This window comes from Nocardiopsis lambiniae, assembly GCF_031845465.1.
Classification (GTDB): domain Bacteria; phylum Actinomycetota; class Actinomycetes; order Streptosporangiales; family Streptosporangiaceae; genus Nocardiopsis; species Nocardiopsis lambiniae.
Window position 1 is genome coordinate 1 of sequence record NZ_JAVREP010000027.1, and the last position, 56,868, is coordinate 56,868.

Consider the following 56,868-nt stretch of genomic DNA (forward strand, 5'->3'; position numbering starts at 1 on the left):
CACCCCCACCGACCCCTACTCCGCCGACCCGGCCCCGCTGCCCCGGCGCGACGCCCAGCGCTACGAGTCCGTGCGCCTGTTCGTCACCCGGGCGCACGCCGCCCGCTCCGGGTTCGAGATGACCCGGGAGAACTCCGGCTACATCGCCGAGATCTGTCGACTGCTCGACGGCATGCCGTTGGCCATCGAACTGGCCGCGGCACGCGTACGGGTGCTGTCGGTGCAACAGATCCTGCGCCGCCTGGACGACCGGTTCCAGCTGCTCACCAGCGACGGCTCCGGCGGTCTGCCGCCGCGTCAGCGCACGCTGCGGGCGGTCCTGGAGTGGAGCCACGACCTGCTGAGCGAACCGGAGCGGGCGTTGCTGCACCGGTTGTCGGTGTTCGGGACCTGGTACCTGGAGGCCGCCGAGGACGTGTGCTCGGGCGACGGGGTCGACCCGGCGGACATCCTGCCGCTGCACTTCTCGCTCTTGGACAAGTCCCTCATCGTGGTGGACGCCGAGATCGAGGGCACCGCCCACTACCGGCTCACCGAGACCGTGCGCGCCTACGCGGCCGAGCACCTGGCCGAGGGCGGCGGCGAGGACGAACGCTGGGCCCGCTACCTGGAGTTCTGCGTCTCCCGGTTGGAGGAGGCCGCCGAGAACTCCCGCTCCCCGTTGGGCTGGCCCGAGCGACTGGCCCACCTGCGCCTGTTGGACCATCACCGGGAGAACCACGCCCGGGTGGTGACGTGGGCCCTCTCGCGGGGCCGTGTGGACGAGGCGCTTCGGGTGTGCGTGGCGCTGCGCCCCTACTGGCTGGTGCGCGACCTGGCCGCCGAGGGCGGCCGTGTCCTGGAGACGGTGCTGGCCGCCGACCCCGACGGGCAGTCGCCCTGGCTCCGAGCGCGGGCCCTGGCCCTCCAGGCCGAGCTGCGTCTGGACGTGGACGTGGCCCCACGGGTGTCCACTCTGGCCATGTGCGCCTTGGAGGCGGCACGGGCCTGTCGGGAGGCGGGCGCCGCGGCCTCCGCCCTGGCCACCATGGCGGCGCTGGCGCTGCGCACCAACGCCCTGGAGGAGGGTCTCGGTCACGCCGAGCGCGCTCTGGCCTGGGCAGAGCAGGCCGGCGACCCGCTCACCGAGGCGACCGCCCTGGGCGTGCTGGCCCAGCTGGCCCGGCGACGCGGGGAACCCGATCGCGCCGTCGAGCACCTGAGGCACTGCATCGAGCTGGGTGAGAAGCTGCACGACCGGTGGAGCGTGGCACGCTCCCTGCACGTGTTGGGGTCGATCGCCGCCGAACAGGACGACTTCGAACGGGCCCGTGAGCTGTTCGCCGAGGCGCTGACGGTGTTCGAGGAACTGGGGGCGGCCCCGGCCACCGCGCACTGTTCCCGCGAACTGGGGCGGCTCTACCTCGCCGAGGGGCGGATCCTGGAGGCGCGCGAGCCTCTGGCCTCGTGCCTGCGGGTGAGCTTCACCTCCGGACAGCGCATCGCGGTGGCCCGGGCGATGGAGGCGCTGGGCGAGCTGGCCCTGGCCGAGGAGGAGGCCGAACGGGCCGCCGCCCTGGCGGGGGTGGCCGCCGACCTGCGGACCGCGCTGGACCGGCCCTCGGCGGAGACGGTCCGATTGCGCTCGGCCGTGGAACGGCGGGTGGGGTCGGCGCGGACCGTCAACGCCTGGAACGCCTGGCGGTCGCTGCCGTTGGAACAGGTGCGGGATCGGGCCCTGGCCTTCCCCCGGGTCTCGGACCGCCCGGCCGAACCGGTCACCCTCACCCCCCGGGAACGGGAGATCGCCGAACTCGCCGAGCAGGGACTGTCCAATCGGGAGATCGCCGATCGGCTCACCATCAGCCAGGCCACCGCGGCCCGACATATAGCGAACATCTTTAGAAAACTCTCGATTTCGTCCCGAACACAGCTGACCGGCTGGACTTCAGCTCAAGAGCAGACATAAGGGGCCCGGCACCCCCTCGGCGCACTTGCACACGACGCGCGCAGACGCTAAGACAGAGGTTTCCGGCACCTCCCCCGATGAAGAAGTCCCCTTGCCACCATGACCCCCCGACCACGGTGAGGACCTCCCCGACCGCCCCGACATGTGAAGGCCATGGCACCTTTGACCGCGCCCGCGCGGCACAACCTCCCTCGGCCGGGCACCGGCTTCGTGGGCCGCGAGCGGGACCTGAGCAGCCTGCTCCGGCTGCTCGACTCCAGCCGCTCGGTGACCCTGTGCGGCACCGAGGGGATCGGCAAGACCCGGTTGGCGCTGCGCGTGGCCGAACAGTCCACCGCGGCGTTCCCCGACGGGGTGTGGCTGGCGGACCTGACCGACGCGCACACCTCCCTGGAGGTCCACGCCCGGGTGGCACACGCCGTGGGCGTCATCGAGGAACCGGGGCAGCCGTTGGCGACCACGGTGGTCGAGGCGCTGCGCGATCGTCGGTTGTTGTTGGTGTTGGACTCCTGTGGTCACGTCGCCGAAGCGGTGACGGAGATCGGAGAGACCCTGCTGGCCTGCTGCCCCGAGGTGTCGGTGCTGATCACCGCACTGGAGCCGGTCCGGTTGTCGGGCGGGACGGTGTGGCGGATGACGCCCATGGCGCTGCCGGTGGCCGCGCGCAACGCGCCTCCCCCCGACCCGGGGGACTCCGAGGCGGTGCGGTTGTTCCTGGACCGGGCCCGGATCCGCGATCCCCGCTTCTCCGTGTCCCCCGACGAACTGGAGACCGCGGCGGTGCTGTGCGACCTCGCCGGCGGGGTCCCGCTGGGCATCGAGGTGCTCGGTGGGAGCGTTCCTGGTGTCGGCCCGGCCGGACTCGCCGAGAGCCTGCGCACGCACCTGGCCTCCCCCGAGTTCCGACCGGGACCGGGTCAGGCGGTCTCGCGCAGCGAGGTGCTGCCGATCGTGCTCGACTTCGTCTACCGCGCCCTGCCCGAACCCGAACGCGTGCTGTTGCGCCGGCTGTCGGTGTTCCGGGGCTGGGACCTGGAGTCGGCCGAGCAGGTGTGCACCGGTGACGACCTGGCCGAGACCGAGGTCCTGGACCTGCTGGCGTCCCTGCTGAACCGGTCGCTCATCACCATCACCGGTGAGTTCGAGGGCCGGTTGCGATACCGGTTGCCCGAGGCGTTGCGGTCGTTCGCCGCAGAGCGGCTGGTCGAGGCCGACGAGGACGAGACGTTCCGGGAACGCCTGCTGGACCGGATGTCGAGCCTGGCCGAGGACCTGGGCCGCAAGTTGGAGTCGAGCCGGTCGATGCCCTGGAGCGAACGCGACTCCGGGCGGCGCCGGGTGGTCGCCGAGTACGACACGTTGCGGTCGCTGCTGCGGTGGGCCCACCGCGAGGGCAGGGCCGAGGCGGGGCTGCGTCTGGCGGCGAGCCTGGTGGCGCACTGGGTGAGCCACCACGACTACTCCGAGGGCGCCCACCTCATGGACCTGCTCCTGGGGATGGACGAGGCGGACAAGGCGCCCTCCCGGGCGCGCGCCCTGGTGGGCCGGGCCCAGTTGGCGCGGGTGCGTCGCGACCACGCCCTGGCGTTGTCCCTGGGCGAGGAGGGCCTGCGGCTGTGCCGTGAGTCCGGCGACGAGGTCTTCGTGCGCACCGCCCTGAACCTGTTGGCCCTGGTGGAGGTACGTGAGCGGGTGCCCGACCAGGCCGCGGTGCGGGTGGAGGAGGCCCTGCGGCTGTGCCGTGAGTCGGGCGACCTGTGGGGCGAGGCGATCGCCCTGGGCACCCGGGGCGCGCTGGCCGCCCAGCAGGACGATCACCAGACCGCCGACCAGCACTACAACGCGGCGCTGACCCTCCTGCGCGGGATCGATCACCGGTGGGGCGTGGGCGTCACCCTCATCGGTCAGGCCCGGGCCGCCGAACTGGGCGGGGACCTGGTGACGGCGGACCGCTGCTACCGGGAGGCGCTGGACACCCAGCGGCTGATCGGCGCCCCCGCCGAGGAGGCGCGCTGCCTGGCCGGCATCGGTCGGGTGGCGCACGCCCAGGAGCGGACCGGTCAGGCCTACGATTACCTGAGCGAGGGTCTGCTGCTCTCCCACGCGAGCGGGCAGCGCGCGGAGGTGGGACGGGCGCTGATCTCGATCGCCCGGGTCGCCTTCGATTCGGGCATGCGCGACCCGGCCTGTCGGTTGGCCGGAGCGGCCGTGCGGATGCGCGAGCAGCTGGGGTTGCCGACGCACCCGGCCCCGTGGCCGTTCGCCGAGGTCGAGCGGGCACGGCGGCGCAGGCGCCGACTGGTCGCCCTCTGGGAGCAGGGGCGCGCCCTGGGCACGGCCGAGGCGGTACGGGAGGCCGAACGACTGTCCGAGGAGGGCAGGCGACCGCCGTCGCGGCGCGGCACCCCCTCCACCGGTGGTGGCGCTGAGCGGCCCCGGCGCCCGAACACCCGGACGACCCGGCCGAAACCGACCCCGACCCCGCCGCCCCCTCCGGAGACGACACCTCCGCGGGAGCGGTTGACGCGGCGGGAGCTGGAGGTCGCCCGATTGGTGAGCAGGGGCAAGAGCAACCCGGAGATCGCTCGGGCACTGTTCATCACCCCGGCCACGGCGGCCCGGCACATCGCCAACATCAACCGGAAGATGGGCTTCCACTCGCGCACGCAGATCGCCGCGTGGATGGACAGCCACGGAGACCAGAACTGACGGTTCCCCCGAAACCCCCGCGAAGGGGGTGTCGTACTCTCCCGCGCACCGAATCTACATATGCATCTGCATAGCAATATGCATGTGCATCCGACCGTGAACGCGCTAGTCTTCAAGCCATGGGACGCACGCACTCCTGGCACCTCGGTGGCACGTCGGCGCGCGTTCCGAGAACGGCCGTCGGGCCCGGACCGAACCTCGGATCCCGGCGGACCGTCGGCTCCGGGGGGATTCCCGGGGCCGGTGGGAACCCGCATCGCCGCGAGGTGGAACCTGGGGAGGGACCTCGCTCGGACCGGTCGGTGCGGCGCCGCCGGGCTCGCCACGTGGAGGGGGCGTGACGAGCCCGGATGGCGGTACCACCGTCACCAGGGTGAACTGGGGGAACGCATGGGGGTAGGACTGTCTTCTGGAACCGGACGACCTGGGCGTCATCTGCCGCGCAGGGACGACCCCATCGGCTCATTGACCGGCGGTCTGTGCGAACGCCTCAGACTGCGACCCGGTCGTGGAGGGACCATCCGCGCCGAGGGGCGTCGTGTGGACGCGCTCGCCTTCGCCGCCACGGTGGAGCGGGCCGCCGCGGGTCTGAGCCAGCGGGGTCTGTGCCTGGGGGACGTGGTCGGTGTGCTGGCCCCGGTCTCACCGGACCGGTTCCTGGCCACCTACACCGTGATGGCGGTGGGCGGCCGGGCACTGCCGCTGTCCCCCGCCTCCGATCCCGACGTCCAGTGCGCGGCCCTGGCCGAGACCGACGCCAGACTGCTGATGGTGAGCGCCGACCTGGCGCCCGCGGCACTGGAACTGGCCGAACGGTCCCGGGTGCGGCAGGTCATCTCGTTCGGCGACGCCCTGGGCACCACGCCGTTCGAGGAGTTGTTGCGCCCGAGCCCCGACGGCACCGGGTACAGCCCTTCGCGCGGCCTGTTCGACAACGGCATCCTGGGCTATGAGGAGACCGGCGCGGGGTTGTTGACGACGCTGTACCCGCACAGCGACCTCATGGCGCGGTTCGTCGCCCTGCGCGAGAGGTTGGAGCTGACCGCCGAGGACGTGGTCGCCGTGGACGAACGCGGCGAGGAGGCCACCCGGGTGGCGCTGGTGGCGCTGGCGTTGTGGACCGGGGCCTGCGTGATGACGGGGTCGCGATGCCCGACCCCGGAGGGGCGCCGGGTGACGGTGCGCTGCTTCCCCGAGCCGGAGCGCGTCGCCGCTCCGGGACTGCCCGTCTGAGTCCCGCCCGTCCCGGTCCCGCCCCTCAGAGGGCTTCTTCGTCGAGGGACAGGGCCGGTTCGAGGTCGTCGATCTCGAACCAGGCCACGTGGGTCGCCTCGCTCCAGTACTCGCCGCTGCGGCTGGCGCAGCTGTCGATGATGAGCTTGCCGCGGCCGAAGTCGTCGCCGTCGTCACGGGTGTGGCCGCCCTCGCCGGAGCGCTCGCCCTGATCGGCGATGGCGACGCGGAGGCGGCCCCCGTCGGAGCGGATGAACAGCGTCATGACGCCGCCGCTCTGTCCCGAGCGCGAGTGCAGCAGCGCGTTGGTGGCCAGTTCGCTGACGGCCAGTTCGGCGTCGTCGAGCACGTTCTCGGAGTGGCCCATGCCGGCGAGGAACTCGCGCACGCGGGCCCGCACGGAGCGGACCGCGGTCAGGTTGCCCGCGCAGCTCCACACGGTGTGGTCGGTGGCTCCCCCGACGAGGTCCCCGCCCTCGATCGAAGTCGGCGTCGTGCTCTCGGGTACCTCTGCGGGCACGTATTCCCGGAGTTGCCTCGCCTCAGCCATCCGGTCACTCCAATCACCCGCGACGGGCGCGCGGGTTGCGCCGCCTGCACTCACCTTAGACAAGGGTGTGCTGGGTCCAGCACAGCACACCCGCGTTCGCGCTGTCGGGGATTGGCCACAAAACCCCGTCCCGTGTCCTCCCCGATGGAGACAAAGGAAACAGTCCGGACCCCAGGGAGGGCCATGTGACATGCAACACGTTGGCAATGCCCGCAAAGGCGTGCGCCATGTCACCGACCCCCCTCCAAGAAATCCAACGAATCAACCATCAAAGCAACAAGACCACTAAAACGGAAAATAATTGATTTAAACACCACGTTTTCACTTCCGAGCGACATCGATACGGACACGACCCCCGGGTCCGGAGAAGGGTCGCCGGGACCGCCCCGCCGGCTCTCCCCCGCCGCGGACCACCGTGCCGGATCCTCGGGAAACCCCTGCCACGAGGCGTTCTCCCACTTCGCGCGCGCACCGTCGATCTGTCACTCTCCGTGAGATCGACCCCCGAACGCCTTGTTTGACGGCCCCGAGCCGGGACGACAAGGATCTGGCGATACCGGTTTCGCCCCTCCCCCGGTCCCCCCGCACGACCCCCCGGGGGTCGGCTCCGAACGATCCCCGAACCCCACGAGGTGCCCCGTGCCATCCCAGCCCGACCCCACCCCCGCCCCCAGCCGCCGTACCCTCCTCAAGTTCTCGGCGGCCGGCGCGGCCGTCGCCCCGGTCCTGGCCGCCTGCGGCGGCTCCGACGGGAACGGGAACGGCGGCGGCGGAGAGCCCCGTCAGGGCGGGCGGCTGAGCGTCGGCGTCGCGGGCGGGGGCGTCAACGACACCCTGGACGCGCACGACCCCACCGACAACGTCGACATCGCCCGCAACTTCGCCCTGTACGCCTCCCTGGTCCGCTACGCCAAGGACGGCACCATGGAGAACCACCTGGCCGAGTCCCTGGAGTCCAACGAGGACGGCACCGAGTGGACCGTCGTCCTCAAGGAGGGGCTGACCTTCCACGACGGTTCCCCCGTGACCGCCGACTCCGTGGTCTTCTCCCTGCGACGCATCCTGGACCCGGAGAACCCGCAGCGCGGCGCCGGGGACCTCGCCGGGGTGGACGTCGACGGGTTGACCGCCACGGACGAGCGGACCGTGACGATCCCCTGCGTCGAACCCGCCGTCACACTGCCCGAGGCGCTCGCCGAGTACTACAACTGCGTGGTCCCCGAGGGGTACGACCCGCGGGAGCCCATCGGGTGCGGACCCTTCAAGGTCGTGGAGTTCGTGGCCGGCGAGTACAGCGTGTTCGAGCGGCACGAGGGCTACCACGAGGAGGGCCTGCCCTACGTCGACGAGCTGGAGATCGTCGACTTCCCGTCCGACGACGCCCGCGTCAACGCCCTCAACAGCGGCAGTGTCGACCTCATCAGCCAGGTGCCGCACGCGCAGGTGCCGATCATCGAGGCCGACCCGGACCTGGGCGTGATGGAGTCCGAGACCGGGATGTGGCTGCCCTTCACCATGCGGGTGGACACCGCGCCCTTCGACGACGTGCGGGTGCGTCAGGCCTTCCGCCTCATCGTGGACCGCCAGGAGATGATCGACCAGGCCCTGTCCGGGTACGGGCAGGTCGGCAACGACATGTACGCGCGGATGGACCCCTCCTATCCCGAGGACCTGCCCCAGCGCGAGCAGGACATCGCCGAGGCGAAGCGGCTGCTGGCCGACGCCGGCCACGGGGACGGCCTGGAGGTGGAGCTGGTCACCTCCGACATCAGCGCCGGTGTGGTCGCCGCCGCCGAGGTCTTCCAGGAGCAGGCGCGCGAGGCCGGGGTCACCGTGAACCTGCGGCGGGTCAACCCCGGCGAGTACTGGAACGAGGAGGAGGGCTTCCCCTATCCGTTCGGCCAGGACTTCTGGAGCGCGCGCAACTACATCACCCAGACCGCCCAGGGGTCGGTCGTGGGCGCCCCCTACAACGAGACCATGTGGGGCGAGCACGAGGAGTGGCTCGGCCACCTGGAGGAGGCCCGCCGCACCGCCGACCTCGACGCGCGCAACGAGCTCATCCGCCGGGCCCAGGAGATCGAGTACGAGGAGGGCGGCTACATCGTCTGGGGGTTCGTCAACCTGCTCGACGCCCACCACGTGTCCGTCCACGGGCTGGAGCCCGCCGTCTCCGGACACCCGCTGGGCTCGTACGCCTTCCACACCCTCTGGAAGGACGCGTGACCTTGTCCCCTCGGCACTCCGACCCGCTTCGGCCCGCTTCTCCGCGCCCGGGGAACGGGAACCCCGCGGGCTCCCCCGCTCCGGCCGGAAGGGTGATCGCATGATGCTCCGGCTCGTCGCGATCCGGCTGTTCTTCGGTCTGCTGACCCTGTGGGCGGTGTCCGTCGTGGTGTTCGCCGCCACGCAGGCACTGCCCGGCGACGCGGCGTTGATGATCCTGGGCCGGGACGCCACCCCCGAGCGGGTGGCGGCGCTGCGCGACCAACTGAACCTGAACGCGCCGGTGACGGTGCAGTACGCGCAGTGGCTTCAGGGGGTCGTCCAGGGTGACCTGGGCACCTCCTACTCCAACCGGTCCCCGGTCACCGAGGTGCTGAACGGACCGATCGGGGCGTCGTTGACGCTCATGGGGCTGGCCGCGCTGGTGGCCACCCCGATCGCGCTGGCCGTGGGCGCCTTCAGCGCGCTGCGCCGGGACCGCGCCTTCGACCACACCACCTCCCTGGGCACACTCGTCACGGCGGCCATCCCCGAGTTCGTCGTCGGCATCCTGCTGATCCTGGCGCTGGGCCCCGGCGGGCTCGACGTGTTCCCGTCGGTGTACTCGCGCAACGGGGGTCCCGAGCAGTGGGTCCTGCCGGTGCTGACCCTGGCCTTCGCGGTGGCCCCGCCGATCGTGCGGATGATGCGGGCCACCATGATCGAGGTCCTGGAGAGCGAGTACGTACAGCAGGCCCGGCTCAAGGGGCTGGACGAACGGACGGTGCTGACGCGCCACGCCCTGCCCAACGCCATCGGCCCGGTCGCCCAGGTGGTGGCCCTGCAACTGGCGTGGCTGGCGGGCGGCGTGGTGGCCGTCGAGTTCCTGTTCAACTTCCCCGGCATCGGCAAGGTCCTCATGGACGCCATCGAGAACCGGGACGTGCCGCTGGTGCAGGCGGTGGTCCTGCTCATCGCCGGGGTGTACATCCTCGTCAACCTGGCCGCCGACGTGCTCGGGCTGGCCGCCAACCCGAAGGTGAGGGTGGCCCGATGAGCGCTCCCCCGACGAAGGACCTCGCGGCCGGAGCGGCCCGCGCCCGCCGGGGCGGCGGACTGTTCCGCGCCGCCTGGCGGCACGGTCGGACCAGGGTCGGCGTGGCGCTGACCGGGCTGATCGTCCTGATCGCCGTGGTGGGCCCGTTCGTGGCCCCCTACACACCGACGGAGTTCGTGACCCGCCCCTTCGAGACCGGGGTGGACGGCACCGTGTTCGGCGGGGACAACCGGGGGCGGGACGTGCTCACCCGGTTCCTGTGGGGCGGGTGGACGCTGCTGATCCTGGCGGGCGCCTCGGCCGGGCTGGGGGTGCTGGCGGGGACGGTCGTGGGCGTGATCGCGGGCTACCTGCGCGGTTGGGTCGACGAGGTCCTCATGCGCGTCAACGACATGCTGTTGGCCTTCCCGCAGCTCATCGCCGCGCTGCTGGTGATGTCCATCATCGGTCCCAGGACGTGGCTGATCGTGGCGGTCATCGCGGTGTCGCACACGCCCCGGGTGGCACGGGTGATCCGCGAGGCCACCCGCGCGGTGGTCGAGCAGGACTACGTGAAGGCGGCCGAGGCCATCGGTCTGCCCCGGTGGCGGATCATGGCGGTGGAGATCCTGCCGAACGTGACCGGCCCGCTGCTGGTGGAGCTGGGTCTGCGACTGACCTACTCGATCGGCGTGGTCGCGGTGCTGGGCTTCCTCGGGATGGGCTTGCAGCCGCCCACCGCCGACTGGGGACTGATGATCAACGAGAACCGTCAGGGCATGATCGTGCAACCCTGGGCGGTGGTGCTGCCCGTCGCCGCGATCGCGATCCTGACCATCGGCGCCAACCTCATCACCGACGGGCTGTCCCGGGCGGCGATCGGTATCGACCGGGGGGTCGGGAGATGACGGAGACCACGGAGACCGTGCTGTCGGTGGAGGGGCTGACCGTGATCGGCCGCCCCTCGGACGTGACCATCGTCGGCGACGTGTCACTGAACGTGCGGCGCGGCGAGATCCTGGGCCTGGTGGGCGAGTCCGGGTCGGGCAAGACCACGGTCGGCCTGGCGCTGCTGGCGCACCGCAAGAGGGCCACCGAGATCACCGGGGGCGTGGTGGAGGTGGCCGGCCGGGACCTGGCCGCGCTGGACGAGCGGGGGGTGCGTGCGCTGCGCGGACGCGCGGTGGCCTACATCCCCCAGTCGCCGGCCTCGGCCCTGAACCCGGCGCTGCGGCTGCGCGTCCAGTTGCGCGAGGCCCTGCACGACGACGCGCTGTCGGCCGCCGAGATCGACGCGCGGGTGCGCGAGGTGCTGCGGGAGGTGGCGCTGCCCGACGACGACGCCTTCCTCGGCCGGTACCCGCATCAGCTCTCGGGCGGCCAGCAGCAGCGGGTCGCGATCGCGATGGCGTTCGTGGGACGGCCGGACGTGATCGTCATGGACGAGCCCACCACCGGGCTGGACGTGACGACGCAGGCCCACGTACTGGCCACGGTGCGGCGGATGACCCGCGAGTACGGGACCGCCGGGATCTACGTCAGCCACGACATGGCGGTGGTCGCGGAGCTGGCCGACGCGATCGCGGTGATGTACCGGGGCGCGGTGGTGGAGCACGGTCCGACCGGCGAGGTGCTGGCCGCCCCGCGGCACGACTACACGCGGACCCTGCTGGCGGCGGTGCCGCGCATGCGCACCGACGTGCCCGATCGCGAACGCGACGGGGACCTGCTGCGGATCGCGGGGCTGTCGGCCGGGTACGGGCGCACGTCGGTGCTGGAGGGCATCGACCTCACGGTGGCGCGCGGTGAGTGCACGGCCCTGGTGGGCGAGTCGGGATCGGGCAAGACCACCCTGTCGCGCACCGTGGCCGGGCTGCACCGGGGCGCCGTCGGGGACCTGTGGTTCGACGGGGCGCCGTTGGCCTTGAACGGCCGGCGCCGGACGGTGGAGCAGCGCCGACGCGTCCAGTACGTGTTCCAGAACCCGTACGAGGCGCTCAACCCGCGCAAGCGGGTGCGCGACCTGGTCCTGGGCCCCTACCGGCATCTGGTGGGGCGGCCCGACGACCCCGACCGGGTGGTCGCCGAGGCGTTGGAACGGGCGGCGCTGCCGGCGTCGTACGCCGACCGGTTCCCCGAGCAGCTCAGCGGCGGCGAACGCCAGCGGGTGTGCATCGCCCGCGCGGTGGCCACCGGGCCGGACCTGCTGGTGTGCGACGAGATCACCTCCGCGTTGGACGTGTCGGTGCAGGCCGAGATCGTCGCCCTGCTGCGCGGGTTGCAGGACGAGGGGATGGCGCTGCTGTTCGTGACGCACAACATCGCCCTGGTGTCCAACATCGCCCAGCGGGTGGCGGTGCTCGAACGAGGGCGCATCGTGGAGTACGGGCCGGTGGGCCGGGTCATGTCGGAGCCGTCGCACGGGTACACGCGGGCGCTGCTCGCGGACACCCCGGACTTCGCCCCCGAGGGCGCGACCGCGGACTGAGCGTCGGGTCGGTGGGCGGTCCCCGCCCACCGACCCGGCTCAGCCCTCGCCGACGGGGACGCGGGAGCCCCGGGACGTCATGGTGACCAGCACGATCAGCCCGGCGACGGACGTTCCGAACAGCAGCGCCCCCATCGGCACCGCCGTGGTCTCGTCCAGCCCCACCAGGGGCGCGACCACCGCGCCGCACAGCGGGGACAGGGCGCCCAGCAGGGCGCTCGCGCTGCCCGCCCGGCGTTCCTGGCCCTCCATGGCCAGGGCGAACGATCCGGTGAGGATCATGCCCATGCACGTCATGTAGGCGAAGATCGGCACGACGAGGGCGACGAGCGGCCCCTGGAGCAGGGTGGCGGCGAGCAGGATCCCGGTGGCGGCGACCGCGCCGACCACGGCGATCACGAGGAGGCGGCGTTCTCCGAACCGGGGGGAGAAGCGGCCCACGGCCCAGCTCCCGGCGATGATGGCGATCCCGTTGATCCCGAACAGCACCCCGAACACCTGCGGGGACACCCCGTGCAGGTCCTGGTAGACGAACGGGGTACCGGCGACGTAGGCGAAACTGCCGCCGTGCAGCAGCCCGGCGACCAGCGCGTATCCGAGGAAGACCCGGTCGCGCAGCAGTTCCCCGATGCTGCGCAGGGTGCCGCCGATCGTGCCGGGGGTGCGCCGTTCGCGGGGCAGGGTCTCGGGCAGGCGCAGCGCGGTGATCGCGATGATGACGACGCCCAGCAGGGCCAGGGCCAGGAAGACGATCTCCCAGCCGGCGGAGGAGGGCCACAGCAGGGCGCCGCCCACGACCGGGGCCACCAGCGGGGCGACCGCGTTGATCACCATGAGCAGCGCGAAGAAGCGGGTGAGTTCGTGGCCGTCGAACACGTCGCGCACCACGGCGCGGGAGAGCACGACCCCGGCGGAGGCGGTGAGCCCCTGGAGGAAGCGGCCCGCGATCAGGACCGCGATGTCGGGGGCCAGCGCGCACATCAGTGACGCCAGCACGAACAGGGCCAGGGAGACGAGCAGCGGCCCCCGCCGCCCGCGCGCGTCGCTGACGGGTCCGACGATGAACTGGCCGATGGCCAGGCCCACGAGGCACGCGGTGAGGCTGAGCTGCACCTGCGAGGCGCCGGTGTCCAGATCGGCGGCGATGTCGGGGAAGGCCGGCAGGTACATGTCGATGTTGAGCGGCCCCAGCACGGCCAACGCCGCCAGGAGGAAGGCCAGGGACACGCGGGCGCCACCGGTCGGATTGCGGAGGGGCATCGGCGCTCTCTCGGCTCGGAGACGGACAGCGCCGACGGCGCCTCGGACCGCCCTCAGGCTAGCCGGGACCGGATACCGGCGACACGCCGGAAGCACTCATCTGACGCCGATGTGTGCGAAACGCCTCGGACCTGCGCATATCTGCAAGCGCGACCTATCCGCAGGTCTACATTCCTCTTACCGCCAGGGGTCCTACCTGGGATTTCAGCCTGTCCTTTGCCCGCATTCCGGATGGTCTGTTTATCCGAGAGTCAAGAGGCGCAGGTTATGTGACGAGTCGATCGTCCCCGATGGTCGACCCGAGGCGCACATCTCCCCGTGGTGATACAGGAGTCCGATGGTCTCCCCCTTTCCTCCCCGGTCCATGCTGGCCAAGTTGGACGAGCACGCCCGTACCGATCTCCTTCACCGCGGCAGACGCGTCGATCACCCCGCCGACACCGTTCTCATCCGTCTCGGCGAGCGCACCACTCACGTCTTGGTCGTCCTCGACGGGCATGTGAAGGTCATCACCTACTCCGACAGCGGCAAGACGGTTCTCCTGGCCCTGCGATCACGAGGGGATCTGGTCGGCGAGATAGCCGGAATGGACCACAGCCCCCGCATGGCGACCATCGAGACGGCCGGCCCGGTGTCCACCCGCGTGCTGACCGCCCGCGAGTTCCACCTGTTCTTGGACGACCATCCCACGGCCGGCCGGGCCATGAGCGCCTACATCGGTTCGAAACTGCGTTCGGCGACCGAGAGGATCCTCGACTACAGCTCCCACAATGTCGCCGACCGGTTGGCCAGGGTTCTGCTACGCCTGGCCCGCGACCACGGTGTCCCCACACCGGAGGGGCTCTCCCTGAACGTCCGGGTGTCCCAGCCCGAACTGGCCTCGATCATCAGCGCCTCCGAGGCGGCGCTGCAGAAGGCGCTGACGGAGCTGCGCGACAAGGGCGTCGTCACCACGGGCTATCGCACCCTCACCGTGACCGATGCCGACGAACTCTGCCGAAGAGCCGGGCTTCCTCCGAATTCTCTCGCAATCCCCCATTTGTAGAGAGTTCGGATCCACGACGGCCTTCAACATGGGCACGACCGCCACCCACGGCCCATGTGCTCCATCGCCGGCAAGGAATACGGATGATCGCGAACAAGCCGCTCCGTCGTCTCGTGGTGACCGCGGATGTCGAGAAGTACAGCTCCCGGACCCGGCACGGCCAGGAGGCCGTGCAACGCGGGCTCATGAGCGTTCTGGAGTCCTCGGACCGCCACGCCACCCTGCGTCGCCTGGAATGGGAGCGCCAGCCCCAAGGTGACGCGGAGGTGGCCCTGCTCCCGCCCGGCATCGTCGAGGGCGAGGCCATCTCGGACTTCATGAGTGGTCTGGCCACCGCGCTGCACCACCACAACCGCTCTCTGAACAGCGAGTACCGGTTACGGCTGAGGGTCGCCATCGACCAGGGCAACATCTCGATCGGAGAGGCCGGTTTCGTGGGCAACGCGGTGATCTCCGCCTGCCGCATGCGCGACTCCGACCTGTTGCGCCGGCTTCTGACGGATCACCCGAACGCCGATTTCGTGATCGCGGTGTCCGACGCGATCTACACCGACGTGGTCGACCACAGGGACCACGAGTTCTACCGGTGGCGGTTCACACCCCACGAGATCCGTGTCAAGGAATTCTCCGCACGCGTGTGGGTGTGCGTACCGGAGCCTTCGAGTGACACCGGCGAACAGAGCGGAACCCCTGAGAGCACCGCTCCTTCGGGCCGACCGTCCGGGGAACGGACCGTCTTCGAGTCCATCGACCTGCGCGGCTCCAAAGGAGCCAACGTCGGTGACTTCCAGGGGCCCATCGAGCAGCACTTCCACTGACCCGCACGGAAAAGGGATGGTCCGATGAGCGGAAACCACAAGGACGGGGAACCACACGGCGAACCGTCGGAGCCCGGGAGGAAGAGCGGCGCTCCGCCGCCCGGCGAACAGGACACGCCCCGGCCGGACACCGACCAGGCCGGGAAGCGCCCGGCGGAGGGCTCCGAGGCCGCAGCGGAGGGAGCGGGCGGACCGGGCGAGGCGGGCGAGGAGAAGAAGCGGCCCGAGGAAAAGGCCGGTCCCGTCCTCGACCCCGAGCCGGACCTGCGCTCGTGGGCGGAAGGGGAGACGGCGTGGGCGCCCCGGCGCGCGGGCATGGCCAACGACGGGCAACGACTGGGCTACGGCTCCGGAGGTGCCTTCTTCAGGGTCGACTCGTCCGCGTCGCAGGGGAACATCCACGGGTCCATCGGTGGCGACCTCCACCAGAACTACTACGCTCCCGGTCTCAGCCGTTCCACGGCCCTCGGTCACTACGGCGTGGACGACCTGGAGCGCATCCGCGCCCACTACGTCGTCCCCGACGACGTGGCGGGCGAAAGGATCGAGAGGCTCTTGGCCGCCGATCACATCGTGGTGCTCCGGGCCGGTGCCCGCTCCGGGCGTCGGACCACGGCTCTCTACCACCTGAGCGGGCCGCCGAACCCGACACCTCGGCGTGTCAGCATCCTCACCTGCGACGAGGGCCCGGACGAGATCCGAGAGCAGGTGGAGAACAAGGAGAACGGTCCGGCCTTCCTCCTGGACGCGACCGGACGGTCCTGGCCGCGCACACTCGGGGAGGCCGGGTTCCGTTCGGCGTTCGGGGGTTTCGCCGAACACGATCGCCGGTTGATCGTCCTCGTCGACGAGCCGGCCCCGGCAGAGGCACTGCGTGCCCTCCTCGTCGACCACCGTCCTCCCGACCCCGCCCGACAGGTCCTCGCCCACCTCACCGCCTTGCTTCACCGTGCCGGAAACGCGTCGGAGGAACGGGCCCGGGAGATCCTGGATCGGGCCCGGGCCGATCCCCAGCACCTGGTCACCTCGTGGATCGACACCATGCGGGACCCGTCCGAGGCCACCCTGCTCGCCACCGTCCTGGACCTGTGGGACCAGGGCGAGGTGCCCTCCCTGGACGAGGAGGTGCGCGAACAGCGCCGAGGCTGGTTGGACCGCAGCGCACGGGAGTTACTCGCGCCGTCCACAGCGGAACGGTCCGCTTCCGATCACGCGCATGTCCTGGCCGGGGCCGTCCTGGACCGCCACCCGGCGCTGCACATCAGTGAGGCCGCCGAACTGTGGGACGAGGTCGTGCACGGCCATCGGAAGAACCGGGGGGACGCGGCCGAACGGGCCTTCGCCGAGCCGATGGAACAGCGGCTACGGCACATGAGGACCGTGGAAGAGGACGGCGACGTCGTCCTCGCGCTGGCCCGACCGGAATTGGGCCTGGCACTGCTCCACGCGGCCTGGCACGATCACCCCCGGGCGCAACGGTTCCTCGTGGAGTGGCTGGCCCGGCTGTGCGAACAGCCGAACGCGGAACTCACGGTGGTGGTGTCCGCCGCCCAGGCGCTGGCGCAGCTCGCGGGGTACGCCCCGAACACGGTGCTGGCCCGGACCGTCGAACGCTGGGGCGACGGGAAGTCCGAACACCCCGTCCACTGCCAGTGGGCGGCCGCGTGGCTGTTGGAGAAGCTGGTCTTCAACCAGGCGCCTTGGCCGGAGGCCCTGGAGGGGTGCGAACGGGAAGATCCCCGCTACCGCATCGTCCAACGGGTGGCACGACTGCTGCGTTCCTGGGCAGACACCGACGACCTGGCCTCGCCCTTCGTCGACGACTTCGCCACCCGCTTGAAGCACTGGCTGATCGCCATGATCACCTACGGTACCTACGCCGCGTCGGTCCCCCCGATCCGGGAGGACGCGGTGACCGCGCTGGGCGAGTCGGCCCGACTCGGTGTGCACACCCGTCAGTGGGCACGGATCATGCCGGTCCGCCGACTGGGATCGCTGCTCCATCGACGCTCCGAGTACTACGCGCGGGTCACCCGGATCACCGCGGTGAACGCCTACCGGATCGGGTTGCGCGCACCGGTCGTTCGCGAACTGGTGCGCTGGTCGCGCAGCCGCTCGTCGGACATGATCCTGCTGGCCTGTCGCACACTGCTCCACCTCGCGGCCGTGCGGAGCGACTCCGACCCCGCCCCCGAGGACGGGACACGACCGGTGGACGGCGACCCCCGGCACTTCGACCTGCTGGCCTGGCTGGTCCGTGGCGCGGAAGGACTGCCGCCGGAGGTACGGGACCAGATCGACCGGCTGTGGATCGTGGCGCTGGGCCACCGGGACACCGAGCAGGAGGCCTGGAGTCGTTTCTTCCAATGGGACCTCCAGGCAGGTCCCCCCATCACCCTCCCGGACACCCCCGTGCCCCTCGCGTTCGAGATGCGGGGGCACCTGATCGGGCTGCTCACGCGGATCTACGAGCAGGACGCCTTGAAGAGGCTCCGTCCCCGCCTCGACCAGTACTACCTGCTCCGTGAGCGCATCGCCCCGGAACTGTCGCACGGCCCACGAGGAGGAGACCGATGATGCCCAGGCCCCTGCCCGTTCCCCCTCCCCGCAGACGGCTCAGGCAGCGGTGGCGGGAGTGGTGGTCGATCCGTTCCTGGCGCCGACGCTGGGAACGGTTGCTGCGCCTGCTGGGGCTGCGCCGGGAGCACCCCTCCCTGGAGGCCCCCGGAGTACCGCCGCCCGCCACCGTCCACTCCGATTCCTTCCTCGTCACGGCCCCGCCGTTGGACAAGTTCCGGACCCCGGCGCAAGGGGACGGGTTCACGTTCGTGGTGCGGGCCAACGTGATCTGGGAGGGCACCGCCACCGACGACTCGCCCAAGCAGTTGGCTGCCTCGCGCGATCGGGTCGAAGAGGAGATCCGACAACGACAGCGCACCATCCGCCATGAACTGATGACGGTCGTGCGGCCCATCGCCCGCGGCTATCCCCCGTTCCAGGCGGCCGAACTGGAGGCGCACCTGGCCGAGGTCCTGCCCGAACTGCTGTCCACCCGCAAGAGCACCGCGAAACCGACCAACGCCGATTCCACGGACGGTCGGGTCGACGCCCACCGGTCCAGGGGCATCCACGTGCCCGGAAGTGACGGCTACCACATGCGGGTCCACCTGTGGGTGGACCCGTGTCCGGAGATCCGCCGGCTCCAACAGCAGATCTGGACGCGCGTCACCGCGCGGGCGGGCGACGGACTGGACCGTCGTCGGCAGCTGACCGAATCGACCGCCCTACAGAAGGCCTGGCGGGAGGCCATCACGGCCCTCCTGCGCGCCATGGGGGTGCGCGACCCCGAACAGGCCCGGTGGACCGAGTTGATGGCACTCCAGTTGGCCCACGCCGAGGACCAGTCCCAGGCCTCCGAGACCGTCCTGAGGCAGATCGTGGAGCGCTACGGGCAGGCCGCACGGCTGCACTCGGAGTTGGCGGACTACCTGTGGGCGGCCAACGGATCCGACGGCAGGGTTCGGACCATGGACTTCGCCCTGGGGTCCGACGCCGCGCTGACCCGGCTGCTGGACACCTTGGGCGTACCCGACCTCGACGACGTACGGGAGGACGGGTTGTCCGAGGAGGAGACCGAAAGATGAGGAAAGGTCCGGAAGATCCCCTCCTGGTAGGGGGTCTTCCGGATCCGCGGGCGATCGACTGGAAACCGACACCACTTCCCTCTCGCTTCACGGTTGGAGAACACATGTCCCCCGGCCCCCTCGCACGAACGGTCGCCGCTTCGGCCTCCCTACCGTGTCTCCTCGTCTCGATCGGGTGTTCCTCCCTGGAGCCTCCGATTCCCGTTCTGGCGTGCGACCACGCAACGTCCAACCCGGACCCCACGACGGTGGACGGTGAGCTCGTCGTCATGGTGGACCGCTCCGCCTCCCTGTGGGAGAGCCGCGAAACCGTACTGGATCCCACCGAGATCATCGTCGAGGAACTCGCGGACGCGGCGTTCTACGCGAGCCGGGGTGGGCGCGTGGTCACCCTCGGCTTGTTCGACGGCACCTCGGCCCGTTCCAGCTCCGTCTCATGGGTGCTGGGCCCTTCGGACATCGCCGAATCCCTGGTGGAACGGGACCGCGAGGAGTTCGCCACCTGCCTGCGCGAGGAGTACCTGCCGACGGCACTGGCCATCGGCGCGCTGAGCGAGGGCAGCGACGTGGTGGGCGCCCTCGCCGACGGGGAGGGCTACTTCTCCTCGGGCGGCGGGGAGGGCCTGCGCCGACTGGTCGTGGTGACCGATGGCCGGTCCAACAGCGGCTGCGCCGACCTGAACACGAAGGTCGAGGCGTGGGCGGACGCGGGAGACATCGGGCGTCGGGTGGTCGAGGACTGCCGGGCCTCCGGTGAATGGCCCGCCGACGACCTCGACGGGGTCGAGGTCACACTCCGGCTCCGGTCGAACTCCCAGGACGGGAACGGCCGGCAGGGCGAGGCCTGGCTGGCCGACCTGTGGGGCGAGGTCTGCGCGGCCTCGGCGACGAAGGGCTGCGAGGTGACGGCCTTCCGCGGGGTGGAGGGGACCGGGGAGTTCACCGATCCGCCCGAACAGCAGGAGGACCCGGTCGTGGTCCTGCCCGTCTGGTCGGAGCCGTGCCGGGTCCAAGAACTGAACGGCGACCTGTTGTTCCCGCACGATTCGGCGACCGCGCACTCCGAGGCGATCCCGCTCCTCGACTCTCTGGCCGAACACAATCGTGAGTGCACCGACGAGCGGGTGACGGTCACGGGGCACACGGATTCCCAGGGGGACGAGGCCTACAACGAACGACTGTCGCTGAAGCGGGCCGAGTACGTCGCCGACCGCCTTCGGGAACACGGCTTCACGAACGTGTCGGCGCTCGGCGCGGGTGAGAGCGAGCCCGTGTGCCCAGGCGACTACGACGACAACGACGACGTGGACGATCCCTGCCCGGCCTCGAACCGGCGCGTGGTGATCTCCTTCTCCGACGAGGGGGTGTGACGTGACCGATCGGGAGAACGACGGTTACGAGTACGAGGACGACGACGAGGAGGTACGGGAGCAGCCGGACGACTACCCGTTCACCATCGACCGGCGTTACGGCTCCACCTCGGTCACCCCCTACGGGGAGCCGCCGGTGGAAGCCCTGGTGGAGCGACGCGGCGAGCCCGACCCCGAAGGCCGTTCCGAACTGGTCGAACCGGGCGAGATGGCCTTCCTGATATTGGGACGCGGCAACGCGACCCAGGTCCTGGTGGATCAGGAACCGCGCTTGGGCGCCGTGGCGACGACCCACACCATCGCCCACGAGCGGGTCCGGTGGGCGATGGACCGGTTGCGACGGATCTCCGACGAGGCCCGGAAGGAACTCGCCGTGGCCCGGCGTGACATCGCGAACCTGAAGGAGAGGTTCGCCCACGTGCCCGCCGACCTCAAGATGCCGGCGAGCCGATGGACGAAGGTCTTCATGGTGATCATGATCGGCGCCTTCGCGACCCTGGACATGTGGTTCTTCTACAAGTTCTTCGTCATCTTCTGGGAGTTCGGCACGGAGACCACCAATCCACTGCTGTGGGCGCTGGGACCGATGCTCGGTGCCCTGGTGGCGTTGATGGTGTGGGTGTCCGGGCGGATCCTGGGAAGCGCGCTGTGGCACCTGCGTGCCTCCTACCGGGAACGGCCGGCGCCCCCTCCCGAAGCCGTCCGAGGAGACGGACGGCCGCGTCCCTGGATGGAGCGGACCGCGCAACGGACGCGGTGGAACGCGCACCGTCTCGGAGAGCGATACGTCTTCCCGCTGACGGCCCTGGTGCTGGCAGGTTGGTCCCTGGCCGTGGTGACCCTGTTCGGTTTCTTCCGGACCTGGACGGACGAGCAACTCGCGCTGCTGCCCGGTGGGTACGTGGCATTGCTGATCTTCACCCTGGGGCTGGGGGCCCTGGTCCTGGAGATGCTGGTGCACAACCCCTACCTGGAGAAGCTCACCAGCGCACGCTCCGGAGCCGGCAGGGCGTACCGACGGGTCTCCCGGGCCGCCGATGAGGTGTCCGACGCACTGGAGCACCTGGCCGTATGCGACGACACCCTGTACCGGCATCGGGACGAGGCCCTGAGTCTGGCCAGGATCGAGATGGACCGGGTGTGGAGCGGAGCGATCCTGCCCGCCCGCCATCGCTCCGGCCGATCCGGATCGGAGGCGCCCGAACCCGCGGTCCTGGCCGATCGGGGCAAGGGGGTGCACAGGCTGAGCCGCGTCCCCGACGACGAGGAGATCGAGGCGTTCTTCCTCACCTTCGAGAAGGTCCCCGTGCCTCCTCCGGCCCTGGGTCCGGTGGGGTCCGTCAACGAACAACTGCGCCGGTACGACCCGGAATCGCTCCGGAGGGAACTGCGCGATCTGACCACCCTGCCGGAGGTGGAGGAGCCGGTCGAGGGAACGCCAGCGGTCGATGACCGGGTGGAGGACGAGCGGGCGGAGGCCGGCGGATGAGCGAGACGACGTTGCGGGAAGAGCAGGAACTACGGGAGCGGGAACAGCGGGCCGCGGTCGCACAGGCCGAGACCATGGCGCGGTTGTGCGAGATCGCCGACGAGGCACGGGCCTTGGCCGCCACCCACGCGACCGCGGAGGAGCGTCTGGAACTGTTGGAGGAGACCGATCCGCCGCCCGCGCGCGTGCGTGCGGAAGAGGACCCCGACGACGAGTTGGTCACTCCTCCCGACCCCATGCCCCCCTTGTACGAGGACATGGTCCCCGAACCGGAGGAGGCCGAGGGGACCCCGGCCCTCTCTTGGGGAACCGCCGCCCGCGCGGCGTCCGCGCTGATCACCGCGGCCCTCGCCGGGTGGTCCGGAGCCCATCTGGCCGACTTGTCCCTGTCCCTCGCCGAGGGGGCGACCTCACCTCCCACGACCGTCCTCTGGGTTCCGGGCCTGTTGATCGCGCTCGCGGTCTCCGGAAGCGCGATCGGCTTGCGCCGTGGCGTCCCGGGCACACCGGAGGGCGTGCGCTGGTCGGTGTTCGCCGTGACGGTGTTCTTCCTGGGCACGGCGTCACTGTCGGCGCTGATCGGCCTGTGGCTGTGGACGCTGACCGGAGAGGACCCCCTGCTCGCGGGTCTGGGCGCACTCGCCGGGCTGGTGGCGGCGCTCGCGCAGGTCCCGGCACGGATCCCGCGCAGTGAGGCGGCGATCAGCCCGGGGGCGCTCTTGGGGGGGTTGCGCGAGTTCTTCCGGGGGGCGCGTCGACGCCGTCAGGAGGCGTTGACCATCCGCCGTTGGCGGAGGACCCGGAGCCGGGCCAGGGCCGCGATCCGCGCACATGTCGCGGCGTGGCAGGCGGTACACCACCGATGCCACACGGAGTGCGAGCTGGGCAACGCCCAGGCCGAGCAGTTGGCCCAAGCCCTGTTCGTGCTGCGGGGGAACATGTTCGGCGCCGAACTCCCCGGAGACTCAGAGACCGCCCCCGGTGTTCCTCCGCTGGTCGGGCATGTGGAGGTGGCCGTGCACAACCTCACCGTCCACCACCCCGACCGGCTGCTCCGCCGGTTGAAGCACATCGTGGAAGGGGTCGGTGAGGAGGAGTGAGCTCGTGGAACGCCTTCCTGCTGCGGTTGGCCGACCGGGACGGACCCGGGGAGGGAGGGGAGGAGCGCACGCGCACCTACGCCCTCGGGCTTCTGGCGGACACCCGGGAGGAGATCGTCCGGGCCGACCAGAAGGCGGCGATCCTGTCGGCCGCCATGGGGGTGGCGATCGGCGCGGTGCTGGGGCCGCTGCTCTCGGACGTCGACCTCACCGAAGGGCTCCCCCTTCCCTGGCGGGCGTTGTGGTGGACGGGAGCCGCGACCGCCCTGGCCGGGATCGGGTGCTTCGGAGCCGCGGTGTTCCCCCGGATCCGAGGGCCGCGCACCCCCGCCGGGGCGGTGGGGTTCTACGGGGACGTCGTCGCGCACCCCGACGATGTGTCGCTGCGCGAAGGACTGACAGCCTCCGCGGAATTGGAGCTGGACCGGGTGGTGTCCCAGCTGAGGGAGGTGTCACGCATCGTCGTGCTGAAATACCTGCTGTTGCGGGCGGGCATCCTGCTGTCGGGGGCGTCGACGGTGTGCCTGATAGGGGTGCTCGTCGCCCGGCACCTCCGTTGAGGAGCCCGCCCGGCCGGGGCCGGTGTCAGTCCCCGGACCGGGCCTGGACGGCGGTGATGGCGATGGTGCTGACGATGTCCCGCACGGTCGCCCCCCGGGACAGGTCGTTGACCGGGCGGCGCAGCCCCTGGAGGACGGGGCCCACGGCGACCGCCCCGGCGCTGCGCTGGACGCCCTTGTACAGGGTGTTGCCGGTGTTGAGGTCGGGAACGATGAACACGGTGGCGCGTCCGGCCACCCGGCTGTCGGGGAGCTTGGTGCGGGCCACCCCGGGGTCGATGGCCGCGTCGTACTGGATGGGTCCCTCCACCGGCAGGTCCGGGCGGCGTTCGCGGACCAGTTCGGTGGCGGTGCGGACCTTGTCGACGTCGACGCCGCCGCCGGAGGCGCCGGTGGAGTAGGACAGCATGGCGACCCGGGGTTCCACGCCGAAGCGGGCGGCGGTGTCGGCGGATGCGGCGGCGATCTCGGCGAGCTGTTCGGCGGTGGGGTCGGGGACCACGGCGCAGTCGCCGTAGACGAGCACCCGGTCGGCCAGGCACATGAAGAACACGCTGGAGACCAGCGAGGTGCGCAGGATCTCGAAGGAGGGCCGGATGGTCTGGGCGGTGGTGTGGACCGCGCCGGAGACCATGCCGTCGGCGTATCCCAGGTGGACCATGAGCGTGCCGAAGTAGGAGACCTCCCGCACGGTGTCGCGGGCCAGCCGCACGGTGACCCCCTTGTGGGCGCGCAGCCGCGCGTACTCGGCGGCGAACTCCTCCCGCAGCGGCGAGTCGTCGGGGGCGACGAGGTCGGCGGCGGACACGTCCAGGCCCAGGTCGGCGGCGCGGGCGCGGATGTCGCGGGGGTCGCCCAGCAGGGTCAGGTCGGCGATGTCGCGGCGCAGGACGAGATCGGCGGCGCGCAGCACCCGTTCCTCGGTTCCCTCGGCCAGGACGATGCGGCGCCGGTCGTCACGGGCGCGGGCCAGCAGGGTGTACTCGAACATGAGCGGGGTGACGGTGTCGGTGCGGGTCACCTGGAGGCGTTCGAGGAGGGCGTCGCCGTCCACACCGGAGTCGAAGGCGGCGACCGCGGACTCGACCTTGTGGTCGGGCAGGGGCGCGCCCCCGCCTCGGACGTCGGCCAGCAGGGTGGCGGCGGTGAAGGTGTCCAGGCCGGTGGCGACGACCGGCACCCGCACGTGCATTCCGGCCAGCAGCCGCCAGACGGGTTCGGGCATGTCGTCGTCGATGTCACCGCTGAGGAACACCCCGGCGATCGCCGGGAAGTCCGGGGACAGGTGGGCGGCGATGAGGGCGGGCAGGACCGCGCCGGCCCGGTCGGCGGGGAGGATGACGGCGCTGTCGTCGCTCATCCGGTCCAGGATGTGGGGCAGGGACATGGCGGCGACGAGGATGCCGGAGACCTCCCGGCCGGTGCGCTTGTCCTCACCGAACAGCAGGCGTCCGCCGCAGGCGCCCTGGAGGTCGCGGACGGTGGGCACGGTGAGTCCGGGCACGTCGGGCAGCACCGACCAGCGGCCGGCCGCGGCGGCGCGCAGCGGTTCGACGCGGTCGGGTTCGACCCGGCCCACGACGGTGCCGAGCAGGGCGGCGTGTTCGCGTTCGACCTCGGCCCGGGCGACCGCGACGGCGCCGTGGACCTGTTCGTCGGAGCGGCCCCGTCCGGAGAGCGCGAGCATGACGGGGGTGCCCAGGTTGGCGGCGATGCGGGCGTTGAACGCGAACTCGGTGGGGGTGACGACGTCGGTGTAGTCGGTGCCCAGGACGACGACGGCCGCACAGCCGGCGGACAGGGCCCCGTACGCGGCGACGATCTCGGCCATGGCCTGTTCGGGGTCGTCGTGGACCCGGTCGTAGACCACCCCGACGCAGGATTCGTAGGGGGCGGCGATCTTGAACCTGCGGCGGATGGTCTCCACCAGCGGATCGGGCCCGCCGGCCCCGACGACGGGCCGGAAGACACCGATGGGGTCGACGGTCCCCGCCAGCAGTTCGGCCAGGCCCAGGGCGACGGGTCTCTTGTCCCCGTCGGCGTCGCTGGAAGCGATGTAGACACCGTGCACCGTCGTCGTCCTCCCGTTGCGTGCGGTGGGCGTGATCGGCCGCGCGGTCAGAAGAGCACCGACATGACCTCTCCGACCTGGCGGAAACCGACCCGGCGATAGGTCGCCCGGGCGGGGGTGTTGAAGTCGTTGACGTACAGGGTGACCCGGGGCGCGATCTCGGCCAGGGCGTGCTCGACGACGGCGGCCATGCCGGCCGCCGCGTGCCCCTGGCCGCGCAGGTCCGGGTGCACCCACACACCCTGGATCTGGCAGGCCTGGGGGGTGACCGCGCCGACCTCGGCCTTGAACACGATCCGGCCGTCCTCGATGCGGGCGAACGCCCGCCCCGTGCGCACCAGTTCCTCGACGCGGGCCCGGTACAGGGAGCCGCCGTCGCCGGAGTCCGGCGGGACCCCGACCTCCTCGGTGAACATGGCCACGCAGGCGGGCACGAGGATGTCGAGTTCGGTGACGCGGACCCGGCGCACCAGCGGGTCGGCGGGAACGGCGGGGCGGCCGGAGATCTCCAGGACGGGCTGGCTGGCGCGGATCACCCGGGCCGGCCCCCAGGCGGGGGTGACCTGCTGCCAGAAGTCGCTGACGGCGTCGACCGGACCGACGATGGACGAGCAGCGCCGGCCCCGCCAGCGGGCGTGGTCGGCGAAACTGCGGATGGCCGCCGGGCCGGCGTTGACCGGGACCAGGTTGGCGCCGGAGTAGCACAGCGCGGTGAGTCGACCGTGATCGACGTGGCCCCACACCTCGGTCCCGTTACCGGCGGAGAGGCCGGCGGTCATCAGTCGGGAGGCGACGAACACGTTCCCCACCGGATCCATGTCCAGGAGGGCGCGCACGGCCTCCCTGTCCCGTTCACCGAGAATCCTCACCGGCGAGGTCCGCAGCATCGCATCTCCCCCATCCGCCCGTCGTCGCCCTCGCGACGGCGGAAGCCGATCCGTTCGCGCCGCTTCCAGCCTATTCCACCGTCATTCCGGCGTCCCGGCCCCGGTGGGGCGTTCCAGGGCGACGGAGCCGAGCCGGTCGAGCAGCGGGTCGGCCGCGCTCTGCGGTGCGCGGGGGGCGGGTTCGGGGCGGGCCCGGCAGACGGTGTCGGGGCCGTCGCCCCGCACGCGCTCGGGCAGTTCCCCGTCCAGGAGATAGCCCCGGACGATCTCGTCGACGCAGGCGTTGCCGGTGAGGGAGACGCCGTGGGTGAGGCCGCCCTCCTCGATGACCAGCGCCGAACCGGGCAGCCGGTTCCGCAGGGCGTGGGAGCCCTCCACGGGGGTGGCGCCGTCGCCGGTGGCGTGCACGATCAGGGCGTCGCCGCGGTAGGCGGGGTGTTCGTAGGGGCCGTAGCCGACCTGGAACCAGTCCTCGACCTCGGCGTCCCAGGTGGCACAGGGAGCGTTGTACCAGGTGTTGTGCCAGGCCATGAAGGGGGCCGTGTCGTGGACCTCCTCGGTGTCGGTGCGCCAGGTGGCCCAGTCCTTGGGCCACCGGGAGTCGGTGCACTGCACGGCCAGGTAGCCGCCGTAGCCGTTGTCGGACTCGGCGGTCTCTCCGTACGCGGCGTGCAGCCTCTTCAGGGCGGTGGCGTCGCCGTCGACGATCCGGTCGGCCAGGGCGGCGGCGACCGCGGGCCAGGTGCCGCCGCTGTAGGCGACCACGATGACGGAGCTCTCCAGCTCGGTGGGGCCGACGACGCCGTCGATGGGGTCCCGGGCCAACTCCGAGCGCAGCCCGTAATAGGCGGCCTCGACCTCTTCGGCGTCGGCGCCCAGACCGTAGGAGGCGTGGTGGCGGGCGACCCATTCGAAGAAGCCGCGCGCCGACCGGTCCAGGGCCGCGCTCTGCCTCAGGTTGCTCTCGTACCAGGGGTTGTCGGGGCCGACGACGCTGTCCAGGACCAGGGCGCGGACCCGGTCGGGGTAGAGGGCGGAGTAGACGGTGCCGAGGTAGCTGCCGTAGGAGTAGCCCAGATAGTCGATCTCCTCCAGGTCGAGGGCGATCCGGATGGCGTCCATGTCGTGCGCGGTGTCCTCGGTGCGCACGTGGTCCAGCAGGGGGCCGGTGTTCTCGGCGCAGGCGGCGGCGTAGGCCTCCGCGTCGGCCCGCAGGACGGCCTCGGCGTCGGCGTCGGCGGGCACCCCGTCGGGGCGGGGCGGGTCGAAGTACGCGGGATCGCAGGTGATCGAGGGGGTGGAGGCGCCGACGCCGCGCGGGTCGAAGGAGACGACGTCGTAGACCTCGCGCAGTTCGGGCGACATCCTCCTGTGGGTGTAGGAGGCCCACCGTCGTCCGGCGCTGCCGGGGCCGCCGGGGTTGACCAACAGGGTGTGCTCGGCGGTCCCGGTGGCGGGCACCCGGGACAGGGCGACCCGCACGGTCTCCCCGTCGGTGCCGTTGCGGGACATGGGGACGGTGAGGGTCGCGCACTCCAGGGTCTCGTCGCCCAGGGGTTCGATGTCCTCGCAGGGCATCCAGCGCAGGGCCTTCTGGTCGATGCGGGTGGTCTCGCGAGCCCCTTCCGCCTGTGCGGGGACCGCCGCCACCAGGGAGGCCAGAAGGGCTCCGACGGATATGGCGGCCAGCGTCGGTGCTCGCACGTGTCCACTCCCTCAACCAGGATTCATGACCAATCGTATTGTCCATGTCACTTGACGTGACGTACGGAAGCGACACGGCCGCCCACCCCGGTATGCGCCGGTAGCATGTGACCGCCTGCATCAGAAGTGGACAAAGGGACACAATGCGTCTTGATCGTGTCGATGAGCGGATCATCTCGATCCTCGGCGCGGACGCGCGCATGAGCTTCGCGGAGATCGGCGGCCAGGTCGGCCTCAGTCCGTCCGCCGTGAAACGCCGCGTGGATCGGCTGGTGGACTCGGGCGCCGTGCGCGGTTTCACCGTGGTGGTCGACCCCCAGTCGGTGGGCTGGACCACGGAGGCGTTCATCGAGCTGTACTGCCGTGCGCGGACCTCCCCGGGGGAGATCCGCGCGGGCCTGTCGGCGTACCCGGAGATCACGTCGGCCTGCACCGTGACCGGCGAGGCCGACGCCATCGTGCAGGTGCGGGCGCGCGACACCCGCCACCTGGAGGAGGTCATCGAGCGCATCGGCGCGGAACCGTTCGTGGTGCGCACCAAGAGCACCCTGGTGCTGTCACGGCTGGTGGACCAACCCATCCTCGCGGGCAGCGCCGAGAACCGGAGCTGACCCGGTCCCGGAGCGCGCGGTCAGCCGATGACGGCGAGGTCCAGGCGCAGCAGGTTGTTCCAGTCGTTGACGAACACGGCCACCGTTCCCTCGTGGCGCACGCCCAGGAACGGGTTCGAGTGGAACAGGGGCAGCACCCACCGCAGCGAACGGTCGGTGTCCAGGCGGGCGAGGTGACCGATGTTGCCCATCCCGCCGCCGCCACCGGTGAGCCACCCCGACCCGTCCGGCAGGGGGCTCTCGAACCAGGGATCGACCTCGTTGACGCCGTCCTCCTCGATCGCCCGGGCCACGTCCAGCGGTCCGCCGAGCCGGAAGGGGATCGGCCGCCCGGCGTCGGGATGGTAGGCACCGGGTCCGGGCACGTCCACCTCCAGGGCGGTGTCGTCCGGCCGGTACAGCCCGTCGCGGAACGGCATCTCCCCGGCCGCCCACAGCTCCTCGATCACGCCCACGACGTTACCGGCCCCGCCCGGACCGGGTGGGGGCATGGGGCGTGACCTCGCTCCGCCCCCGCCCCCGGCCCCGGGGCGGTCGACCGCTCCGACGGTCCCGATCCGGGGAAAGCCGAGAACCCGGGGGACGAACCACACGTTCCGTGACGTTCTGGCTATGCTCGTCCGCGCACGGTGACCCGGTTCGGCCTCTGTCGGTGGAGCCGTGTTCCACGTCCCCCGGTGAGGAGAGTCGTTGAGCTACGACGTCGTGGCCCTGGTGGCCGGTGAGCCCGATGAGCAGGCACTCGTTCGAGCCCTGGAACACCTCGACCCGGAACTGTTCCTCCACCGGCACGGGGAGACCGACGTCCTCCAGATCCGGGACGGGGACGACCACCTTCTCGCCACCCTGGAGCCCGGACAACGGGTGGAGCACCGGGACGAGATCGACCGCCTCCTCGGTTCCGACATCTCCGCGGGCCTCCCGGATCCCTGCTGGTGGGTGGAGGTCCGGTCCCGGCCCGACGCGACGGGACGGGAGGTGGCGCACCGGTTCGCGGACGGGCTCGCACTGCGGCTCGGGGGTTCGGTGTGGACCTCGGGCACGGCCGACTTCGGCCTGTGGGACGAGCCCGAACACCCGGCCGTCGAACGGGTCGCGACCAAGGCGCTGCTGGTCGCCCAGGATCGCCCCGTGGTGCCGTTCTCCTCCTGGCTCTCCGACGCGGTGGCCACCCACTCCGGTCGGAAGATGCTCCAGGTGCTCACCCCGCCGACGTCGCGGCTGACCTACGGGACGCGCACCTTCCTGGCCGGCCCGCTGGGCCGATGGGTGGTGCGCGGCGATTCCGGCGAGCACTACGACGGCCTCACCGGGCTGCCGGTGCGCTGGGACGACGAGTACGGGTTCTTCGCGGAGAGGGAACCGGTCGGCCCGAACTGGGCGGCCCGGGAACCCGGGGCCGAGCCGGTGCCCGGGTTCGTGGAGAACCCCTCGTCCATCACGGGCACGCAGATCGCGGCCGACCTCTCCGTGGTCCATGGGGATCCGTCGTCTCCGCGCCTGGGCCGCGCGGCCGAGATCGTGGCCGACCACCTGGCCCGGTCCGCCCCCGCCGGGTGGGGTCCCCACGAGCCGGCGCTGCGGCGGTGGGACCGGGAGCGACTGCTCGCGTTCGCGCGAAGACGCGCGCCCAAGCCGCTCATCCTCCATTTCACCGGGTCCCCCGGCATCGGGCGGACCTTCTCCGGTCAGATCCGGGTCTCCTGGCGGGAGAGGAAGGTCATGGAGCGGATCTCCCTGGTGATCGGGTTCGAGGAGGCGGGTTCGGTTCCGTTCGACGTGCTTCCCACCCTGGTGGAGGCGCTGGCCGAGGAGGGGGGCCTGGAGGGTCTGCGCGTCCGCCGCCTCCCGGGGGCCGAGGACACCCTGTACGCGCCGGTGTGGTCGGGGCCCGCGATCCCGCTCGGTGTGGCCATCGGCACGGAACGCCTGGAGCGGATCGGACGCCGTCGCGCCCAGGCGGGTCCGATCAAGGGGACCCTCCTCGGGCCCGATGGGAAGGGCGCGGCCTGGTACCCGGCGTTGGGCGACGTGGAGTCGCCGCTGCGGACCCTGGGGCTCGTGGAGAAGCAGCTGGCCTATCTGTCCTCCGTCGCCCGCGCATGAGGGGTGAGAGGTGAGGGGTGAAGGGTCTTCCCGCCGGCCGTGTTCCGAGGCCCGGCCACCGCGACAGAGGACATGGCTCAGGAAGCACACCCGTCACTTCTCCACAGATCCATGGTGGGTGACGCATGTCACGATCCACCGTTCGTGATCTTCAGGCCGTGACCCTTCGCGCTGATGAGCGCGTTCAGGGTGACGACGGAGCGTCGGGATTCCGTGTGGAACGGAACCCCGACTGTGATGGCGCGTCAGCATAATGCCTCTGAAACCCCCATGATCCGGGCGCCACGTCGATCCGACCGAACAGGTGCGAAGCGAGTGAAGTTCGAACTGGTAGAGCCCTCGGAGCGGGGCGTCGCCTCCGCTCTCCCCCTCCCCGAGAACAGCGTTCCGACCGCGGAGACACGTCCGGGCCACCCGACCCCGCCACCGCCTTCCGAAGCGCTTTCGGGGCGGCCCGTCAGGAAGCGGATGGCGCCCGCGATCAGGGACGTGCAGAACTCGTTGTCCCTGCTCAAGGCCCACGTCTCCGAGCACGGCGCGAAGGAGGGCGTCCCGGCCCCCACCACGGCTCCGAGTGACCCGGGCCCGGAGTTCCACGCCCACCGGTTCGGCGCCTCGGACCGGGGGGACCGCCGATGAGCGAGTGGAAGATCGACGTCCACGGCGTCTCCCTGACCCTGACCGCCCTCGGTGACCGGCTCGGCCTGGAGGGAGGCGGGTTCTCCTCCACCATCGACTCCACCTCCGACGGGATCGACATGGCTCTGAAGAACGTCAAGAGCCCGCCCGTGGAGCACGCCCTGAGCGGCTTCCTCACCCACTTCGCGAGCGAGACCGACGCCATGTTCATCCGGAGCATGTCCTGCCTCAAGGGCGCCAACGACGCCACCCTCGCCTATAACGAAGGCCAGGAGGAGATGGCGCTCGAAGCCCAGAACCAGGCCGGAACCGGTGAGAACCTCGACCTCGGGGGCGGCGACGGCGCTCCCGCCAACGCGGAGGCGTACTGATGCCCGCCTCCGGAGGGTTCGAGCCGACCGAGCCGCAGAGCGGCGTGGACCCGAACCTGTTCACGCTCATCGACCCCGACACGATCCCCTACCCCCTGACCGACGTCTGGTCCCTCAATTACGCGGCCGAGACGCTGCGCTCGGGAGGGGAGGACATCGCCGGGGACGCGGAGGACATGCGTTCCACGTGGAGCGGGTTACAGGCCCACTACAGCGCACCGGAGAGCGAGGACCTCTTCTCGAAGATGGACCCGGTGGTGACACGGGGCGAGGACGTCGAGAGCGACCTGGTCACCGTCGCCGAGGCCTTGGAGGACCTCGCCGAGGCGGCCACCACGGCCCGACGGAAGCTCAACACCCTCAAGATCCAGGCCCAGGGTTTCCACAACAGGAACCAGGACAAGGCGGTCTGGTGGCTCACCAAGGACGACAAGACCGACGAAGCCGCCTTCCTGGAGAACATCCGCCTGAAGGACGAGGTCAACACGGCGTGGGCCGCGTTCAACGAGGCCGAGAACGCGTGCGCGAGCAAGATCTCCGCGGTGTACGGCGGGGCGGCCTACGTCTCCCCCGACCAGGCGCGGGGGGACGACGTGATCGTCTACGGGCTGCCCACGGACGCGGGTGAGCGGGACACGGGCTTCACGACCCTGTTCACCGAATCGGCCAACGACATGGCCGCCTGGTTCGACGCCGAGTACTGGGTCTCCCCCGCCGAGGTGACGTTCGACAACAGCACCGGTCAGGCGGCCTGGGACATCATCGTCACCGATGTGCTGTGGGGATCGGCCGTGGGCCTGGTCTCCCTCTCGGGGGCGTGGCACCCCGACAACGGCTGGAGACTGGACCCGGCCGGCCGCTGGGACAACCTCAAGAAGAGCGGCTGGGACACGGTCGTGGGCGCGGGCACCCTGGTCGGCGTCCATGACGACCAGGGGTGGCTGTTCTCCTCGGAGGGTGAAGGAGCCTCCTGGGGACGGTGGACCGACAACATGGGGGACGTCCTCGCCGAGGGGTGGGAGGGGAACACCGCCTGGTCGCAGAAGGACGAAGACCCCGAGTACACGGGGGCCACGAGCGGCATCAACCTGGTGTTGTTGACGGTGGGGTTGCCGCTCAAGGCGTTGAAGACCGGCCTGACCCTGGGGCCGGGCGGGGATGTCGACGGCGACGGGTCGGACCGATCCGACCTCGGAGACGAGGACCGTTCCTCTCCCACCGGTGGACGCCCCCTGTCGGGAGAGAGCAGCCCGTGGCCCCGCGACGGCGACGCACGGACGCCGACGACCGGTGAACGCTTCGGCCACGACCTCGACATCCTCCGGGAGTCGCTTCTGGACCCGAACCGGTACCGCGACACTCCCGGTCCGCAGCCGGACCGGCCCTCCTCCGGGGGCGACGGTGCTCCCGCTCCCCGAAATCCGAACACCGAGACCCCGCAGGGTCAAGGCGGTACCCCCGACCCCGATCGCCCTCGCGGCGAGACCTCGGACGCACTGCGAACCCCCGAGGCCGCCGCGCCCCGGGGCGGCCGATCGCGCGACGACACCACCGATGCCCCACGTGTCGAAGAACGGACCGGCGAGGTTCCCACAGGCCGCCGGGACACCGAGGAACGGGACGACGTCCGCGCTCCGGAACGTGACGCCACCCGCGAGGACGGGCACAATCCCCAAGAGGAACCCGACCGCCCCGATCCCCAGGCCGGTGGCAACGGAAGCGGCGATGACCAGCCGCCCCGAAACCGCACGAGCACGGGTGACGACGATGACAGCCGCGACGACGCAAACGACCCGAATAGTCAACTCTCGCAATCGGATTCCGATCCTGAACTCGAAAGAAAAACAAAGAAGGCGGATGAGCTCGAAGCACGCCTGCGCCAAGCGGGTTTGACAAACGAAGATATCGATCAACTGCGCGGGGAGCATCCCCGGGATGGCGACCAGTGGCAGCGTGCAGCAAGCGCCATAAATCAAGGGTTCAGCAAAAAACTGGACAGCCAACTACACCCAGCCGCCACACATTTCGCCCTAGAAGGGGCCGCCAATCCACGCGAGTTCGCCTATAGATACGAGTATTATAAAGCCACGTTCGACGAACTGGCAAGAGAAATCCAGGACAACGGCTTCAGCAAAAACCAATCCCAAATTCTGGCCGCACAAGAGCTTCCGAACATAGATATCACAGCCCGACTGGAAGCAGATCACTCTGCCATCAGCGAACTACGAGATGGCGAACCGGCCCTCGTGAGCACCAACCTGCCCCACGATAACCTGGAGCAAGCCATACGCCTACAGGCCCAACAGGTCGAGATGGGGCACGAGACGGCCACTGCCTACCATGCACGGAAGCACTACAACGAACTTCCAGCAGAAGAAAAAGGAGGGAACGTGATAAGCGACTACCTGAACAGCGCAGAGAAAACTATTCGAGAAGGACATGTTTCAGAGGTCACCCCCCTGGCCGGCGGAGCCCAGAAATGGACATTCATGCGCCCAGTCCTGGACTTGGATGGAAATCATATCTCCAACAAGAAAGGTAAGCCCTCCTACATGAGAGCTTTCATCATCATTCGACCCGATGGAACACTTGTAATGCCAACCTACGGAATGACAACCCAAGGATAGAACCCCATGACCATCGACCAAGACCCAAGGCAACTCATGCAGCGGGCCCTCGATTTCCTACAGGACCAAAGGCTAAAGAAGGCAGACAGGGTCGCGTCATCACTCGACCTCCTCGGACTCCTGAGCAGCTCACTGAACCAAAACCCACCACCCCAAGAAGAGCTTGATGAGTTCAAATCAACGTTCTCGAGCCTAATCACAAACAAGCATAATTTAGGTGGGATTTTTAGCTACGCCACAACGTGTGGAATATATGCAGAACGAGGCCGCCTCGACGGCTTCGAAGAGGCATGTGGGATGCGTTCTATCTTGCAAATTCTTAGCGATTATTTCATCGAGTGGGATCAGGTGGAGCCTCAAAACCTGCGCAACACTTTCATCGAGGATCTCGAAGACATCGACGAAACTCTCAAGGCCGTTTCGGACGATGCTCCGCCCGTGCGCGAGGAAGATATCCCGGACTGGGCCCCTGCAGATCACTGGTGGTGGCGTGCGCCGAAGCGACAGGACATGAGCCAGGCGGAGATCGATGATCGCCTGCACTACGACTGGAACGACGGGATCTGAGGTCCTTCATGAGCATTGAGCGCACGCCTGAGGAGATCGCCGCGGCACGGCTGCTCGCCGACTCCGGTCTCGTGCAGCGGCGGTTGAACCGCGACCTGGCCGAGGTGGCCGAACTGGGACGGAACGGGGTGCGACTGAACCCCCGAGAGACCTCTCCGACCCTGATCGAGGCCCTGCGCTCGACAGCGGACGACCTCAAGTTCGACGCACCCATCGTGGCCGCCACTCAGACCAAGCGCCATGCTGTGGAACTCCCGGTGGCTGAGCGCCTCAGCGGCTCGGCCATCGGTGGCTACCTCGCTTCTGCCTCCGCCACCGTGCGTGAGGGCACTCTGTTCTCCGAAGTCACGGAGTCCGACGGGGCCCGGACTTTCGTTTTCCGGCGTCAGGCCCGGGAAACGTCTCTGGCCTCGGTAACGCTGTCGGCCGAGGTGCTCATGGAGCCCAACGGCCGCACATACCTCACCGCGTACGGCTGGCCGTCCCCGCCCGACACACCCGTACACGCCTTCACCGGCACCGCGGAGGATCTCCTCCGTCAGGCTCTCATCGACCTGGACGACAGGGATACGCCGCTGGATCGCCCGCTGCTCCTGCTCTGGGGCACCCGGCTCCGAGCCGGTGGACCGGTCGGCAACGACGGCCACCGTGTCCAGGTGGCCGAGGGCATCGCAGTCCGGTCCGGGGAACTGGGTTCCTCTCTCATGCAGGCGGAGAGCCATGCTTCGGCCTCCGGTGGAGACGGTTGGTACGCCGCATGTCTGTACCGGTCGCTCTTGGAGAACCTCTTCGAGTCCTACTTGGGCGGTGTGACGTTCTCGCTGGTGGACGCCGAGGACATCGATGACCTGGACGAGGAACTGCGTGAGAACCTGCCGCGCGCGCACGCCGAACGCGCGGCCGTCCCGAACGGCGTCCCCGAGGGGCATTGGTGGTGGAGAACCGCCGTTTCCGGATGAAACGACCCTCCCCGGACACCGAGTCCTTCGGGGAGGAAACCCGAACCTTTCCTTCGCCCCGAAGAACCGGCGTCCGCGCGCTTCGGGATCAGTCGAGGTCGGCCCCGGCAGGACGTGACCGGGGACCGGACCGGGATCAGAGCAGCCGCTTCAACCAGTCACGAACGAAGGGCTCCAGGGCGGCGTGGAGGTCGTCGTGGGCGGCCGAATGGATGACCTCGGCGGCGACCACGATCTGCGCCAGGCGCCCATCGCGACCGCCCAGCGATTCGGCGAACTCCTCGCGCACCCGCCGCGCGACCTCCGGGACGGGCAGCGCGTAGGTGTGCAGCACCGCCGCGTCATAACCCGCGGGTGCCGTGCCCCAGCCCTCCCAGTCGATGATGCGCAGTGAGGGCGCGGTGAGGTTGGCCCAGTGGAGGTCACCGTGGGCGGTCTCCCATCGCTCCACGGTCAGGTCCTCGCCCTCCAACTCGGGGAGGACTCGGGGGGCTCGGTCGACACCGGCCTGGGTGATGATCCACCGCTCGGGGTGGGGCGGAAGGTCGCGCAGGGCGGCGTTGGCCTCGGTGAGTTCGTCCCACCACTCCCGCGGCGGGTCGACGGGATCCGTCAGGACCGGGGTCGGCGACAGCGGCGGCGAGGGCAGGCGCTCGTACAGGTGGATCTGCACCGCCCACTCCCGGGCCACCGGGGTCGCGTCGTCGCCCGTCCAGGCGGCCTCCACGAAGAGGATGGGGCGGGGGACCCTCTCGTCGAAGAGATGGGCGGCGAGCGAGGGCCCCTCCCAGACCCCGCCTTCCGCTTGGGGCGCGAGCCAGATCCGCAACCAGGCGGGAACGCCCTCGCCCGTGGTGACCGGGCCGCTTCGGACGTGTCCGCCCGATCCCGGGTGCGGTGTCATCGTGTCCGGACGGACTCCCAGGTAGTGGGCTGCGCGCACCCAGTAGGTGTCCAGGTCGAGGAGCGACGGGGTCGGGAGGGTCACGGATGTCCTTCGGGTGAGCGGCGGGAACGACGGGACGGCGGCATCGCGGACCGGCGCCCATGGACGCCATCCTGCCCGCCCCGAGCGCGCTTGGGGGCGGATTCGACCGATTCCCCGGACGCGGTCCCGCTGCCGGTCGAGCGAGGAAGCGCAAATCCCGGATTCCAGGATTTCTGATCCTGGAACAGACAGATCACACGGCGACCGTCACCGCCCCGGCGGGGTCTCTCCCACCGGGAAACCCCCCAGGGCAGCGGAACGCCCCGAACCCGGTCGCTTCACCGAGGGGACCGTCCCCGTCCGCGAAAAGAGCACGACACCCCACCGGGCACCGGTCGGCTCCGAGGGCCGATGACGTACCCGATCCCTAAGCTCCGGGATATGACGATTCAGAGAATGGACCACGTCGGCGTCGTCGTCGACGACCTCGCCGCCGCCATCGCGTTCTTCGTCGAACTCGGCATGGAGCTGGAGGGCGAGATGCCGGTCGAGGGACGTTGGGTGGACCGTGTCGTGGGCCTCGACGGGGTCCGGGTCGACATCGCGATGATGCGCACCCCGGACGGCCATGGCCGGATCGAGCTGACGAGGTTCCACGCCCCGGAGGTGATCCGCGGCGAACCGGAGAACGCACCGGCGAACACGCTGGGCATACGCCGCATCATGTTCGCCGTCGAGGACATCGAGGACGTCCTCGCCCGTCTGCGTGCCCACGGCGCCGAACTCGTCGGCGAGCTGGCGCGGTACGAGGACAGCCACCGGCTCTGTTACGTGCGCGGCCCCGAGGGCATCATCGTCGCCCTGGCCCAGCAGATCCGCTGAGGGGCATAGAGGAGTCGCTGCGCCGCCCGGGAGGTCATCCGAACACGAGGGGCGGCGTGACCCCCACGGCGGTCGCGCCGCCCGCCGCCGAGTCCGGTTCTCGAAGCACGTCGATCGACCGCGTGGATGTCCCCCGCCCCCTTCCCCGCGTTCACCCGGCACAGGTGAGAACGTCCACCGTGCTCGACGTCCCCGGCACCGCCGCGTGGCAGGGGGAACGCAGGGCTCCCAGGGCGACGATGAATCCGTGGGCGGCGTCGCGCAGGCTCGGTCGCCGCCCGGCGGTGTCGAGCAGGCGGGCCGCTTCGACGAGCATCCGCTCGACACGCACCGAGGACACCTCTCCCAGGCGCGGAAGCACGTCGCGCAGCAGTACGGTCTCGGCCTCACCCCAGGCGTGGGCGCGGGCCAGTGCCCACAGCAGGGCGGCATGGGCGACGAACACGGCCCGGGCGTAGCCCGGCCGGTGGGTGGAGGCGATGAAGCGTTCGACGGCCCCGGCACGGTCACCGGTGTCGACGTGGATCATGGCGTGGTGCCAGGCGATCTCCGCCTCGTTCAGCCACCAGGCCCAGGGTGGGTCGTCGTCGCGCGGGCCCTCCCGGTGACGGCTGTGGGTCAGGTGGATCAGGCCCAGGGCGCGGGTGCGTTCGCCCCGCTGGGCGGCGGCCCGGGCGGCCCTCAGCGTGAAGAGGGTGCGCACACTGCCCCGGGTCTCGGTCAGGGCGGTGTCGCAGAGGTGGGAGGCCTCGGCCGGCCGGTGGAGGTGGACGTCCTGCATGGCGATCTGGGTGAGGGCGAAGTGTTCCATGGAACGGTCACCCGCGGCGTTCGCCAGTCTCAGCGCCTCCAGGCTCATCCGGCGGGAGAGTCGCTGGTGTTCGGCGTCGTAGGCGATCCATCCGGCGACCTGGTGGGCCTCGGCCGCCGCGGAGAGCAGTTCCCGGTCGCCGGTGTGCGAGCGGCGCGCCAGGTGGTGGGCGGCGGTGGCGGCCGACGCGGCGGAGGCGACCAGGTCGCGGGCGCCGATGCGGGTGTCGAGGGCGATGAGGCGGCCGGTGGTGGCGCGTACCGTCGCCTCGGGGTCCCCACCGTCCTCGCCCCGGTGGTCCAGGCACGGGATCCGGTCGCGGAACGGTGCCCGGCCGCAGCACGGGATCCGGTCGCGGAGTGGGGTCGGAGAGGGGGTCATGTCGCCATTCTCGCCACCCGGTGCCCGGTGTTCCAGCCCCGCGTGGGCCGGTCCTCCGGTGCTCCGCCCACCGCCGGGCGCGCCCGCCTCCGGGTACGGGCCGCCGGACCTTCGACGGTGCGGGCGTCGAGGGGACCCACGGGTGGGGGTGCGGCCGGTGCCCCGCCGTGGGTAGGAACAGTGTGGTCGAAGAGGTGGGGGGTGGTCCCATGGGCGCCGAACGATCCGGGGACGCGTCCGGCGTCCGGCTGTCCGATCTCCTGTGCGGACTCACCCTCGTCATGGACCTGGGCATGGCGCGACGGCCCGGGGAGTCCCTGTTCTCCTGCCTGGTCACCACCGGATTCGCCCGCGCCCTGAACCTGGACCCCACCACGGTCGCCGACGCCTACCACGCCTCCCTGATCAGGCACATCGGCTGTACCGCGTTCGCGCACGAGACGGCCCTGCTGCCGGGGGACGACGTCCGGGTCAACGAAGCCGGTTCCAGGACCGACTTCTCCGACGTTCGCGACGTCTTCGCGACCTTCCTGCCCGGCATCACGGCGGGGGCCGCGCCCATGCGCCGTCTGCGCCTGACCGCGGCGACCTTCCTGAACGGTCCGGTCATCGACCGCGACGGCCACCGGGCGAACTGTGAGGTGGCCGCCCAGATGGCCGACCGGCTCGGGCTGGGAGCCGGGGTCGGCGGCGCGCTCACGCAGATGTTCGAGTGGTGGAACGGCAAGGGGGGACCGCGCGGGCTGGCCGGGGACGACATACGTTTGGCCACCCGCCTGACCCACGTGGCCTCCACCGCCGCGCTCTTCCACGGGATCGGGGGGACCGCCATGGCCCTCGCGGTGCTGGAGCGCCGTTCGGGGACGCTCCTGGACCCGGCCCTGGTCGCCGACTTCCACCGGCACGGCCCCGACCTGCTCGGGGAGGCTGCCGACGCGGATCCCGCGCGGGCCGTCCTCGACGCGGAGCCGCGCCCGGTCCGCCGACTGACCCCCGACGGGGTCGACGAGGCGGCCCGCGCGTTCGGTGACATGGTCGACCTGAAAAGCCCCTACCTGCACGGACACTCGGCCGGGGTGGCGGAGTCGGCGCACCGGGCCGGCGTCCGCCTGGGCCTGCCCGAGGCGTCCGACGGCCGGCTGCGCACCGCCGGGTGGACGCACGACCTCGGCCGGGTGGCGGTCTCCTCCGGTGTCTGGGACAGACCGGGAGCCCTCGACGAAGGGGAATGGGAGCAGGTCCGGCTGCACGCCTACTACAGCGAGCGGATCCTGCGCCGCTGCCCCCCGCTGGCCGCCGTCGCCCGGTTGGCGGGATCCCATCACGAGCGATGCGACGGCACCGGGTATCACCGGGGGCTGGAGTCCGGAGAGATCCCCATGGCCGTGTGCGTGCTCGCGGCGGCCGACGAACTCACCGCGCTGCGGGCCGCACGGCCGCACCGGGCCGCGCTGGACCTGGACGAGGCGGCCCGGGTCCTGCGCGCGCACGCCCGGGAGGGGGCTCTGGAGGCGGAGGCCGCCGAGGCCGTCCTCGGTGCCGCGGGCCACGACGGTGCCGGGGGCGGGCGTCGGGTATGGCCCGCCGGACTGACCGACCGCCAGGTCCAGGTGCTGCGGCTGCTCTGCGAGGGGCTGACCAACCGCCAGATCGCCGGACGCCTGGACGTCTCCCCGCGAACGGCGGAACACCACGTCCAGGACGTGTACGCGAAGATCGGCGTGTCCAGCCGGGCCGCCGCCGCCATGTTCGCCATGCGTCACGCGGTCCTGTCCCCCACCCCGTGAACCGGTGCGACGCACCGCGCAGGAGTCCGCGGGCACTGCGTAGAACTACCGATGCGCCCTGATCCGGGTGGGCGCACGCTGGAACGAACGGTGGACATCGTCCACACCGACGACCGAGGGGGCCATCATGACGAACGAGGAGAGCGTCCGCGTCGGCGGATCGCACGGTCGTCACTCCGGAGGCGAGTGGGACCGGGACGTGCCGAGGGCGTCGAGCGCCCTCGATCACCGTGCTCCCGCCGCCGAGAGGTCGTTCGGCGACGGCGTCCACGAGGTCGGTCGCCTCGACGACGGGAGGCCGAGGGAAGGTACGCCCCCAGCGGGACACACCGCCCCCGGCGCGTCGGCCGGGCCCGTGCCCGCCGCCCGGGTGGAGGCGCGGGAGTCGACCGTGGGCGACACGCACCGTGTCACGTCCGAGGACGGGACCGTCATCGGGTTCGGCCGCGCCGGCCGGGGCCGACCCCTGGTCGCCGTCCACGGCACCACCGCGGACCGTGACCGCTGGCGCACCGTGCTGCCCTTCCTGGAGTCGGAGCGGTGTGTGCACACCCTGGACCGGCGCGGTCGGGGACTGAGCGGCGACGCCGAGGAGTACCGGATCGAGCGGGAGTACGAGGACGTCGCCGCCGTCGTGGACCGGGTCGCCGAGGACACCGGTACCGGGGTGGACCTGCTGGGGCACTCCTACGGTGCGCTGTGCGCCCTGGGCGCGGCCCCGGGTGTCCCGGGAGTGCGCCGGGTCATCCTGTACGAGCCGCCCGTCGGCTTCGGCGGACAGGTCCAGGACCACGTCATGACGGAACTGGAGTCCCTGCTGGCGAAGGGACGTCGGAGCGACGCGGTGGCGTACTTCTTCCGCGCCGTCGTGGGCATGCCCGACCGCGAACTGGAGCTGCTCCGCGCGCTGCCGAGCTGGCGGGCCCGGATGGCGACGGCCCACACGATCGCGCGGGAACTCCGCGCCGCCGACGCCTACCGGTTCGAGCCGCGCGACGTGGGAGGGCTCGACCGCCCCGTGCTGCTCCTCGTGGGCGGGGAGAGCCCCGAGATCTTCCGGAAGGGGGCCGAGTCGATCGCGCGGGCGCTGCCGGACGCGCGCGTCGAGGTCCTGCCCGGCCAGCGGCACATCGCCATGGACACCGCACCGGAAGCGTTCGCCGCACGGGTGAACACGTTCCTCGGTGTGTGAAGAGGGAGAAGAGCGAAGAGGAGGGCCGGCCATGAGGACCTCGACCACCGATCAGGCCTTCGTCCGCTTCGAGAGGGAGGGCTGGGATTCCATCGCCCACCGGTACCACCGTTTCCTCGGGCCGGTGACCGGACGGGCTGCCGAGGCACTGCTCGACGCGGCCGGGGTGGGACCCGGTGACCGGCTGCTGGACGTGGCCACCGGCCCGGGGTACGTGGCGGGTCTGGCCCTGGATCGGGGAGCCGAGGTGACCGGGACCGACCTGTCCGCGCGGATACTCGCCTTGGCGCACCTGCTGCGACCCGACCTGGGGCTGCGGGTGGCGGACGCCCACGACCTGCCCTTCCCCGATGAGGCGTTCGACGCGACCGTCGCCGGGTTCCTCCTCCCGCATCTGGCCGACCACGCCCGCGCGGTGGCGGAGATGGTCCGGGTGACGGCTTCGGGGGGCAGGGTGGCGCTGTCCACCTGGGGCGCTCCCGAGGAGGTACCGATGTTCTCGATGCTGGGGGCGGCGGCGGAGGCGGTCGGCGCGCGGACCGACCCGGCGGTTCCGGCGGGCCCCGCCTTCTTCCACTTCTCCGATGCCGGCCGGTTGACGGATCTGCTGTCCTCGGCCGGACTCGCCGAGGTGGGGGTCACGGCCGTGTCGCTCACCCACACGGTGGCGTCCCTCGACGCGTTGTGGGAGGGGCTCATGTCCGGAACGGTGCGGGTGTCGGCCCTGGTCCGGGGGCAGGGGGAGGACACCCGGCGGCGGATCCGCGCGGGGTTCGAGCGCTCCCTGGCGGACCTCGTCGGTGACGGCGGAGAGGTGACCCTCCCCGTGCGGGTGCTCGTGGGTCATGGGCGTCGCGGGTGATGTGTCCGCGTCGTTCGCGAAGCGCGGTCAACGCCGCCCCGGTGGTACCGCTCACGCGGAGAGCGTGGTGAACGGCCCGCGAGGAGTTCGGTGGCACCGAGGAATCGTCGGGCTCCTTCGAGGAGGATCGGAACGTCCGTGACGGTTGGCGGGGCGTGTTCCTCCCGCTGCGCGCCGGCAGGGGGTGGGGAGCCGCGTGGTGACGGCTCTGATCCTGGATCTGCGAGAGGCGGGAATCGAGTGGGTCCACGTCGACCGTGAGCCCACCTTGAGGGTTTCTACCGGCGGGCGTGCGGTTTCGGGTTCACGCGGGCCGGTCTGCTCCACCTCGGTTGACGCCTTCGCCGTGGTGCCTTCGCGTCCCTTGAGCGCCACGGCCGTGTCCCCGTATGCGCCCGCGCGAGTCCGTCCGCACCCGTTCGAACACGGCCGAGAGATGTTTCGATGACATGATCACCGAGGCCCAAAAGAATGTCACGGCATCTCATCCGCTCTTCACAGAGAACACATACCGAACATAAATATTGAAAATGACACGCGAAGATATATTTCCTCCGATCATCGGATGCTCGTGACAAGCGGAAGATCTTTTCGCAGCGCCTCCTCGGCATCTCCTCTCGATTCACGCATCCCAAGGGCATCAGGGGTCGCGATCAGCCACAATCGATTCAACAAGAGAAGGATGCGATCGGCCGGTTCGGAGAGGTTGACGCACATGATGGACCAAGGTAAATTGAAAAGCTATAAATAAATTCATGAGGAGATTCACATGCGACTCACGATGCTCTACAAAGATCAAGACTCAGGCGGCAACGGCTGTCCCGCGATCTACCTGGCCGAAAACGGTCGAATCGTGGTTCAGGGTCCGGCGGTCGATCAGGACACCTTCGCAGGCCTCGCCAACGTCCTGCCCGGGGAGATCGCCCTGGAGATCGCCCCGGATGTACTGCTGGGGGCCGCCGACAAGCTCCGGAACAAGGGTGTGAAAAGCTAAGTGGGACGCATATTCCGTTCGCTCGACGACGTAGAGTTCAATCGGTTTTTCAAGGAGTTCCAATTCACCGCCTATCGCTTGGAATCTCTACAAAAATATGACGTTTCCTATGAGAAAAACGAATTCGATCTCTTTCTGAACGGCCAACAACGGGGCGAGTTCCCCGGCATCGCAGGATGGATCGACGGCACCGTCCGACCGGCCCACGCATCCGGCAGGATCCTGCATCGGGTGCATGTCGTCGAAGAGCCCCTGTCCGACTACGTGAGGTTCGAATGCTCCTGGGCCTACACGCACACCGTCGCGGCAGGTGAAGATGTGCGGATCATTCCCGTGAATCCGGGGGAATGGCCCGAAGGGCTTCCCAATTATGACTACTGGCTGTTCGACTCCTCCAGCCTCATCACCATGCACTATAAAGATGACGGTGAATTCGAGGCGGCAGAAATCGTGGACGACGCCGAAAAGATCGTCCAGGCCAACCTGTGGCGGGACCTCGCGGTGAACAAGTCGATCCCGTTCAAGGAATTCTCCGAACGGTACGATGTTCTGTTCCAACCCGAGTGACAGTCCGAACTGAATGCACAAGAACATCAATGAATTCGACGGCAAGGCTCATGCCGTGGTTCAAATCGGAACGATGCACGGTTCCGTCAATTTGAGCGAGGCGCGAACCGGACCCCTGCCTCGTCAACTACCCATCCCGATCAATGGATTTGTCAATAGGTTTGACAGCCTGAGAGAACTCGACGGACTTCTGAAAGATGATAACAGGGCAGTGGTGGTCTCTGCGGTCTCCGGGGCCCCGGGAGTCGGCAAGACGGCACTCGCCATCAACTGGGCGCACCAGATCAGGGACAGGTTTCCCGACGGAGATCTCTATGTGGATTTCGGTGGATACGACATCGCCTGGAAGCTTCCCGTTGTCGTCGATGGATTTTTTGAACTCCACTCCTCATAGAAAGAATGGGAAGATATCCACCGTATCGGAGCCGAGGCGGCCCGTGTCATCGGCGACCGACTCGGAGAGGCATCCAATGTTTTCGCTCTGGGCGACGCCGACTGGCGCAGCGGCCGACGGGAAAGCGCCATAGCCAACTATGAAAGCGTCATATCCTACGCCGAGGAGACCGAAGACCCGTGGCTCATCGGATTCTCTCTCAGAGGGTTGGGGCTCATTCACCTGGAAATGGGAGACCTGGACAAGGCCCGTGACCACTTCCATTCCTCCAGAGAGGTTTTTCGTGCCAACGGAGTACGCCGCGGGGAAGGCATGGCCCTGCTCAGTCTGGGTGAGCATGCTCGGCTCATCGGTGATTTCGATGCGGCGGTGTCCATGGGAAGTGACGCTGTTCAGGTTTTCATTGAGATCGATGACGCATGGAGCGAGGCGTGGGGAGCTCTTCCACTGGCGAAATCGATCACAGAACTGAGTCGGGGACGCGAGGCCGCAGAACTACTCGTACGAGCGTCCAGGACATTCGATGGCTTCAAAGACCGACGAAGCCTGGCGATGTCATCGGACTTACTCGGCGACGTTCACCATCAACTCGGTGAGACAGCGACAGCAGCAGATCATTGGCTGTACGCAGCCGAAATCTATGAGTCCCTTGGGGAAGATACGCTGGGTGAAGAATCAAGAACGAAGGCCAGGAGGTTCGAGTGAGCGATCTCGTTATAAAATCGGCAAACGGACATCTTCCTCGGGAATGGTTCGATTCGATTTGCCTCATCCATGACGAAGTCTTTCTGAGGGCTCCTTTCTCATGGGACTCGAACACTTCGCCGAGGAATGTGGAGAGCCTCGGACGGCTGGCGGAGGATTCTTCTTCGCGGGTGATCGTCGCCGAACACGAGGATGAGGTGATCGGTTACTCCTACGGACATCGACTGCCGGTCGACCACGGCTGGTGGAGGTCCATTTCGGACCCCCTGCCAGCCGATTTCACCGAGGAGTGGACCGGGAGGACATTCGCGTTCACCAGCCTCGCCTTGTTGCCGGCGTGGCGGGGGCGCGGAATCGGGAAACGACTCATCGATGAACTCCTGAGAACCCGAACGGAGGAACGCGCCGTCTTATCGGTTCAACCTTCCGCGATCGAGACGCAGAGCATCTACCGGCACCTCGGATGGCGCCTGGTCGGCAGGAACGGTCCCTTTCCCGATGTCGAGCCGCCGTGCTGGGAGGTCTACGTCCTGGAAGTGTGATCACACTGCGGACGCGGATCACTTCATTCTTCGCCCGTTCGACGGCCCGGCATCTCGGTGTCCATGGCGATGGCGAGCACTCCCCGCGCTTCGCGGTCGGGAGGGTAGATCTCCCGGAGCGCGCGAAGCAGACCCTCGCGGGTGGTGGTCGGGTCGATGGCGGCGACCGGTTCGTGTTCGAGCAGCTCCGCGAAGGTCGCGTACCGCGTCAGGCCGGTGATGCGGGTCGCGACCTCCGCGCCGTCGCATCGGAAACGCAGCGCGTCCCCGACCCGCAGCCGCTCGCGGGCGTCGTCCGCGACGCGGACCTCGACCGTCTTGCGCCCGGAGACGACGAGGTCGAAGTAGCGCCGCCGAAGGCGCATGTGGGCGGTCGGCCGGTTCCATCGGGCCGACCAGAGCGTGTCGGCCGGGCCGTCCGACCACAGGGTCCGAGTGGCGCGAGCGCGGTCGAAGGTGAGGCCGAAACGGTCGACGGGCGGCTCCCCTCGGTCCCGCCAACGGGACAACGCCGCCGTGAACTCCTCGTGGAGCCGGCGGACCCCCGCCTGTTCGACCCGTCCGTCGGCGTGCAGACGGGCCCACGAGCCGTCGGAGGTGGAACCGATCCAGACATGGGGTTCGGTCGCCCCCCGTTCCACGCGCATGCCGTAGTGCCACTCCCCCACGAGCAGCGACAGGATCAGGGACGTCTCCCCGTCCAGGAACGGCTCACGCGGATCCGTGTCGGTGCGGGTGACGTGTTCCGGGCGGGCGTGCGCGTCCGGGGCGGGCCGGTTCGGGCGACGCTGTCCACGCGCCCACATGAACGACGCTCCGCCCTCGAAACGCCCTCGGACCTCCGAGCGTTCGACCTCCAGGACCGCGAGCGCCCCCGCCGGCGCGCCCGGTGTCGGAGCCCACGGTGTGATGATGCGGCCCTCTCCGCCGATCAGGTCCGGCCAGGTCCAGGGCAGGTCCGCGACGGAGCAGGTCGCCAGGAGCCGGTCGTAGGCCGCCACGGGCGTGCTCGCGAGTTCCCCGTCGCCGACGAGGACGGTCGGTCGGTACCCGCAGGCGTGGAGGTTGGCGCGGGCCGTGGCCGCGACCTCCTCGTCGATCTCGATGGTGGTGACGTTCGCCGGACCGAGGAGGTCGGACAGGATCGCCGCGTTGTACCCCGTGCCCGTTCCCACCTCCAGAACGCGGTGCCCGGGTTCGAGGCACGCGGCCGTGAGCATGCGCGCCATGACGCTCGGAGCCGATGAGGAGGAGGTCGGCGATCCCCGCCCGTCGGTCGCCCTGCCGTCGTCGAGCTGCGTGGTGAGGGGCTGGTCGGAGTAGACGGCGCGGAGCCAGGCGTCGGGGTCGGCGGCGCGGTCGATCGCGTCGCCGTCGAGGGTCCACACCGTGTCCGGAAGGAAGCGGTGACGGGGGACCCGGGCGAACGCCGAGGCGATGCGCTCCGGGACGCCTCGGGCTCGGAGGTCGTCGGCCAAGGCGGCGGTGAGCCGGGCGTCGAGGGTCGGTTCCGAGGCGGGTTTCATGGGGTCGTCATGCCCGATCGTCACTTCTTCCCCGTCCCGCCGCAGCCGGTGCAGGGGACCCACTGGCGGTGATTCTTGCCGGGGGTGGCCCCGTCGCCGGTGATCCACTGACCGCCCTGGCCGTCGCACATACCGCAGTCCTGTTGTTCTGCGGTGGGCTGCGGAAGCGGCCGGGAGAGTCGGATGAGGTCGGGAGTCGTGTCCATCGTGACCTTTCTCGAACGGGTGACGGGTGACGAATGCTCGGAAGCGCCGGGAGAAGCGGATACGAGACGGAGGAGGAGAGGAAGGGCGAGCGGGGTACGGGCCGGTGTTCATCGGGCCCGCACCCCGCTCGGTGGTGGACTCCGAGATCACCGGTGTCGTGGGTCGCGGTCGGTCGGTCGGTCGGCGTGCTGGTGGAGGCGTTCCTCCAACTGTTCGGGGGTGGGTTCGACGTGGGTGCGCCACGGGGCGGTGGGGTCGCGGTGGGTGGCCAGCCACATCGATCCGGTCCACGCGATGCGGTGCGTGGTGCCCCATCGGGACCGCAATCCGTCGAGGACGGTCTCCGGTGGGCGCCAGGTCCGTCCTTTGACGTCCTGGTGGTCGCCGTCGTGGTCGGTGTCCAGGACACAGGTCCGCCGTAGCCCGCCCCGGTCCAGGGCGGTGTGCCCGCACGGCGGGGGGATCACCGCCCGCCCCCGGTGCGCGGGAGAGGGAGCGGGGTGTAGGTGATGGGGTGGGCCTCCACCCCCAGGTCCAGGAGGTCGATGGCCTCGATCGGGTCCCCGGTGGCCTTGACGTGGTCCAGCGCGGCGCACACCGCCCGCGCCCGGTGGCCGAGCAGGGTGTGGCGCCAGACCTCGTCATCGGGGCTCGCCCCGGGTGGCAGGGTCAGGGCGTCGCCGATGGCCTCGAACAGGTCCGCGATGCGCACGTCACCGGTGGACATGTCAGCGCACCCCCGTGGTGAGGTAGGCGCGTACCGCCAACGCGAGCGGCGCCAGGTCCCGGGCGGGGTGGGAGACGTAGGTACGCACCCGCGACGCACACCGACGGATCCGCGGGCGGGACGGAAGCGGCTTCACTCCGGGCGTCCGGACAGGGGCCGGGGCCGGGGATGCGGGCGCGGGTGATGGGCGGCTGTGGGCGTAATCGGCCAGGGACAGCACCGTGGGCTGTTCGGGCCGGTGGTGACGGCCGCGCCCGGGAACCAGGGGCACGGGGGCGCCTGCGGTCAGCGGGCGGGTCCAACCGACCAGGTCCGGGCGCAGGGGCACCACACGCGCCGGGCCCCGCTTCTGTGGCCGGGCCGGGGGCCGGTTCGGAGAGAACTCCGGGGACAGCAGGTCCCCGGCCGTGCCGGGGGCGTGGTGGTGCAGAGCGAAGGCCGACCCAGCCGCGGCCGTGGCCATCCGCCGCACGGCGGAGAGTTCGCCCGCCCGCAGGTGACGCACCCCCACCCGCCCGACGATCACCGCCGTCGATGCGCGCTGGTTCACCCCCGGAGGGGCCGCCTTCTCGGCGCTACACTGCATTCCGTCTCACCTCGATCGATTCGGGTTCGGGTGGAGATCCGCGCCCTGGAGCCGCTGTCATCGGCTCTGGGGCGCTTCGTGTTTCTCGTGCACTCGCTTCTCGCAGGCCAGGCCATGGATCCGCTACGGCGAGCAAGCCGAAGCCGAGAGCGCCAAGGTCTACTTCATGGATCCGCGAGCAGTACACCGCCAAGCATTCCCCAAGCTCAGAGCAGGAGAAAGGCAATACGTCAATCTGGAGACTATTGAATACCTCCGGTTTACTTTAGTAAACTTCGGTATTCTGGCAAGCCATGGCGGGGACACGGGAGAGCGCACATGGAAAAAGTAGACAAAAAGGATATATCAAACGCCCGCTTTGGCCAGGCCATCGCTCACTGGCGGAAGAAACGTGGTTTGACCCAGCTCAACGTGGCCAACCTGTTGGGCTACACCAAAGGTTTCATTTCTCAGATCGAGTGCGGCTGGAAGAAGCTCGATCAGTCGAAGGTGGATGACCTGGACGGCTTCCTCAGGGCGGCGGGGCGCCTCGTCAAGCTCTACGAGGACCTCTACTCCCCCGAACGCCTCGACTGGCAAGAGCAGGTGCACCTGCTACAAGCAGAGGCGGAACTCATCCGTCAGTACAGTTGCGTACTCATCCCGGGAAACTTCCAGACTCTCGCCTATGCCAAAGCCGTGTTCGAATCAGGCGCCCCGTGGCTAAGCAAAGCGGACATAGAGAAGAAAGCGACAGTCCGGATCGAACGTTCCTCCCAGGTAATCCGATCGGGAGGTCCTCAGTATCACGTAGTCCTGGACGACATGACCGTGCTACGGCCGGTAGCGAGCGACCAGGTCATGCGGGAGCAGATCGACGCCCTCATCCAACTCTCCCTTTCCGGGCGTGTACAGCTTCAGCTCTACAGGTGGGGGCCGCTGCCACACGTAGGCCCTGATGGCCCGTTCTCGCTCATAGCGTCGCCCTCAGCCCCTGAGGTGCTCCATGCCGAGTCGGTCTATCTGGGACAGACCACGGATGAACCCCATATGGTTCGCCAGTTCGTAACCCTGTTCAGTAGATTGCAAGCCAACGCGAGGTCCGTGAGGGAGTCCGTGGACTACCTCCGGCATGTAAAAGGAGCGTATGCGGATGGGTTGGCACAAGTCGAGCTACAGCGACGGGGCGCATAACTGCGTGGAGGTCTGCGAGGGCGAGGCAACCCTCGTTCGAGACACTCAGCACCGGGAACTCGGACACCTGGAGTTCGGCGCCCCCGCTTGGATCGCTCTTGTAGAAGCGGTGAGCCTCACCAGGTGACTCCGGGTTGCTCTCACCAGGCGTAGCGGTGAGAGCGACTTTCATGCTTACGGCACTCTTCGAACAGATCACACGGACAGGTCTGGCCGTATCCGGCCATTGGCCGAGCGGGCGACCGTACCCACCCGGGGTAATCACTCAGCAGGCACGGGCCGACCGAGGAGAGTGCGCATGCAGGAGGAACACGGGCTGATCTTTCGAAAGAGCAGCTACAGCACCGTTACCGGGGAGTGTGTGGAGGTGGCGGAGGCGGCCACCGGTGCCGCCGTGCGGGACTCCGAGAACCCCGACCACGGCCACCTCACGTTCCCCTCCTCGGAGTGGGACGCCTTCCTGCGAAAACTCTAGTACTCCGGGTACGAGAACACCCCGGGGTCATCCCCATAACCCCGGGGTGCACGTTCCCATCGGCTCTCGACGTCCTCATCGCGCGCGGGGTTCGCGTCCGCGCCGTTCGAGGTCGTCTTCGGAGATCCCCCGGATCTCAGCCTTCGGGCAGGGCCACGGGTTCGAGTTCCTCGAACTCGTCACCCGGGCCCGGGTTCGTCGGGTCGGTGGCACCACCCAGGTGGTGCATCACCCCCCACACCGCGTTGAGCGCCGTCTGCACCGCGCCCTCGGCCCAACCGGCCGTCCAGGACACGTCGTCGCCCGCGAGGAACAGCCCGCGGTACCTCTCCGGGAGCCCGTCCTGCACGAAGTGCGTGAACAGCCTCCGCTGGTACCGGTAGTGCCCCGGAAGGTTCGCCTTGAAGGCCCCCATGAAGTACGGCTCGTCCTCCCACGACACCGTCACCGGGTCCCCCGTGATGTGCGACCGGATGTCCACACCCGGGTACACCTTGGCCAGCGACGTCAGCATGACCTCAAGGCGCTCGTTCGGGGACAGCGGCAGCCACTTCAGCGAGTCGTCGCACCACGTGTACGACAGGCAGATCGCCGCGGGCCCGTCCGGGTCCGGTCCTTCGAGCAGGTACGTCCCCCGCGTCATGCGGTCGGTGAGCGTCATGCTCATGACGTCGCGCCCGGTCTGGGGGTCCTTGTCCTTCCAGAACGCCCGGTCCACGGGCACGAACAGCTTCGAGGACTCCATGTAGTGGGTCCGCTCGATCGCCGTCCAGTGGTCGATCGGCAGCAGGGCGTCGTCGCAGTCGATCTTGGACAGCATCATCCAGCTCTGCGCCGTGAACACCGCCGCCGCGTAGGTCCGGGTGGACCCCGACGCGTCGGTCACCGTGATGTTCCCCGTCGCGGACCCCTTCGCCGCGGTGCGGCGCAGGGCCGTGACCGCCGGGCGGGGACCGTCCCCGTGCAACCCCGCCAGGGTCGTGCCCTGCGCCCAGTGGACGATCTTGTCCGGGGCGTCCTCCCAGAGTCGCTGCGGAAGCTGCTGGACCCCGCCGACGATCCCCATGTGGTCGTCGTCCGCACCCGTGTACGTGACCCTGAGGATCTCCAGGATCGAGTTGGGGAAGTCGGTGTCCCATCCCCCGGTGCCGAAGCCCACCTGTCCGAAGATCTCGCGGTGACGGAAGGAGGCGAAGGCCGGAGAGTCGCAGAGGAACCCGTAGAAGGTCTGGTTGTCGAGCTTCTCGACGAGCTCGTTCCAGATCTCCTTCTGGGTCGCCACGTCGCGTTCGCGGATGGCCCGCTGCATCCGGGAGTGCTGCGCCCCCTCTTCGAGGGTCCGCTCCCACGCCTGCGCGACCTCCCGGTACACGGCGGGCAGCTCGTCGAGGGTGGTCGCGTAGTGCGACTCCCCCTTGAGGTCCACGACGGTGCTCGGGGTGGTCGGCGCCAGCGGGTTGGGGAACGGCTCGGTCCGCAACCCGACCCGGTCGATGTAGTGCCAGAACGCCGTGGACGACGGCGGGAAGCGCATCGCCCCCATCTCGGCGACGATCTCCTCCTCGTCGACCCCCGGGAAACGCTCGGTGCGCAGTCGTCCGCCGATCCGGTCCGCCTCGTACACCACCGGCTTGAGCCCCATCTTCATGAGCTCGTAGGCGGTGATGATCCCCGAGAGCCCGCCGCCGATGACGGCGACCTCGGTACCCAGTCGGTCGGCCGGGATCTGCCCGAGCCCCGCCGGGTGGGCGAGGTACTCGTCGTAGGCGAACGGGAAGTCCGGTCCACACATGTTCAGCGGCGTGTCCTGCGCCGGTGCGGCGCCGGCGGCCGTGGGCACGGCAGACGTCATGGATCCCCTCCAGGGTGTCGAGCGGTGGTGGTGGGTGCGGTCGGGCGGGTGGTTCAGCGGCGCGGGGCCTGGTACAGCTCGGGCCTGCGATCGTCCAGGTAGGACTGTTGCTCGCGGGCCCGGGCGATGGCGCCCGGGTCGACGTCGCCGATGAGGAGTTCCTCGTCGGCTCCGGCCCGGAGCGTCTCGGACCCGTCGGGCGCGATGAGGGCGCTCAGCCCCGCGTAGCGCAGGTCGCCCTCGGTGTCGCAGCGGTTCACGTACGCCAGGTGGATCTGGTTCTCCAACGCCCGCACCGGGACGATCCGGTTCGGCACGTCGAGGAAGGGGCGCATGAGCGCGGTGGGCACGATGAGGAGTTCTGTCCCCGCCAGCGCGTGGGCGCGCACCGGCTCGGGGAACTCCACGTCGTAGCAGACCAGCAGTCCGAGGCGCACCCCGGCGAGGTCGGCCTGGACGACCGGGACGTCGCCCGGTGTGAACGCGGCGCGGTCCAGATCTCCGAACAGGTGGGTCTTGCGGTAGGCCGCCAGGTGGGTGCCGGCACCGTCGACGAGGCGGACGGTGTTGTACACCGCGTCTCCGTCGCGCTCGGGAAATCCGTGGACGATGGCGACGCCGGTGTCGGCGGCGATCTCCGAGACGGCCTGGGCGAGCGGCCCGTCGACGGCCTCGGCGAGACGGCCGACGTCGTCGCCGATGTTGTAGCCGGTCAGCGACATCTCCGGGCCGATGAGCAGGTCCGCTCCCGCGGCGGCGGCGGTGCGGGCCCGGTCGGCCAGACGGCGCAGGGCGTGGGCGGTGTCGCCGCTGTGCCCGGTGCCCTGGTCCAGGGCCGCGCGCAGGGTCCGCGGTGCCATCGCTCCTCCGTCCGGTCCGTCGTCGTCATCGCTGGTGGGGGTGGCTTTCGGGCCGGGTCCACTCTAGGTGGCGAACCCCGTCCGAAGTGTGCGCCACGGATGCGATGCTTTGCGTCTTCTTGTCATTTCGTGGTGTTTCATTGCGCCTTCGCGCACGTTCACGCTGAAAGCGTGCTTTTCGCCATCCTCACCTCGAACACGACGAAGGGGACCGGACATCCCGGCCCCCTTCGTGGGTGTGCTCACATCAGGAACGGACCTCGACGGCGTCGTCGGTCTCCAGCTCGGAGCGCTTCATGCTGTATCCGAAGTAGATCGCCAGGCCGACGACCAGCCACGCGCCGAACGCCACCCACACGCTGACGCCCATGCTGGCCATCATGTAGGCGCAGGCCAGCACGCCCAGGATCGGGGTGACCGGCGCCCCGGGCACCCGGAAGGCGCGGGGCAGGTCCGGGCGGTTGCGGCGCAGGACCAGCACCGCCACGTTCACCAGGGCGAACGCGAACAGGGTGCCGATGGCGGTGGCGTCGGCGAGCGGGCCCAGCGGGATGAACGCGGCCAGGACGGCGATGAGCACGGAGGTGATGATCGTGTTCAGGCGCGGGGTGCCGTTGGCGTCGACCTTGGAGAACGCCTTGGGGATGAGGCCGTCGCGCGACATCACGAAGAGGATGCGGGTCTGGCTGTAGAGGACGACCAGGACGACGCTGGCCAGGGCGAGCACGGCGCCGGCGGCGAAGATGACCGCCCAGACCGGGGTGCCGGTGACCTTGGTGAGGATGCCCGCCAGGGAGGTCTCGCCGTCGGCGAAGTCGGTCCAGTTGAGGGCGCCGACCGCGGTGAAGGCCACCAGGCAGTAGATGGCGGTCACCAGGATCATGGAGAACATGATCGCGCGGGGCAGGTCGCGCTGCGGGTTCTTGGCCTCCTCGCTGGCGGTGGAGACCGAGTCGAACCCGATGTAGGAGAAGAACAGGGTCGCGCCGGCGGCGCTGACACCCGCCATGCCCATGGGCATGAAGGGGGCGAAGTTGCCGTCCTGGACCGCGGTGATGGCGATGGCCACGAACATCACCAGGATGGCGATCTTGATGGTGACCATGACGGCGTTGACGCGGCTGCTCTCGCGCACCCCGGCGAGCAGGGCGAACATCGACAGCAGGACGACGATGGCGGCGGGCAGGTTGACGAGCCCGCCCTCCAGCGGCCCGGCCAGGACCGCGCCCGGCAGGGACAGGCCGGTGGTCAGGTACAGGAGCTCGTTGATGTACTGACCCCAGCCGACGCCCACGGCCGCGACGGAGACGCCGTAGGTGAGCATCAGACACCAGCCGCAGATCCACGCCATGAACTCGCCGATGGTGGCGTAGCTGTAGGAGTAGGCGGAGCCGGAGGCCGGGATCATGCCGGCCATCTCGGCGTAGGCCAGCGCGGAGAACAGCGCGGTGATACCGGCGAGGACGAACGAGATGATGACGGCGGGACCGGCGACGGGCACGGCCTCACCGAGGACGACGAAGATACCCGTGCCCAGTGTCGCGCCGATGCCGATCATGGACAGCTGCCAGAAGCCCATGTGCCGGTGCAGCCCGGCGCCTCCGACGCCTTCGGTCTCGGCGACGAGCTTCTCGACCGGCTTGCGCCTGGTCAGGCGCTCCCGAAGCGCGGGCGCACCGCCCGGGCGCGCGGATGCCCCGGGGGCACCCGCGGGGGTCTTCTGATCGACCACGTGTCACTCCTCGTTTCTGACGCGAGCACACCGCTCCCGGGTCCGGGCACGCCAGGGTGCCCCGGGTGGGGTGCGGTGTGGGGGGAGGGCTGTTCGGTTCGTACCTGTAACGCACCGAAAACGCCCTCAGCAACGGTAGCCGCGTTACCTGGGTAACATGACCCACATTCATTGCGTCTATCCGGAATCCACGCGATGAACGTGCGTTCTCGCGCAAGAAAACGCACATCAACGTGAGAGACGTCACATCAGTTCACGCTATGTGACCACACTCATGTGACCTGCGTGTATACAGAAAACACGCCTTACCGATCCCGACCCCGCCGACGGCGGCGATCGCCGGTCCGAGCACCACCGGGATCGCGGTCCGCCACGGCACCGGGGTGGCCGGCGTGGAACGACCGATCCCGAAGGCGCTCTTCGCTCGTGCGGACCCCGGGGAGGATGTCGCCGGCCTCCGTGGTCAGTGCCTCCGGGAGGTGGGCCCGTCGCCGGCGGGGGCGGTGCACAGCTGGGCGCTCAGAGTGGACAGGGCCCAGTCCTGCCACTGGTCCGGCGACCAGCCGCGATCGCGCACGAAGAGCAGGTACAGCTGCGGGCTGAGCAGGCCGAAGAGCAGGTCCGCGGCCATCGCGACGGTGATGTCGGGGCGCAGGCCCGGCTTGTCGGCCAGGGCCCGTGCCGCGGCGTGCTGCACGGTGTAGCGCGGTTCCTCGCCGTCGGGCCACTGGGCGGCGATCTCGGGATCGGTGGCCGAGGCCGCCGCGATGAGCGGCATGACCGGCGCGACCCGCTCCAGGACCCGCCGGGTGCCGTGAACGTGTGCGCGCAACTGTCCGGCCGCGGTGGGCTCGGCGCACGCGGAGCGGAACCACTCCCGGTCCATGGTGGCGACCGGCTCGGTGTCCCCGGCGATGGAGGCGTCGACGACGTCCTTGAACAGGGTGCGCTTGTTGCGGAAGACGTAGTAGACGGTCTGGACGGCCACGCCGGCCCGGTCCGCGACCTCTTGGAGGTTGGTCGCCCCGTACCCCCGTTCGATGAACAGCTCCCGCGCGGCCTCGATGATCCTCTCGCGGGTACGGCGCGCACGCTCGGCCCGCTTGTCCGGCTTCTTGACTGTGTCCACACCCCGAGCCTATAACTAGATACCAACACTAGTGATCAACTCTAAATACTTGGAGGATCGATGGACGAGGCACGGACGAGCCCGCGACCGGAGGGCGTGCGGACGCGTACCGAGATCGAACAGGAGCGCGCCCAGCGCGACTACCTGGAGGCCTTCTACCGCGAGGGCCCGCCGCCGTGGGACACGGGCGTGACCCCGCCCGAGCTGGTGGCCCTGGTGGAGGGCGACGGCGCGCTGCCGGCGGGGCGGGCCCTCGAACTGGGTTTCGGCACCGGGACCAACGCCGTGTACCTGGCCCGGCACGGCTGGGACGTGGTGGGGGTGGACCTGGTCGAGCGCGCGGTCGAGACGGCCCGCGTGAAGGCCGCGGAGGCGGGTGTGACGCCGCGGCTGCTGCACGCCGACGCCACCCGGCTCGACGAGGTGGACGCCTCCGGTCCGTTCGACCTGTTCTTCGATCTGAGCTGCCTGTGCGGCATCCCACCGCACCGGCGCGACGCCTACGCCGCCGGGCTCACCCGCCGCGCGGCGCCCGGTGCGCTGTTGCTGATGTTCGGGT

At 69.9% G+C, this 56,868-nt stretch carries 53 protein-coding genes (1 of these 53 only partly in view); 35 read left to right on the forward strand and 18 right to left on the reverse strand.

All coding sequences use genetic code 11. From position 1 onward, the window contains the following. The 3 genes from RM479_RS25205 to RM479_RS25215 form a co-directional block, all read left to right on the forward strand. Positions 1-1,948 (forward strand): ATP-binding protein (locus RM479_RS25205; RefSeq protein ID WP_311514186.1); only part of this gene is annotated, 1,948 nt, incomplete at its 5' end. Positions 1,949-2,110: 162 nt separating this feature from the next. Continuing rightward, complete coding sequence (locus RM479_RS25210; RefSeq protein ID WP_311514241.1) at positions 2,111-4,657, forward strand: LuxR C-terminal-related transcriptional regulator; 2,547 nt, start codon at positions 2,111-2,113, stop codon at positions 4,655-4,657. A 390-nt stretch (positions 4,658-5,047) separates the two neighbouring features. Continuing rightward, the gene (locus tag RM479_RS25215; RefSeq protein ID WP_311514187.1) at positions 5,048-5,890 is read left to right on the forward strand and encodes an AMP-binding protein; all 843 of its coding nucleotides are present in this window, start codon (positions 5,048-5,050) and stop codon (positions 5,888-5,890) included. Positions 5,891-5,915: 25 nt separating this feature from the next. Here RM479_RS25215 and RM479_RS25220 read toward each other — a convergent pair whose 3' ends face one another. Beyond that, on the reverse strand, positions 5,916-6,440 hold the full coding sequence (locus RM479_RS25220; protein ID WP_311514188.1) for an ATP-binding protein: 525 nt from the start codon (positions 6,438-6,440) through the stop codon (positions 5,916-5,918). Positions 6,441-7,079: 639 nt separating this feature from the next. Between RM479_RS25220 and RM479_RS25225 the strand changes: the two genes are divergently transcribed. The 4 genes from RM479_RS25225 (at position 7,080) to RM479_RS25240 (ending at position 12,169) form a co-directional block, all read left to right on the forward strand. Next, positions 7,080-8,666: an ABC transporter substrate-binding protein gene (locus RM479_RS25225; protein WP_311514189.1), complete on the forward strand. Its 1,587-nt coding sequence runs from the start codon at positions 7,080-7,082 to the stop codon at positions 8,664-8,666. Between the two features lie 103 nt (positions 8,667-8,769). After that, entirely contained in the window at positions 8,770-9,702 is a 933-nt protein-coding gene (locus RM479_RS25230; RefSeq protein ID WP_311514242.1) for an ABC transporter permease, read from the forward strand. Beyond that, positions 9,699-10,589 (forward strand): ABC transporter permease, encoded by an 891-nt coding sequence (locus RM479_RS25235; RefSeq protein ID WP_311514190.1) that lies wholly within the window; start codon positions 9,699-9,701, stop codon positions 10,587-10,589. Before RM479_RS25230 ends, RM479_RS25235 begins: the two co-directional genes overlap by 4 nt. Beyond that, on the forward strand, positions 10,586-12,169 hold the full coding sequence (locus RM479_RS25240; RefSeq protein WP_311514191.1) for an ABC transporter ATP-binding protein: 1,584 nt from the start codon (positions 10,586-10,588) through the stop codon (positions 12,167-12,169). The genes RM479_RS25235 and RM479_RS25240 overlap by 4 nt, the downstream gene beginning before the upstream one ends. Positions 12,170-12,208: 39 nt before the next feature. On the opposite strand, the gene RM479_RS25245 is transcribed toward RM479_RS25240, so the two are convergent. Next, complete coding sequence (locus tag RM479_RS25245) at positions 12,209-13,429, reverse strand: multidrug effflux MFS transporter (RefSeq protein WP_311514192.1); 1,221 nt, start codon at positions 13,427-13,429, stop codon at positions 12,209-12,211. 364 nt (positions 13,430-13,793) lie between these two features. On the opposite strand from RM479_RS25245, the gene RM479_RS25250 reads away from it, so the two are divergent. The 8 genes from RM479_RS25250 (at position 13,794) to RM479_RS25285 (ending at position 23,455) form a co-directional block, all read left to right on the forward strand. Further along, positions 13,794-14,474: a Crp/Fnr family transcriptional regulator gene (locus RM479_RS25250; RefSeq protein WP_311514193.1), complete on the forward strand. Its 681-nt coding sequence runs from the start codon at positions 13,794-13,796 to the stop codon at positions 14,472-14,474. Between the two features lie 83 nt (positions 14,475-14,557). Then, positions 14,558-15,292, forward strand: a complete 735-nt coding sequence (locus RM479_RS25255) for a hypothetical protein (protein WP_311514194.1) — start codon at positions 14,558-14,560, stop codon at positions 15,290-15,292. A 24-nt stretch (positions 15,293-15,316) separates the two neighbouring features. Further along, entirely contained in the window at positions 15,317-17,869 is a 2,553-nt protein-coding gene (locus tag RM479_RS25260; RefSeq protein WP_311514195.1) for a hypothetical protein, read from the forward strand. Next, a complete protein-coding gene (locus RM479_RS25265; protein ID WP_311514196.1) occupies positions 17,866-18,936 on the forward strand; it encodes a hypothetical protein in 1,071 nt (356 codons plus the stop codon). The genes RM479_RS25260 and RM479_RS25265 overlap by 4 nt, the downstream gene beginning before the upstream one ends. A 248-nt stretch (positions 18,937-19,184) precedes the next feature. Further along, the gene (locus RM479_RS25270; RefSeq protein WP_311514197.1) at positions 19,185-20,306 is read left to right on the forward strand and encodes an OmpA family protein; all 1,122 of its coding nucleotides are present in this window, start codon (positions 19,185-19,187) and stop codon (positions 20,304-20,306) included. A 1-nt stretch (position 20,307) separates the two neighbouring features. Next, positions 20,308-21,795 (forward strand): hypothetical protein, encoded by a 1,488-nt coding sequence (locus tag RM479_RS25275; RefSeq protein WP_311514198.1) that lies wholly within the window; start codon positions 20,308-20,310, stop codon positions 21,793-21,795. Further along, the gene (locus RM479_RS25280; protein WP_311514199.1) at positions 21,792-22,895 is read left to right on the forward strand and encodes a hypothetical protein; all 1,104 of its coding nucleotides are present in this window, start codon (positions 21,792-21,794) and stop codon (positions 22,893-22,895) included. The genes RM479_RS25275 and RM479_RS25280 overlap by 4 nt, the downstream gene beginning before the upstream one ends. Beyond that, on the forward strand, positions 22,892-23,455 hold the full coding sequence (locus RM479_RS25285) for a Pycsar system effector family protein (protein ID WP_311514200.1): 564 nt from the start codon (positions 22,892-22,894) through the stop codon (positions 23,453-23,455). The genes RM479_RS25280 and RM479_RS25285 overlap by 4 nt, the downstream gene beginning before the upstream one ends. 25 nt (positions 23,456-23,480) lie before the next feature. Here the strand turns inward: RM479_RS25285 and pta are convergent, their stop codons facing one another. From pta to RM479_RS25300, 3 genes are all read right to left on the reverse strand, one after another. Continuing rightward, positions 23,481-25,526, reverse strand: a complete 2,046-nt coding sequence (gene pta, locus RM479_RS25290; RefSeq protein ID WP_311514201.1) for a phosphate acetyltransferase — start codon at positions 25,524-25,526, stop codon at positions 23,481-23,483. A gap of 47 nt (positions 25,527-25,573) precedes the next feature. Further along, positions 25,574-26,413 (reverse strand): GNAT family N-acetyltransferase, encoded by an 840-nt coding sequence (locus RM479_RS25295; RefSeq protein WP_311514202.1) that lies wholly within the window; start codon positions 26,411-26,413, stop codon positions 25,574-25,576. Positions 26,414-26,494: 81 nt separating this feature from the next. Beyond that, positions 26,495-28,117, reverse strand: a complete 1,623-nt coding sequence (locus RM479_RS25300; protein ID WP_311514203.1) for an alpha/beta fold hydrolase — start codon at positions 28,115-28,117, stop codon at positions 26,495-26,497. A 143-nt stretch (positions 28,118-28,260) separates the two neighbouring features. On the opposite strand from RM479_RS25300, the gene RM479_RS25305 reads away from it, so the two are divergent. Continuing rightward, entirely contained in the window at positions 28,261-28,728 is a 468-nt protein-coding gene (locus tag RM479_RS25305; RefSeq protein WP_311514204.1) for an Lrp/AsnC family transcriptional regulator, read from the forward strand. A gap of 20 nt (positions 28,729-28,748) precedes the next feature. Here the strand turns inward: RM479_RS25305 and RM479_RS25310 are convergent, their stop codons facing one another. Beyond that, positions 28,749-29,177, reverse strand: a complete 429-nt coding sequence (locus tag RM479_RS25310; RefSeq protein WP_274808835.1) for a hypothetical protein — start codon at positions 29,175-29,177, stop codon at positions 28,749-28,751. A 241-nt stretch (positions 29,178-29,418) separates the two neighbouring features. Here RM479_RS25310 and RM479_RS25315 point away from each other — a divergent pair, with 241 nt between their 5' ends. The 6 genes from RM479_RS25315 (at position 29,419) to RM479_RS25340 (ending at position 35,997) form a co-directional block, all read left to right on the forward strand. Next, positions 29,419-30,834: a DUF6177 family protein gene (locus tag RM479_RS25315; RefSeq protein WP_311514205.1), complete on the forward strand. Its 1,416-nt coding sequence runs from the start codon at positions 29,419-29,421 to the stop codon at positions 30,832-30,834. A gap of 468 nt (positions 30,835-31,302) precedes the next feature. Continuing rightward, the gene (locus RM479_RS25320) at positions 31,303-31,473 is read left to right on the forward strand and encodes a hypothetical protein (protein WP_311514206.1); all 171 of its coding nucleotides are present in this window, start codon (positions 31,303-31,305) and stop codon (positions 31,471-31,473) included. Beyond that, entirely contained in the window at positions 31,470-31,844 is a 375-nt protein-coding gene (locus RM479_RS25325; RefSeq protein ID WP_311514207.1) for a DUF6507 family protein, read from the forward strand. The genes RM479_RS25320 and RM479_RS25325 overlap by 4 nt, the downstream gene beginning before the upstream one ends. Continuing rightward, a complete protein-coding gene (locus RM479_RS25330) occupies positions 31,844-34,471 on the forward strand; it encodes a hypothetical protein (protein ID WP_311514208.1) in 2,628 nt (875 codons plus the stop codon). Before RM479_RS25325 ends, RM479_RS25330 begins: the two co-directional genes overlap by 1 nt. A gap of 6 nt (positions 34,472-34,477) precedes the next feature. Then, positions 34,478-35,038, forward strand: a complete 561-nt coding sequence (locus RM479_RS25335) for a hypothetical protein (protein WP_311514209.1) — start codon at positions 34,478-34,480, stop codon at positions 35,036-35,038. 8 nt (positions 35,039-35,046) lie between these two features. Further along, positions 35,047-35,997, forward strand: coding sequence for a hypothetical protein (locus RM479_RS25340; RefSeq protein ID WP_311514210.1), 951 nt, complete (start codon positions 35,047-35,049; stop codon positions 35,995-35,997). 136 nt (positions 35,998-36,133) lie between these two features. Here the strand turns inward: RM479_RS25340 and RM479_RS25345 are convergent, their stop codons facing one another. Beyond that, positions 36,134-36,985 (reverse strand): phosphotransferase, encoded by an 852-nt coding sequence (locus RM479_RS25345; protein WP_311514211.1) that lies wholly within the window; start codon positions 36,983-36,985, stop codon positions 36,134-36,136. A gap of 396 nt (positions 36,986-37,381) precedes the next feature. Here RM479_RS25345 and RM479_RS25350 point away from each other — a divergent pair, with 396 nt between their 5' ends. Continuing rightward, a complete protein-coding gene (locus RM479_RS25350; protein ID WP_311514243.1) occupies positions 37,382-37,807 on the forward strand; it encodes a VOC family protein in 426 nt (141 codons plus the stop codon). Between the two features lie 151 nt (positions 37,808-37,958). Here RM479_RS25350 and RM479_RS25355 read toward each other — a convergent pair whose 3' ends face one another. After that, the gene (locus RM479_RS25355; RefSeq protein WP_311514212.1) at positions 37,959-38,999 is read right to left on the reverse strand and encodes a DNA-binding protein; all 1,041 of its coding nucleotides are present in this window, start codon (positions 38,997-38,999) and stop codon (positions 37,959-37,961) included. A 209-nt stretch (positions 39,000-39,208) separates the two neighbouring features. On the opposite strand from RM479_RS25355, the gene RM479_RS25360 reads away from it, so the two are divergent. From RM479_RS25360 to RM479_RS25385, 6 genes are all read left to right on the forward strand, one after another. Next, a complete protein-coding gene (locus RM479_RS25360) occupies positions 39,209-40,786 on the forward strand; it encodes an HD domain-containing phosphohydrolase (RefSeq protein ID WP_311514213.1) in 1,578 nt (525 codons plus the stop codon). A gap of 127 nt (positions 40,787-40,913) precedes the next feature. After that, on the forward strand, positions 40,914-41,978 hold the full coding sequence (locus tag RM479_RS25365; protein ID WP_311514214.1) for an alpha/beta fold hydrolase: 1,065 nt from the start codon (positions 40,914-40,916) through the stop codon (positions 41,976-41,978). Between the two features lie 31 nt (positions 41,979-42,009). Then, positions 42,010-42,840, forward strand: a complete 831-nt coding sequence (locus tag RM479_RS25370; RefSeq protein WP_311514215.1) for a class I SAM-dependent methyltransferase — start codon at positions 42,010-42,012, stop codon at positions 42,838-42,840. Positions 42,841-43,609: 769 nt separating this feature from the next. Continuing rightward, on the forward strand, positions 43,610-43,834 hold the full coding sequence (locus RM479_RS25375) for a hypothetical protein (protein ID WP_311514216.1): 225 nt from the start codon (positions 43,610-43,612) through the stop codon (positions 43,832-43,834). Further along, positions 43,835-44,401 carry a DUF6879 family protein gene (locus tag RM479_RS25380; RefSeq protein WP_311514217.1) on the forward strand — a complete coding sequence of 189 codons (567 nt, stop codon included), beginning with the start codon at positions 43,835-43,837 and terminating at the stop codon, positions 44,399-44,401. It begins immediately after the preceding gene. A 13-nt stretch (positions 44,402-44,414) separates the two neighbouring features. Then, positions 44,415-44,795 (forward strand): hypothetical protein, encoded by a 381-nt coding sequence (locus RM479_RS25385; protein WP_311514218.1) that lies wholly within the window; start codon positions 44,415-44,417, stop codon positions 44,793-44,795. Here RM479_RS25385 and RM479_RS25390 read toward each other — a convergent pair. After that, positions 44,790-45,134, reverse strand: a complete 345-nt coding sequence (locus RM479_RS25390; RefSeq protein WP_311514246.1) for a hypothetical protein — start codon at positions 45,132-45,134, stop codon at positions 44,790-44,792. The two genes, RM479_RS25385 and RM479_RS25390, sit on opposite strands and share 6 nt — an antisense overlap. Here RM479_RS25390 and RM479_RS25395 point away from each other — a divergent pair. Further along, a complete protein-coding gene (locus RM479_RS25395) occupies positions 45,024-45,500 on the forward strand; it encodes a tetratricopeptide repeat protein (protein WP_311514219.1) in 477 nt (158 codons plus the stop codon). The two genes, RM479_RS25390 and RM479_RS25395, sit on opposite strands and share 111 nt — an antisense overlap. Then, positions 45,497-46,042, forward strand: coding sequence for a GNAT family N-acetyltransferase (locus RM479_RS25400; RefSeq protein WP_311514220.1), 546 nt, complete (start codon positions 45,497-45,499; stop codon positions 46,040-46,042). Before RM479_RS25395 ends, RM479_RS25400 begins: the two co-directional genes overlap by 4 nt. 23 nt (positions 46,043-46,065) lie before the next feature. Here the strand turns inward: RM479_RS25400 and RM479_RS25405 are convergent, their stop codons facing one another. From RM479_RS25405 to RM479_RS25425, 5 genes are all read right to left on the reverse strand, one after another. Continuing rightward, positions 46,066-47,568: an ASCH domain-containing protein gene (locus tag RM479_RS25405; RefSeq protein ID WP_311514221.1), complete on the reverse strand. Its 1,503-nt coding sequence runs from the start codon at positions 47,566-47,568 to the stop codon at positions 46,066-46,068. A 20-nt stretch (positions 47,569-47,588) separates the two neighbouring features. Then, entirely contained in the window at positions 47,589-47,774 is a 186-nt protein-coding gene (locus tag RM479_RS25410) for a hypothetical protein (RefSeq protein ID WP_311514222.1), read from the reverse strand. Between the two features lie 147 nt (positions 47,775-47,921). Next, on the reverse strand, positions 47,922-48,242 hold the full coding sequence (locus tag RM479_RS25415; protein ID WP_311514223.1) for a hypothetical protein: 321 nt from the start codon (positions 48,240-48,242) through the stop codon (positions 47,922-47,924). Further along, positions 48,239-48,502, reverse strand: coding sequence for a hypothetical protein (locus RM479_RS25420; RefSeq protein ID WP_274808817.1), 264 nt, complete (start codon positions 48,500-48,502; stop codon positions 48,239-48,241). The genes RM479_RS25415 and RM479_RS25420 overlap by 4 nt, the downstream gene beginning before the upstream one ends. 1 nt (position 48,503) lies before the next feature. Continuing rightward, entirely contained in the window at positions 48,504-49,088 is a 585-nt protein-coding gene (locus RM479_RS25425; protein WP_311514224.1) for a hypothetical protein, read from the reverse strand. 318 nt (positions 49,089-49,406) lie between these two features. Here RM479_RS25425 and RM479_RS25430 point away from each other — a divergent pair, with 318 nt between their 5' ends. The 3 genes from RM479_RS25430 (at position 49,407) to RM479_RS25440 (ending at position 50,736) form a co-directional block, all read left to right on the forward strand. Then, positions 49,407-50,261 carry a helix-turn-helix domain-containing protein gene (locus tag RM479_RS25430; protein ID WP_311514225.1) on the forward strand — a complete coding sequence of 285 codons (855 nt, stop codon included), beginning with the start codon at positions 49,407-49,409 and terminating at the stop codon, positions 50,259-50,261. Further along, entirely contained in the window at positions 50,221-50,388 is a 168-nt protein-coding gene (locus tag RM479_RS25435; protein ID WP_311514226.1) for a DUF397 domain-containing protein, read from the forward strand. The genes RM479_RS25430 and RM479_RS25435 overlap by 41 nt, the downstream gene beginning before the upstream one ends. A 171-nt stretch (positions 50,389-50,559) precedes the next feature. Further along, positions 50,560-50,736, forward strand: a complete 177-nt coding sequence (locus RM479_RS25440; protein ID WP_311514227.1) for a DUF397 domain-containing protein — start codon at positions 50,560-50,562, stop codon at positions 50,734-50,736. A 136-nt stretch (positions 50,737-50,872) separates the two neighbouring features. Here RM479_RS25440 and RM479_RS25445 read toward each other — a convergent pair whose 3' ends face one another. The 4 genes from RM479_RS25445 to RM479_RS25460 all read right to left on the reverse strand — a co-directional run bounded on the left by RM479_RS25445 (position 50,873) and on the right by RM479_RS25460 (position 56,309). After that, the gene (locus RM479_RS25445; protein ID WP_311514228.1) at positions 50,873-52,588 is read right to left on the reverse strand and encodes a flavin monoamine oxidase family protein; all 1,716 of its coding nucleotides are present in this window, start codon (positions 52,586-52,588) and stop codon (positions 50,873-50,875) included. 53 nt (positions 52,589-52,641) lie between these two features. After that, positions 52,642-53,448, reverse strand: coding sequence for a carbon-nitrogen hydrolase family protein (locus RM479_RS25450; protein ID WP_311514229.1), 807 nt, complete (start codon positions 53,446-53,448; stop codon positions 52,642-52,644). Positions 53,449-53,695: 247 nt separating this feature from the next. Then, positions 53,696-55,180 carry an amino acid permease gene (locus RM479_RS25455; RefSeq protein WP_311514230.1) on the reverse strand — a complete coding sequence of 495 codons (1,485 nt, stop codon included), beginning with the start codon at positions 55,178-55,180 and terminating at the stop codon, positions 53,696-53,698. Positions 55,181-55,643: 463 nt separating this feature from the next. Continuing rightward, positions 55,644-56,309, reverse strand: a complete 666-nt coding sequence (locus RM479_RS25460) for a TetR/AcrR family transcriptional regulator (RefSeq protein ID WP_311514231.1) — start codon at positions 56,307-56,309, stop codon at positions 55,644-55,646. A 60-nt stretch (positions 56,310-56,369) separates the two neighbouring features. On the opposite strand from RM479_RS25460, the gene RM479_RS25465 reads away from it, so the two are divergent. Continuing rightward, positions 56,370-56,868, forward strand: the 5' portion of a protein-coding gene (locus tag RM479_RS25465) for a class I SAM-dependent methyltransferase (protein WP_311514232.1). It continues 143 nt past the right edge of the window; the window shows 499 of its 642 coding nt (coding positions 1-499); the start codon lies at positions 56,370-56,372; the stop codon falls past the right edge of the window.

Coding starts and splice junctions, on each gene's coding strand:
- RM479_RS25215 (WP_311514187.1), top strand. CDS start 5,048: ATGGGGGTAGGACTGTCTTCTGGAACCGGACGACCTGGGCGTCATCTG.
- RM479_RS25220 (WP_311514188.1), bottom strand. CDS start 6,440: ATGGCTGAGGCGAGGCAACTCCGGGAATACGTGCCCGCAGAGGTACCC.
- RM479_RS25230 (WP_311514242.1), top strand. CDS start 8,770: ATGCTCCGGCTCGTCGCGATCCGGCTGTTCTTCGGTCTGCTGACCCTG.
- RM479_RS25235 (WP_311514190.1), top strand. CDS start 9,699: ATGAGCGCTCCCCCGACGAAGGACCTCGCGGCCGGAGCGGCCCGCGCC.
- RM479_RS25240 (WP_311514191.1), top strand. CDS start 10,586: ATGACGGAGACCACGGAGACCGTGCTGTCGGTGGAGGGGCTGACCGTG.
- RM479_RS25245 (WP_311514192.1), bottom strand. CDS start 13,429: ATGCCCCTCCGCAATCCGACCGGTGGCGCCCGCGTGTCCCTGGCCTTC.
- RM479_RS25250 (WP_311514193.1), top strand. CDS start 13,794: ATGCTGGCCAAGTTGGACGAGCACGCCCGTACCGATCTCCTTCACCGC.
- RM479_RS25255 (WP_311514194.1), top strand. CDS start 14,558: ATGATCGCGAACAAGCCGCTCCGTCGTCTCGTGGTGACCGCGGATGTC.
- RM479_RS25260 (WP_311514195.1), top strand. CDS start 15,317: ATGAGCGGAAACCACAAGGACGGGGAACCACACGGCGAACCGTCGGAG.
- RM479_RS25265 (WP_311514196.1), top strand. CDS start 17,866: ATGATGCCCAGGCCCCTGCCCGTTCCCCCTCCCCGCAGACGGCTCAGG.
- RM479_RS25280 (WP_311514199.1), top strand. CDS start 21,792: ATGAGCGAGACGACGTTGCGGGAAGAGCAGGAACTACGGGAGCGGGAA.
- RM479_RS25295 (WP_311514202.1), bottom strand. CDS start 26,413: ATGCTGCGGACCTCGCCGGTGAGGATTCTCGGTGAACGGGACAGGGAG.
- RM479_RS25305 (WP_311514204.1), top strand. CDS start 28,261: ATGCGTCTTGATCGTGTCGATGAGCGGATCATCTCGATCCTCGGCGCG.
- RM479_RS25320 (WP_311514206.1), top strand. CDS start 31,303: ATGGCGCCCGCGATCAGGGACGTGCAGAACTCGTTGTCCCTGCTCAAG.
- RM479_RS25325 (WP_311514207.1), top strand. CDS start 31,470: ATGAGCGAGTGGAAGATCGACGTCCACGGCGTCTCCCTGACCCTGACC.
- RM479_RS25330 (WP_311514208.1), top strand. CDS start 31,844: ATGCCCGCCTCCGGAGGGTTCGAGCCGACCGAGCCGCAGAGCGGCGTG.
- RM479_RS25335 (WP_311514209.1), top strand. CDS start 34,478: ATGACCATCGACCAAGACCCAAGGCAACTCATGCAGCGGGCCCTCGAT.
- RM479_RS25340 (WP_311514210.1), top strand. CDS start 35,047: ATGAGCATTGAGCGCACGCCTGAGGAGATCGCCGCGGCACGGCTGCTC.
- RM479_RS25350 (WP_311514243.1), top strand. CDS start 37,382: ATGGACCACGTCGGCGTCGTCGTCGACGACCTCGCCGCCGCCATCGCG.
- RM479_RS25355 (WP_311514212.1), bottom strand. CDS start 38,999: ATGACCCCCTCTCCGACCCCACTCCGCGACCGGATCCCGTGCTGCGGC.
- RM479_RS25360 (WP_311514213.1), top strand. CDS start 39,209: ATGGGCGCCGAACGATCCGGGGACGCGTCCGGCGTCCGGCTGTCCGAT.
- RM479_RS25365 (WP_311514214.1), top strand. CDS start 40,914: ATGACGAACGAGGAGAGCGTCCGCGTCGGCGGATCGCACGGTCGTCAC.
- RM479_RS25370 (WP_311514215.1), top strand. CDS start 42,010: ATGAGGACCTCGACCACCGATCAGGCCTTCGTCCGCTTCGAGAGGGAG.
- RM479_RS25375 (WP_311514216.1), top strand. CDS start 43,610: ATGCGACTCACGATGCTCTACAAAGATCAAGACTCAGGCGGCAACGGC.
- RM479_RS25385 (WP_311514218.1), top strand. CDS start 44,415: ATGCACAAGAACATCAATGAATTCGACGGCAAGGCTCATGCCGTGGTT.
- RM479_RS25395 (WP_311514219.1), top strand. CDS start 45,024: ATGGGAGACCTGGACAAGGCCCGTGACCACTTCCATTCCTCCAGAGAG.
- RM479_RS25390 (WP_311514246.1), bottom strand. CDS start 45,134: ATGCTCACCCAGACTGAGCAGGGCCATGCCTTCCCCGCGGCGTACTCC.
- RM479_RS25405 (WP_311514221.1), bottom strand. CDS start 47,568: ATGAAACCCGCCTCGGAACCGACCCTCGACGCCCGGCTCACCGCCGCC.
- RM479_RS25410 (WP_311514222.1), bottom strand. CDS start 47,774: ATGGACACGACTCCCGACCTCATCCGACTCTCCCGGCCGCTTCCGCAG.
- RM479_RS25420 (WP_274808817.1), bottom strand. CDS start 48,502: ATGTCCACCGGTGACGTGCGCATCGCGGACCTGTTCGAGGCCATCGGC.
- RM479_RS25425 (WP_311514224.1), bottom strand. CDS start 49,088: ATGCAGTGTAGCGCCGAGAAGGCGGCCCCTCCGGGGGTGAACCAGCGC.
- RM479_RS25430 (WP_311514225.1), top strand. CDS start 49,407: ATGGAAAAAGTAGACAAAAAGGATATATCAAACGCCCGCTTTGGCCAG.
- RM479_RS25435 (WP_311514226.1), top strand. CDS start 50,221: ATGGGTTGGCACAAGTCGAGCTACAGCGACGGGGCGCATAACTGCGTG.
- RM479_RS25440 (WP_311514227.1), top strand. CDS start 50,560: ATGCAGGAGGAACACGGGCTGATCTTTCGAAAGAGCAGCTACAGCACC.
- RM479_RS25445 (WP_311514228.1), bottom strand. CDS start 52,588: ATGACGTCTGCCGTGCCCACGGCCGCCGGCGCCGCACCGGCGCAGGAC.
- RM479_RS25450 (WP_311514229.1), bottom strand. CDS start 53,448: ATGGCACCGCGGACCCTGCGCGCGGCCCTGGACCAGGGCACCGGGCAC.